Annotated in this window: 54 protein-coding genes and 1 riboswitch (1 of these 55 running past the window's edge); of the genes, 21 read left to right on the forward strand and 33 right to left on the reverse strand. The window is 66.4% G+C overall.

Annotation, left to right across the window (positions count from 1 at the left end):
• Both NMQ14_RS16755 and NMQ14_RS16760 read left to right on the forward strand, forming a co-directional pair.
• Positions 1–518 (forward strand): phosphomethylpyrimidine synthase ThiC (locus tag NMQ14_RS16755; RefSeq protein ID WP_257097953.1); only part of this gene is annotated, 518 nt, incomplete at its 5' end.
• 558 nt (positions 519–1,076) lie between these two features.
• On the forward strand, positions 1,077–2,054 hold the full coding sequence (locus NMQ14_RS16760; protein WP_257097954.1) for a PEP-CTERM sorting domain-containing protein: 978 nt from the start codon (positions 1,077–1,079) through the stop codon (positions 2,052–2,054).
• Between the two features lie 68 nt (positions 2,055–2,122).
• Here the strand turns inward: NMQ14_RS16760 and NMQ14_RS16765 are convergent, their stop codons facing one another.
• The gene (locus NMQ14_RS16765; RefSeq protein WP_257097955.1) at positions 2,123–2,644 is read right to left on the reverse strand and encodes a MarR family winged helix-turn-helix transcriptional regulator; all 522 of its coding nucleotides are present in this window, start codon (positions 2,642–2,644) and stop codon (positions 2,123–2,125) included.
• 146 nt (positions 2,645–2,790) lie between these two features.
• Positions 2,791–2,880: riboswitch (cyclic di-GMP riboswitch) on the forward strand.
• A gap of 213 nt (positions 2,881–3,093) precedes the next feature.
• Between NMQ14_RS16765 and NMQ14_RS16770 the strand changes: the two genes are divergently transcribed.
• From NMQ14_RS16770 to NMQ14_RS16780, 3 genes are all read left to right on the forward strand, one after another.
• Positions 3,094–5,469, forward strand: coding sequence for a zinc-dependent metalloprotease (locus NMQ14_RS16770; protein WP_257097956.1), 2,376 nt, complete (start codon positions 3,094–3,096; stop codon positions 5,467–5,469).
• 105 nt (positions 5,470–5,574) lie between these two features.
• Positions 5,575–6,387: a pyrroline-5-carboxylate reductase gene (proC, locus tag NMQ14_RS16775; RefSeq protein ID WP_257097957.1), complete on the forward strand. Its 813-nt coding sequence runs from the start codon at positions 5,575–5,577 to the stop codon at positions 6,385–6,387.
• 54 nt (positions 6,388–6,441) lie between these two features.
• A complete protein-coding gene (locus tag NMQ14_RS16780) occupies positions 6,442–7,008 on the forward strand; it encodes a YggT family protein (protein ID WP_257082449.1) in 567 nt (188 codons plus the stop codon).
• Between the two features lie 218 nt (positions 7,009–7,226).
• Here the strand turns inward: NMQ14_RS16780 and NMQ14_RS16785 are convergent, their stop codons facing one another.
• The 5 genes from NMQ14_RS16785 to NMQ14_RS16805 are packed head-to-tail and all read right to left on the reverse strand — an operon-like array spanning position 7,227 to position 11,038.
• On the reverse strand, positions 7,227–8,525 hold the full coding sequence (locus NMQ14_RS16785) for a dihydroorotase (protein WP_257097958.1): 1,299 nt from the start codon (positions 8,523–8,525) through the stop codon (positions 7,227–7,229).
• A 46-nt stretch (positions 8,526–8,571) separates the two neighbouring features.
• Positions 8,572–9,540, reverse strand: coding sequence for an aspartate carbamoyltransferase catalytic subunit (locus tag NMQ14_RS16790; RefSeq protein ID WP_257097959.1), 969 nt, complete (start codon positions 9,538–9,540; stop codon positions 8,572–8,574).
• 2 nt (positions 9,541–9,542) lie between these two features.
• Positions 9,543–10,034 (reverse strand): bifunctional pyr operon transcriptional regulator/uracil phosphoribosyltransferase PyrR, encoded by a 492-nt coding sequence (gene pyrR / locus NMQ14_RS16795; protein WP_257097960.1) that lies wholly within the window; start codon positions 10,032–10,034, stop codon positions 9,543–9,545.
• Positions 10,021–10,467 carry a Holliday junction resolvase RuvX gene (gene ruvX / locus NMQ14_RS16800; protein WP_257097961.1) on the reverse strand — a complete coding sequence of 149 codons (447 nt, stop codon included), beginning with the start codon at positions 10,465–10,467 and terminating at the stop codon, positions 10,021–10,023. Before ruvX ends, pyrR begins: the two co-directional genes overlap by 14 nt.
• Positions 10,460–11,038 (reverse strand): YqgE/AlgH family protein, encoded by a 579-nt coding sequence (locus NMQ14_RS16805; RefSeq protein WP_257097963.1) that lies wholly within the window; start codon positions 11,036–11,038, stop codon positions 10,460–10,462. Before NMQ14_RS16805 ends, ruvX begins: the two co-directional genes overlap by 8 nt.
• Before the next feature lie 87 nt (positions 11,039–11,125).
• On the opposite strand from NMQ14_RS16805, the gene NMQ14_RS16810 reads away from it, so the two are divergent.
• Complete coding sequence (locus tag NMQ14_RS16810) at positions 11,126–12,568, forward strand: deoxyribodipyrimidine photo-lyase (protein ID WP_257097965.1); 1,443 nt, start codon at positions 11,126–11,128, stop codon at positions 12,566–12,568.
• A 655-nt stretch (positions 12,569–13,223) separates the two neighbouring features.
• On the opposite strand, the gene NMQ14_RS16815 is transcribed toward NMQ14_RS16810, so the two are convergent.
• On the reverse strand, positions 13,224–13,991 hold the full coding sequence (locus tag NMQ14_RS16815) for a BPSS1780 family membrane protein (RefSeq protein ID WP_257097967.1): 768 nt from the start codon (positions 13,989–13,991) through the stop codon (positions 13,224–13,226).
• 199 nt (positions 13,992–14,190) lie between these two features.
• On the opposite strand from NMQ14_RS16815, the gene NMQ14_RS16820 reads away from it, so the two are divergent.
• The 3 genes from NMQ14_RS16820 (at position 14,191) to NMQ14_RS16830 (ending at position 16,079) form a co-directional block, all read left to right on the forward strand.
• Entirely contained in the window at positions 14,191–14,556 is a 366-nt protein-coding gene (locus NMQ14_RS16820; protein WP_257097969.1) for a hypothetical protein, read from the forward strand.
• A 75-nt stretch (positions 14,557–14,631) separates the two neighbouring features.
• Complete coding sequence (locus NMQ14_RS16825; protein ID WP_257082459.1) at positions 14,632–15,144, forward strand: acyl-CoA thioesterase; 513 nt, start codon at positions 14,632–14,634, stop codon at positions 15,142–15,144.
• On the forward strand, positions 15,141–16,079 hold the full coding sequence (locus tag NMQ14_RS16830; RefSeq protein ID WP_257097971.1) for an MBL fold metallo-hydrolase: 939 nt from the start codon (positions 15,141–15,143) through the stop codon (positions 16,077–16,079). The genes NMQ14_RS16825 and NMQ14_RS16830 overlap by 4 nt, the downstream gene beginning before the upstream one ends.
• Before the next feature lie 33 nt (positions 16,080–16,112).
• On the opposite strand, the gene NMQ14_RS16835 is transcribed toward NMQ14_RS16830, so the two are convergent.
• Positions 16,113–16,460 carry a hypothetical protein gene (locus tag NMQ14_RS16835; protein ID WP_257097973.1) on the reverse strand — a complete coding sequence of 116 codons (348 nt, stop codon included), beginning with the start codon at positions 16,458–16,460 and terminating at the stop codon, positions 16,113–16,115.
• Between the two features lie 118 nt (positions 16,461–16,578).
• On the opposite strand from NMQ14_RS16835, the gene NMQ14_RS16840 reads away from it, so the two are divergent.
• Entirely contained in the window at positions 16,579–17,898 is a 1,320-nt protein-coding gene (locus NMQ14_RS16840; protein WP_257097975.1) for a short-chain fatty acid transporter, read from the forward strand.
• A gap of 21 nt (positions 17,899–17,919) precedes the next feature.
• Here the strand turns inward: NMQ14_RS16840 and NMQ14_RS16845 are convergent, their stop codons facing one another.
• The 9 genes from NMQ14_RS16845 to NMQ14_RS16885 form a co-directional block, all read right to left on the reverse strand.
• On the reverse strand, positions 17,920–18,390 hold the full coding sequence (locus NMQ14_RS16845) for a DM13 domain-containing protein (protein ID WP_257097977.1): 471 nt from the start codon (positions 18,388–18,390) through the stop codon (positions 17,920–17,922).
• A gap of 72 nt (positions 18,391–18,462) precedes the next feature.
• Positions 18,463–20,382, reverse strand: coding sequence for a radical SAM protein (locus tag NMQ14_RS16850; RefSeq protein ID WP_257097979.1), 1,920 nt, complete (start codon positions 20,380–20,382; stop codon positions 18,463–18,465).
• A 333-nt stretch (positions 20,383–20,715) separates the two neighbouring features.
• Positions 20,716–21,300 (reverse strand): PqiC family protein, encoded by a 585-nt coding sequence (locus tag NMQ14_RS16855; RefSeq protein ID WP_257097980.1) that lies wholly within the window; start codon positions 21,298–21,300, stop codon positions 20,716–20,718.
• Positions 21,297–22,934 (reverse strand): intermembrane transport protein PqiB, encoded by a 1,638-nt coding sequence (locus NMQ14_RS16860; protein WP_257097981.1) that lies wholly within the window; start codon positions 22,932–22,934, stop codon positions 21,297–21,299. The genes NMQ14_RS16855 and NMQ14_RS16860 overlap by 4 nt, the downstream gene beginning before the upstream one ends.
• Positions 22,927–23,571 carry a paraquat-inducible protein A gene (locus NMQ14_RS16865; RefSeq protein WP_373457203.1) on the reverse strand — a complete coding sequence of 215 codons (645 nt, stop codon included), beginning with the start codon at positions 23,569–23,571 and terminating at the stop codon, positions 22,927–22,929. Before NMQ14_RS16865 ends, NMQ14_RS16860 begins: the two co-directional genes overlap by 8 nt.
• An 11-nt stretch (positions 23,572–23,582) precedes the next feature.
• Positions 23,583–24,242 (reverse strand): paraquat-inducible protein A, encoded by a 660-nt coding sequence (locus NMQ14_RS16870; protein WP_257097983.1) that lies wholly within the window; start codon positions 24,240–24,242, stop codon positions 23,583–23,585.
• Between the two features lie 71 nt (positions 24,243–24,313).
• The gene (locus tag NMQ14_RS16875; protein ID WP_257097984.1) at positions 24,314–24,778 is read right to left on the reverse strand and encodes a TerB family tellurite resistance protein; all 465 of its coding nucleotides are present in this window, start codon (positions 24,776–24,778) and stop codon (positions 24,314–24,316) included.
• 99 nt (positions 24,779–24,877) lie between these two features.
• The gene (locus NMQ14_RS16880; protein ID WP_257097985.1) at positions 24,878–25,654 is read right to left on the reverse strand and encodes an MOSC domain-containing protein; all 777 of its coding nucleotides are present in this window, start codon (positions 25,652–25,654) and stop codon (positions 24,878–24,880) included.
• Positions 25,655–25,759: 105 nt separating this feature from the next.
• Positions 25,760–27,235, reverse strand: coding sequence for a putative nucleotidyltransferase substrate binding domain-containing protein (locus NMQ14_RS16885; RefSeq protein ID WP_257097986.1), 1,476 nt, complete (start codon positions 27,233–27,235; stop codon positions 25,760–25,762).
• A gap of 126 nt (positions 27,236–27,361) precedes the next feature.
• Between NMQ14_RS16885 and NMQ14_RS16890 the strand changes: the two genes are divergently transcribed.
• Genes NMQ14_RS16890 through NMQ14_RS16900 form a run of 3 tightly spaced genes read left to right on the forward strand, consistent with a single transcriptional unit; the run spans position 27,362 to position 28,561 of the window.
• Complete coding sequence (locus NMQ14_RS16890; RefSeq protein ID WP_257097988.1) at positions 27,362–27,700, forward strand: helix-turn-helix transcriptional regulator; 339 nt, start codon at positions 27,362–27,364, stop codon at positions 27,698–27,700.
• Entirely contained in the window at positions 27,697–28,131 is a 435-nt protein-coding gene (locus NMQ14_RS16895) for a YeeE/YedE family protein (RefSeq protein WP_257097990.1), read from the forward strand. The genes NMQ14_RS16890 and NMQ14_RS16895 overlap by 4 nt, the downstream gene beginning before the upstream one ends.
• Before the next feature lies 1 nt (position 28,132).
• Complete coding sequence (locus NMQ14_RS16900) at positions 28,133–28,561, forward strand: DUF6691 family protein (RefSeq protein WP_257097992.1); 429 nt, start codon at positions 28,133–28,135, stop codon at positions 28,559–28,561.
• On the opposite strand, the gene NMQ14_RS16905 is transcribed toward NMQ14_RS16900, so the two are convergent.
• From NMQ14_RS16905 to NMQ14_RS16915, 3 genes are all read right to left on the reverse strand, one after another.
• Positions 28,542–29,783, reverse strand: coding sequence for a nitronate monooxygenase family protein (locus NMQ14_RS16905; protein WP_257097994.1), 1,242 nt, complete (start codon positions 29,781–29,783; stop codon positions 28,542–28,544). The two genes, NMQ14_RS16900 and NMQ14_RS16905, sit on opposite strands and share 20 nt — an antisense overlap.
• A gap of 111 nt (positions 29,784–29,894) precedes the next feature.
• A complete protein-coding gene (locus NMQ14_RS16910; protein WP_257097996.1) occupies positions 29,895–31,463 on the reverse strand; it encodes a choice-of-anchor I family protein in 1,569 nt (522 codons plus the stop codon).
• A gap of 354 nt (positions 31,464–31,817) precedes the next feature.
• Entirely contained in the window at positions 31,818–32,342 is a 525-nt protein-coding gene (locus NMQ14_RS16915) for a hypothetical protein (protein WP_257097998.1), read from the reverse strand.
• A 169-nt stretch (positions 32,343–32,511) separates the two neighbouring features.
• Between NMQ14_RS16915 and NMQ14_RS16920 the strand changes: the two genes are divergently transcribed.
• Both NMQ14_RS16920 and NMQ14_RS16925 read left to right on the forward strand, forming a co-directional pair.
• On the forward strand, positions 32,512–33,951 hold the full coding sequence (locus NMQ14_RS16920; protein ID WP_257098000.1) for an AAA family ATPase: 1,440 nt from the start codon (positions 32,512–32,514) through the stop codon (positions 33,949–33,951).
• A gap of 3 nt (positions 33,952–33,954) precedes the next feature.
• Entirely contained in the window at positions 33,955–34,692 is a 738-nt protein-coding gene (locus tag NMQ14_RS16925; protein WP_257098002.1) for an HNH endonuclease, read from the forward strand.
• Between the two features lie 171 nt (positions 34,693–34,863).
• Here the strand turns inward: NMQ14_RS16925 and gcvP are convergent, their stop codons facing one another.
• Both gcvP and gcvT read right to left on the reverse strand, forming a co-directional pair.
• Positions 34,864–37,776, reverse strand: coding sequence for an aminomethyl-transferring glycine dehydrogenase (gene gcvP / locus NMQ14_RS16930; RefSeq protein ID WP_257098004.1), 2,913 nt, complete (start codon positions 37,774–37,776; stop codon positions 34,864–34,866).
• Between the two features lie 108 nt (positions 37,777–37,884).
• On the reverse strand, positions 37,885–39,009 hold the full coding sequence (gcvT, locus tag NMQ14_RS16935; RefSeq protein ID WP_257098006.1) for a glycine cleavage system aminomethyltransferase GcvT: 1,125 nt from the start codon (positions 39,007–39,009) through the stop codon (positions 37,885–37,887).
• A 175-nt stretch (positions 39,010–39,184) separates the two neighbouring features.
• Here gcvT and NMQ14_RS16940 point away from each other — a divergent pair, with 175 nt between their 5' ends.
• The 6 genes from NMQ14_RS16940 to NMQ14_RS16965 are packed head-to-tail and all read left to right on the forward strand — an operon-like array spanning position 39,185 to position 46,403.
• Positions 39,185–39,895 (forward strand): TetR/AcrR family transcriptional regulator, encoded by a 711-nt coding sequence (locus NMQ14_RS16940; RefSeq protein ID WP_257098009.1) that lies wholly within the window; start codon positions 39,185–39,187, stop codon positions 39,893–39,895.
• Positions 39,888–40,925 (forward strand): efflux RND transporter periplasmic adaptor subunit, encoded by a 1,038-nt coding sequence (locus NMQ14_RS16945; RefSeq protein ID WP_257098011.1) that lies wholly within the window; start codon positions 39,888–39,890, stop codon positions 40,923–40,925. The genes NMQ14_RS16940 and NMQ14_RS16945 overlap by 8 nt, the downstream gene beginning before the upstream one ends.
• Positions 40,922–44,050, forward strand: coding sequence for an efflux RND transporter permease subunit (locus NMQ14_RS16950; protein ID WP_257098013.1), 3,129 nt, complete (start codon positions 40,922–40,924; stop codon positions 44,048–44,050). Before NMQ14_RS16945 ends, NMQ14_RS16950 begins: the two co-directional genes overlap by 4 nt.
• A 17-nt stretch (positions 44,051–44,067) precedes the next feature.
• Positions 44,068–44,721: a protein-L-isoaspartate O-methyltransferase gene (locus NMQ14_RS16955; RefSeq protein WP_257079889.1), complete on the forward strand. Its 654-nt coding sequence runs from the start codon at positions 44,068–44,070 to the stop codon at positions 44,719–44,721.
• Positions 44,722–44,731: 10 nt separating this feature from the next.
• Entirely contained in the window at positions 44,732–45,055 is a 324-nt protein-coding gene (locus NMQ14_RS16960; protein ID WP_257079881.1) for a rhodanese-like domain-containing protein, read from the forward strand.
• A gap of 28 nt (positions 45,056–45,083) precedes the next feature.
• On the forward strand, positions 45,084–46,403 hold the full coding sequence (locus NMQ14_RS16965; RefSeq protein ID WP_257098015.1) for a TolC family outer membrane protein: 1,320 nt from the start codon (positions 45,084–45,086) through the stop codon (positions 46,401–46,403).
• 16 nt (positions 46,404–46,419) lie between these two features.
• Here NMQ14_RS16965 and NMQ14_RS16970 read toward each other — a convergent pair whose 3' ends face one another.
• From NMQ14_RS16970 to NMQ14_RS17020, 11 genes are all read right to left on the reverse strand, one after another.
• Positions 46,420–46,806 (reverse strand): hypothetical protein, encoded by a 387-nt coding sequence (locus NMQ14_RS16970; protein WP_257079879.1) that lies wholly within the window; start codon positions 46,804–46,806, stop codon positions 46,420–46,422.
• A 2-nt stretch (positions 46,807–46,808) separates the two neighbouring features.
• Positions 46,809–48,941 (reverse strand): protein kinase, encoded by a 2,133-nt coding sequence (locus tag NMQ14_RS16975; protein ID WP_257098017.1) that lies wholly within the window; start codon positions 48,939–48,941, stop codon positions 46,809–46,811.
• A 2-nt stretch (positions 48,942–48,943) separates the two neighbouring features.
• Complete coding sequence (locus NMQ14_RS16980; RefSeq protein WP_257098019.1) at positions 48,944–49,816, reverse strand: DUF3365 domain-containing protein; 873 nt, start codon at positions 49,814–49,816, stop codon at positions 48,944–48,946.
• A 180-nt stretch (positions 49,817–49,996) separates the two neighbouring features.
• The gene (locus tag NMQ14_RS16985; protein WP_257098021.1) at positions 49,997–50,392 is read right to left on the reverse strand and encodes a DUF1232 domain-containing protein; all 396 of its coding nucleotides are present in this window, start codon (positions 50,390–50,392) and stop codon (positions 49,997–49,999) included.
• A gap of 673 nt (positions 50,393–51,065) precedes the next feature.
• The gene (gene rng, locus NMQ14_RS16990) at positions 51,066–52,520 is read right to left on the reverse strand and encodes a ribonuclease G (RefSeq protein ID WP_257098024.1); all 1,455 of its coding nucleotides are present in this window, start codon (positions 52,518–52,520) and stop codon (positions 51,066–51,068) included.
• A 64-nt stretch (positions 52,521–52,584) separates the two neighbouring features.
• Positions 52,585–53,211, reverse strand: coding sequence for a nucleoside triphosphate pyrophosphatase (locus NMQ14_RS16995; protein WP_257098026.1), 627 nt, complete (start codon positions 53,209–53,211; stop codon positions 52,585–52,587).
• A 95-nt stretch (positions 53,212–53,306) separates the two neighbouring features.
• Positions 53,307–53,777 carry a 23S rRNA (pseudouridine(1915)-N(3))-methyltransferase RlmH gene (gene rlmH, locus NMQ14_RS17000; protein ID WP_257098028.1) on the reverse strand — a complete coding sequence of 157 codons (471 nt, stop codon included), beginning with the start codon at positions 53,775–53,777 and terminating at the stop codon, positions 53,307–53,309.
• A complete protein-coding gene (gene rsfS / locus NMQ14_RS17005) occupies positions 53,774–54,169 on the reverse strand; it encodes a ribosome silencing factor (RefSeq protein WP_257098030.1) in 396 nt (131 codons plus the stop codon). The genes rlmH and rsfS overlap by 4 nt, the downstream gene beginning before the upstream one ends.
• 8 nt (positions 54,170–54,177) lie before the next feature.
• A complete protein-coding gene (nadD, locus tag NMQ14_RS17010; protein ID WP_257098032.1) occupies positions 54,178–54,852 on the reverse strand; it encodes a nicotinate-nucleotide adenylyltransferase in 675 nt (224 codons plus the stop codon).
• The gene (locus tag NMQ14_RS17015; RefSeq protein WP_257098034.1) at positions 54,845–55,687 is read right to left on the reverse strand and encodes a BPSS1780 family membrane protein; all 843 of its coding nucleotides are present in this window, start codon (positions 55,685–55,687) and stop codon (positions 54,845–54,847) included. Before NMQ14_RS17015 ends, nadD begins: the two co-directional genes overlap by 8 nt.
• Positions 55,678–56,291, reverse strand: the 3' portion of a protein-coding gene (locus NMQ14_RS17020; RefSeq protein WP_257098036.1) for a homoserine kinase. It continues 343 nt past the right edge of the window; the window shows 614 of its 957 coding nt (coding positions 344–957); its start codon lies beyond the right edge, outside the window; it ends in the stop codon at positions 55,678–55,680. Before NMQ14_RS17020 ends, NMQ14_RS17015 begins: the two co-directional genes overlap by 10 nt.

Here is a 56,291-nt window from a genome sequence, read left to right on the forward strand (position 1 = left end):
GCCCGCTGACCACCGACATCGCCCCCGGCTACGACCACATCACCAGCGGCATCGGCGCGGCGATGATCGGCTGGTACGGCACGGCCATGCTCTGCTACGTCACCCCCAAGGAGCACCTGGGGCTGCCGGACAAGGACGACGTGAAGACGGGCATCATCACGTACAAGCTCGCCGCGCACGCGGCCGACCTGGCCAAGGGCCACCCGGGCGCGCAGATCCGCGACAACGCGCTCTCGAAGTCGCGCTTCGAATTCCGCTGGGACGACCAGTTCAACCTCGGGCTCGACCCGGACAAGGCGCGCGAATTCCACGACGAGACGCTGCCCCAGCACGGCGCCAAGCTCGCCCACTTCTGTTCCATGTGCGGGCCGCACTTCTGCAGCATGAAGATCACCCAGGACGTACGCGACTACGCCGCCGCCCAGGGCATCAGCAATGAGGCCGCGCTCACCCAGGGCATGGCAACGAAGTCCATCGAGTTCGTCAAGCAGGGCGCCGAGGTGTACAGGAAGGTGTAAGGCGCGCGGCTCTGCGGCCAGCGACCTGCCGCGGCTAGCGTAGGTGCGGCCCGCAGGGCTGCACCTGTGGGAGGTTGCTGTGGGAGCGGCGGCCTCGCCGCGATGCGAGCGCTGATCATCGACCATCGCTGCACCGATCGCGGCGAGGCCGCCGCTCCCACAGGCCGCCGCTGCCACAGGAGTCACTCCCACATGACGTCAGTCCGGCCGTCTCGCCGCAACTTCCATTGCGCTAACGATGTGTCGGTTTTTTTTACACATCGCGCTCATCAAGCCAGTTCAGCACGCCCGCGCAGGAAGATCACAGCCGACGCTGTTCGACGCCCATTTCGAACACCCTACGACTCTGGCATTCCTCACACATGCGTCAACGCGATAACCCATTCTCGCCACACGAGATTCCTGCGCTGCCGCGTTGATCCCGGTACTCGAGCACTTGACGGTCAGGGCCTGCCGAACCGTGGCGGCGAAATCCTTTCCGTACGAAGGAATGCCGCTTGCTACCGGGCTCTCCGGGCGAAAACGTTCATCGCCGTTCAGATCCGGAGATCACCAATAATGAGAAAACGGGGTTGTCAGTTCCTCGCGCTTGCGCTGTCCTGTAGCAGCTTTGCTGCTGTCGCGGCCGACCAGCTTGTGTGGTCGGAAACCTTTCAGCGGTTCACGCCGACGTTCGCCGCTGTCGGTTCGATCAATACGGCATCCGTACCCGGCGGCACGTCCAGCGCGCTGGTGACCGACCCGACCCGCGTCAAGGGGCCGAATGGCGTCGAGTTCGTCGGCGGACGCATCTGGTGGCCCGACCAGCAGCTGTACCGCGTCGTGTCGGCGCTGCCCGACGGTTCGGATCTGAAGTCATACAACATTTCCGGCGCCTACGACGTCGATGTGCAGGGCGGACTGCTCTATGTGACGCGGCAGAACTCGGGCGATATCCTGACACTCGACCCGTCGCTGCAATTCCCGCCCGCCAATGTATTCAAAAGCGGGCTGACGTCACCGTTTGCGATCGATGTGACGGCAGACAGCGTGTTCTGGAGCCAGGTCGGGTCGTCAAACCGCCTGATGCGTTCGGATCTCGACGGCTCCAACGTGCAGACGCTGCTGACCGGCCTGAACTCGTATGACTTCGAAGTCACCGCCAGCCACATCTACCTGACGACGACCGATGGCTTCGTGAAGCGCAGCAACCTCGACGGCAGCGACCTCACCACGCTGGCCAGCGGGCTGGGCTTCCTCAATGGCATCGACGTCACCGACGACACGATTTACGTGTCGGCGCTGCAGGCCCCGTTCACGACACCGCAAGGCAACACCACATTGGGCGCCGGTCGCATCCTCAGCATGACGCTGGATGGCAGTGGTGTGGTGGAAGTGATCCGGGCGCAGCAGGATTTCGATCCCAATCTGCCGTTCAGCCCGTCGCAGGTGCGCGGTGTGGCGGTGCTCGCAGTGCCCGAGCCGTCGTCTTACGCAATGCTGCTGGCGGGACTGGCGCTGACCGGTGTCGCGGCGCGGCGGTTGCGGCGGCATTGAATAAGTCTGCCGAAATAAAAAGGGGTCGCGAATGCGGCCCCTTTTCATTCATGCGGTGGCCGGCGTGCTCAGTCGCCGGCCACCGCATCGAGGTGGCGCGTCAGCGCCGAGCGCACGTCCTGCAATGCGGAAACCAGTTCGGACAGTTCGCGCGCCGAGCAGCCGGTGGCCGGGCCGAGCACGACAGGAATCTCACGGGCGCGCCGGCACGTGTCGTGGCCGGCTTCGGTCAAGCTCAGTTCCACCAGTCGTTCGTCGGCCGTCGACCGGCGACGGGTGATCAGCCCTGCGCTTTCCATGCGCTTGAGCAGCGGCGTCAAGGTACCTGAGTCGAGGAACAGCTGTTCGCCCAGCGCCGACACGCTCAGCGGCCGGTCGGCGTCGCCGAGTGCGAGCAACACGAGGTATTGCGGGTAAGTCAGGCCGATCTCGTTCAGCAGCGGCTTGAAGGCCTTGGTCATCGTCAGCGACGACGAATACAGCGTGAAACACAGCTGCGCCGTCACCGGCGTGGGGTGTGTCGTTTCGGAGATTGCGTCAGAGGCGGCATCTGAACCGGAAAAGCGGGATTGGCGGGGTTTCTGAGGCATCTTTCAATCGTATCAGCAAACAAATGGCCGCCTGCCGGGTTGTCGCGTCCGTGCAGACGTTGGTGCGCGCGGCCGGTTGTGCGACGACACAGTTGTTGTCGAAGTTCCGGTCAAGACACCTTCCGGCAGGCCGAAAACATCTCTGAATCTGAAAAAGGCAAGCCCGCGCGAAAGCCGGGTACGCAAAGTTACCGGTCTAATCCGTGTTCACACGGGATGACAGCGGGACCGCCAATCATCATCCGCCCCGTCCCCTGACGTGGCGGGCATGCGCGGGCTGCACCGGTAACACCCTGTCACCGGTCTGGAGTGTGTCCGCCATGGTTAGTCGTCGTTTCTCCGCAACAGTCTCTTTCCGCCGCGCTCGCACGGCGCCGTCGCGCCTAGCTCTGGCATGTGCCCTCGCGCTCTCCGCCTGGTCTGCCTGCGCCGCGACGCCTGCAGTCCTCATGCAAGCGCCTGTACTGGATGCCGTTGCCGATGCCGTGCCGGAAGGCGGCATGTGGCCGGTTCGTCTTGACCTCGCGCGACTGCGCGCTGCGCGCAGTGGCGAAATACTGCACTTTGCACTGCCCGACGGTACAAGGCTCGACGTGGTATTCGACTCGACCATCGACCAGCCCGATGGCGTGCAGTGGATCGGCCATCTTGCGGCCGGCCGGCAGTTTCCGGTTCGTCTGCGCCTTGATGGCGCGCTCGCCTCGGGCGTCATCCGTACGCCGGATGGCGGCTATGTGCTGGGTCATGTGGACGGGAGGCAGCTGGTCGGTGCTGACCTTGCGGCGCAGGCCGATCCGGTGACCGTCGAGAGCTTGCCGGCGATGTTCGCCCCGTCTGTCGCCGTCCTCGATGAAGCGCGCGGTACCGCGCGCAGCGCCGACGAACCGGAACTGCGAAAGCCGGCCGACGCAGCCCATCCGGTCACGGTCGATCTGGTCGCCATGTCGGCGCTGGAGCCCGGCGCCGACATGGCCTTGTCGATTCCGGACCACGGCGACTATCGCGTGGCCTATGACCGCACTGAACCGGGCGATACCGACAGCACGACCTGGGTCGGTCACCTGAAGGATTACGGCCCGGAGTTCCGCGTCATCATTACATCGGGTCCGAACGGCAGCGTCGGCAACATCCTGACGCCGTCCGGCGAAATCCTGCTGGTCAGCGACGGCGGCTCGCAGTGGCTGGTCGATCCGCAGCGCTCCGGTCTGTCGCAACTGGAGCCGGACCACGCCGATGCAGTGGGTGAAGTCGTTGCCGGTGGCCCGATGGAGGCCGAAGGCGCTGCCGGGGGCGGGCCGACCGCCGCCGCCAGCAGCACCACGACCGCCAGCAGCGCCACCACCCCGACAACCCAAGCGTCGGCCAGTGCCACCACGGTGGATGTGCTGGTGCTCTACACGGCCGGCTTCAAGACACGCAACGGCAGTCTGTGGGCGACCCGCATCGCGCAACTGATCGCGTTGTCGAACCAGGCTTACATCGACAGCGGCGTTGCCATGCGCGTCCGTCTGGTAGGCAGCGAACTGGTCGGCGAACCGGATACCACCTCGAATACGAATGCGTTGAGCGCCCTGGCGCGCGGTACGGGCAATTTCTCCGGCGTACCGGCGCTACGCAAGAAGTACGGCGCCGATCTGGTCACCCTGGTACGTCCGTTCAACATGAATGCGCAAGGCGGCAATTGCGGCGTCGGCTACATCGGCGGCTACAACGGCGCACCGGTTTCGGCCTACGCCGCCTACGGCTATTCGGTGGTCAGCGACGGCCGTGATGTCGCCGGCACCGGCTATTACTGCACTGATTACACCTTCACGCACGAGCTCGGCCACAACATGGGCCTGATGCACGACCGCGACACGGTTGCGCGGCAGGGTGGCGGCAAGGGCAGCCACGACTACGCCTTCGGCTTCGGGCGCAACGGCAGCTTTGGCTCGGTCATGAGCTACATCTCGCCGGTGATCGGGCGCTTTTCCAACCCTGACCAGAAAAACTGCGGCGGCAGCTTTGCGTGCGGTACACCAGTCGGTACGCCAAACAGTGCGCACAATACGCTGGCACTGAACAACAGTCGCGGAGCGATCGCCGCCTTCAGTCCGACCATGGTGGCCGGTACCTTCCAGATATCGGGCACGATTTCCAGCGTCGGCAAGCCGGTGGCCGGCGTCGCGCTGAGCGCCAGCAACGGTGGCAACTGCACGCCCAGCGGCAGCACCGGCGCCTGGGCCTGCGTGGTGCCGCAGAACTGGAGCGGCGTCATCACCCCGAACGTGCCGGCCGGCCGTGCAACGCCGGGCAACTTCAGTTTCAGCAAGATCAGCGCGGCGCAGACCGGCCGCAACTTCGTGCTGCCGGGACAGACCATCAGCGGCACCATCACTCAAGCAGGCAAGGCGCTACCCAACGCCGCAGTCACTGCCGGCAATGGCGTCTCGTGCAGCGCGACCGATTCCGGCGGCACTTATCGCTGCACGGTTCCATGGGGCTGGAGCGGCACGGTCACGCCCGCCATGCCGGCCGGGGCTGTCACACCGGCCTCGCGAGCGGTCAGCGCGGTGAAGACGACGCAAAACGGATTGAATTTCGTCGTTACCACAGTGCAGATCAGCGGGACGGTGACGCGCGCCGGCAAGCCGGTTGCCAAGCTCGTCATGCTCGGGAGCAGCGGCGCAAGCTGCAGCGCAATTGCCGCGAACGGCAGCTATGCCTGTACCGTACCAAAGGGCTGGAGCGGCATCATCCTGCCCTCGGCCGCAGCGAACCCACCTTATCTGTCGGTGACTGCCGTGAAGGCTGCGCAGCCGGGTCGCAACTTCGCGCTGCGCTGATCACGCTGGCGGGCGACAAAGGTCGTTCCGCCCATCCGCCCGCTGCGGTTACCATATTGTCCTTCGGCCCGCTTTTTGCGGGCCGCGACCTTTGACGGGGTGGGCATGCAGATCACTTTCATCGGCGGCGGCAATATGGCCAGTGCGCTGATCGGCGGCTGGGTCAGACGCGGTGGCGATGCGGCGGGTATCTGCGTGGTCGAACCGCAGGCTGCGTCACGCGCGCGCTTGGCCAGTGACTTCTGCGTCCGGGCGATCGAAACGCCGGACGCCGCCGCGCTGCGCTGCGACCTGATCGTGCTGGCGGTCAAGCCGCAGCAGATGCGCGAGGCGTGCGCCGGGCTCGCGCCAGCGCTCGACCACCAGACCGTGCTGAGCATCGCGGCGGGCCTGCGCGCGGCCGACCTGTCACGCTGGCTCGGCGGCTACACACGCATCGTGCGCGCCATGCCGAACACGCCGGCACTGATCGGTCAGGGCGTGACCGGCCTGTACGCCGACGCCGCAGTCAGCGACAGCGAGCGCGCGCAGGCGGAACAGGTGCTGGCCGCCGTCGGCAGCACGGTGTGGGTGGCGGAGGAACGCCTGATCGACGCCGTGACCGCCCTGTCGGGCAGTGGTCCGGCCTATGTATTCCACTTCATCGAAGCCATGGTGCGCGGCGGCGAGGCGCTCGGCCTGAGCGCCGATCAGGCGCACCGGCTCGCGGTCGCCACCTTCACCGGCGCCGCCGCGCTGGCGGCGCAAAGCCCGGAATCGCCCGGCACCCTGCGCGAACGCGTCACGTCCAAGGGCGGCACGACCGAAGCGGCGCTGAAGTCGATGGCCGCCGACGGTGTGGCAGACTCGATCGTGCGCGCACTCGCCGCGGCAGCGGCACGCGGCGCCGAGATGGGTGACCAGCTGGGTGCGCAATAGGCGCCGACCGCGGCCCGATCCTCTTTCCTTGCTGAATCACCTCACCACGAATCCATGCTGACCGACCTGATCCTGCTCGTCCTGAACGCCGTCGCCGGCTTCGTCACCACATTGCTGCTCGCCCGTTTCTACATGCAGTGGGCGCGTGTCAGCTTCCGCAACCAGCTGGGCCAGTTCGTCATCCAGACGACAGACTGGGCTGTACTGCCGGCGCGCAAGGTGATTCCCGCAGTGTTCGGCCTCGACATGGCGACCTTCGTCGTGGCCTGGCTGCTGCAGGTCGCGCTGCTGCTGCTGGCGGCCACGCTGCAAGGCGGCCTCGGTGCAGACAACCTGATTCCGCTGATCTTCCTGCGCGGGCTGTTCGAAGTGGCGCGCCTGTCGGTGTGGTTCCTGATCATCGCGCTGCTCATTTCGGCGGTGCTGAGCTGGGTGTCGCCGGGCAACCCTCTGGGCAGCATCCTGGGCGCCCTGACGCGGCCCTTCCTGCAGCCGATCCAGCGCGTCATGCCACCGATCGCCAACGTCGACCTGTCACCGCTGGTGCTCATCCTGCTGCTGCAGATCGTGCTCTACCTGATCGATGCGGCGTCGCGGCAGATCTTCGCACTGGTCATGTAACGCGGGCGAGCCCCGGCGGCATTCCACCGGGGCTTGGGCACAGCGGGGTTCGTTGGGCATCGCTGCGCTCACCCCAACCTACGGGGCAGCAAGCAGGTAGGTTGGGTGCAGCGATGCCAGCCGGGCAACCGCAGCACGTCGACCGTAGGTTGGGGTGAGCGCAGCGATGCCCAACAGCAGGCCTTCGATCATGCACTTCGGGCGGCGCCTGGCCGCCTCTACCTGGCGGCCTTGTCGTTCGCGGGCGTCTCGTACACCACCTGACCCGACACCAGCGTCGCGCACACCTTGCCCAGCAGCTCCCGACCGATGAACGGCGTGTTGCGGCCCTGACTGCGCAGCGTCGCGCGGCTGATCATGACGGGTGCGTCGGGGTCGAAGATGCACACGTCGGCGGCGCTGCCGATGCGCAGGTGTCCGGCGTCCAGCCCGAGCACGCGCGCGGCATCCGACGTGATGCGGGCGAGCGCCAGCCGCAGCGGCAGCTGCATTTCGCGCGCCCAAGACAGCGTGAGCGGCAGCAGCAGTTCCAGCCCGGTGGTGCCCGGTTCGGCTTCGGCGAACGGCACCTGCTTGGCGTCGTCATCGACCGGCGTGTGATCGGAACACAGTGCGTCGATGCGGCCGTCGGCCAGCGCGGCGCGCAGTGCCTCGCGGTCGAACTGCGCGCGCAGCGGCGGAATGGTGCGGCACTGCGGATCGAAGTAGCCGATGTCGACATCGCACAGGTGCAGCGAGTGGATGGCGACGTCGCAGCTCACCTTCAGCCCGTCGAGCCGTGCCTGGTCGATCAGCATCAGCCCGGCCCGGCTGGAAATGCGCGCCAGATGCAGGCGGCAGCCGGTGGCGCGGGCCAGTTGCAGCATCTGGCCGATGGCCAGCGTTTCGGCGAGTATCGGTATGCCGGTCAGGCCGAGCCGCGCGGCCACCTCGCCTTCGTGCGCGACGCCATCGGACGACAGGTGCAGATCGGTCGGCTGCAGCCATACGGTGTAGCCGAAGGTGGCGGCGTACTGCATGGCGCGGAACAGCACCTGCGTGTCGGCCACCGGCACATTGGCCTGGCTGAACGCAATGCAGCCGGCGTCGAACAGCTCGCCCATTTCGGTCAGCCGCTCGCCTTTCAGACCCATGGTCAGCGCACCGTGCGGATACACATGCGCGAGGTTGAGCATGCGTGCGCGGTGCTTCAACATTTCCACCAGCCCCGGCTCGTCCAGCACCGGGTCGGTGTCCGGCGGGCAGGCCAGACTGGTGATGCCGCCGGCGACCGCGGCGGCCATTTCTGATTCCAGCGTGGCGCGGTACTCCAGCCCCGGCTCGCGCAGCCGCGCACACAGGTCGATCAGGCCCGGCGCGACGATGCATCCCGCTGCGTCGATGACGCGGTTGGCGTGAAAGCCGTCCGGCGCGTCGCCCAGCGCCACCACCTTGCCGGCGGCGATGTACAGGTCGGTTGGCGCATCGATGTCCTGCGCCGGGTCGATCAGGTGACCGCCCTTGATGTGGATCTTCATGCGTTGACTCCGGCGGAGGTCTGTCGAAATGAGTCGAGGGGTGCCATCACGCTTCAACAGACCCCAGCATCGCCATGACGGCCATCCGCACGGCGATGCCGAAAGTGACCTGCGGCAGGATGACGGCCTGCCGACCGTCGGCCACTGCCGAGTCGATTTCGACGCCGCGGTTCATCGGCCCCGGGTGCAGCACGATGGCGTCCGGCTTGGCCAGCGCCAGCTTTTCCTGCGTCAGGCCGAAGAACTTGAAATATTCCTGCGGGCTGGGCAGCAGCGAGCCCTGCATGCGTTCGTTCTGCAGCCGCAGCATCATCACGACATCGACGCCGCGCAGACCTTCGGCCATGTCGTGGAAGACGCGACAGCCGAGCCGGTCGATGTCGGCCGGCAGCAGCGTTTTCGGCGCGATGGCGCGCAGGTCGGGCACGCCCAGCGTGGTCAGGGCGTGGATCTGGCTGCGCGCCACGCGCGAATGCAGGATGTCGCCGACGACCGCCACCGACAATTGCGTGAAGTCGCGCTTGTAGTGGCGGATGGTGTACATGTCGAGCAGGCCCTGCGTCGGGTGCGCGTGCCGCCCGTCGCCGGCGTTGATGACGTGGATGTGGTCGCGGCCGGTCGCTTCCAAGTGCTGGGCGATCAGGTAGGGCGCGCCGCTGGAGGCGTGGCGCACGACGAACATGTCGGCCTGCATCGCGGCGAGGTTGTCCACCGTGTCGAGCAGGGTTTCGCCCTTGTTGGTCGAACTGGTCGCGATGTTCAGGTTGATCACATCGGCCGACAGGCGCTTGGCGGCGATTTCGAAGGTGGTGCGGGTGCGCGTGCTGTTCTCGAAAAACAGGTTGAACACGCTTTTGCCGCGCAGCAGCGGCAGCTTCTTCACCTCGCGCTCGGCCACCACCGTGAACGGCTCGGCCGTATCGAGAATGCGCGTGATGACATCGCGCGGCAGGCCTTCCGTGGTCAGCAGGTGCTGCAGTTCGCCGTGCCGGTTCAGTTGCGGGTTGCGCGCCATGGTCAGCTCCCGGTCAGTCGCAGCGAGAGGGTGTCGCCGTCCTGCGCCAGTTTCACGCGCTGTCCGGGCGGCAGGTCGAGCGTCGCGGCGCAGTAGGTCGGCGCCACCGGCAGTTCGCGCCCGCCGCGATCGACCAGCACGGCCAGTTCGACCCGCAGCGGACGGCCGTAATCGAACAGTTCGTTCAGCGCGGCGCGTACCGTGCGGCCGGTGTGCAGCACGTCGTCGACCAGTATCAGGTGCCGGCCTTCGACCTCGAAGGGCAGCGCCGACGAGCGGGTGTCGCGCGCCAGACCGCGCTTGGCGTAGTCGTCGCGGTAGAAGCTCACGTCGAGCGAGCCGATCGGCTGGGCCAGTCCCAGCAGGGCGTGCAGTCGTTGCGCCAGCCATACGCCGCCGGTGTGCAGGCCGACCAGCGCCGTATCGGCGCCGACCCGCGAGCGAATCTGGTCGGCCAGCACGACCAGCAGGTGTTCTGCGTCAGGCAGTGACATCGAAATAGTCCTTGAGGATGAGCTGGGCCGCGTGTGCGTCCAGTTTCTGCTTGCGGCTGCGCCAGTCGCGCACGCCGCCTTCGTCGCGCAGCTGGGTGTCCGCTTCGGCCGAGGTGTAGCGCTCGTCCTGCAGCACGACCGGCAGGCGGTAGCGCCCTTCGAGCTGGCGTGCAAAGCGTTCGGCGCGCGCCGTCATGTCGTGCGGCACGCCGTCGGGCGACAGTGGCAGACCGACCACCAGCGTGACCGGCTTCCATTCGTCCAGCAGTCGACCGACGGCCGACCAGCGGGCGTCGTTGGTTTCGGCATCGAAGGTGAGCAGCGGACTGGCGCTGCGCAGTTCGCATTCGCCCACGGCAACGCCGATGCGTTTTTCGCCGAAGTCGAACGCCAGCACGGTACCGCGCGCAGGAAGACCACCCGGTTCAGGCATGCCCGGCCACGTCGGACAGCGACGCGAAATCGACGCCGAGCAGCTGCATCGCGGCGACCAGACGTTCTTCCGGCGGCAGGTCGAAGATGATGCCGCTGTCGGCGCGCACCGTGAGCCAGGCGTTCTGCGCCATTTCCCATTCGATCTGACCCGCCTGCCAGCCCGCATAGCCGAGCGTGACCAGCACGTCGTCCGGCTCGATTTCGCTGCCCAGTGCCTGCAGCACGTCGCGCGACGAGGTCAGACCCAGCCCGTTGCCGACATCGATGGTGGATTGCCATTCGCCGACCGGGCGATGAAGCACGAAGCCGCGGTCGGTCTGCACCGGGCCGCCGAAATAGACGGGCTGGCCCTGGAAACGCGGCGATTCGAGCGTGAGCTCAATGCGCTCGAACAGGTCTTCGAGCGACATGTCGATCGGCCGGTTGACGATGACGCCGAGCGCGCCCTGATCGTTGTGCTCGCACACCAGCGTGAGCGTGCGGGCGAAGTTCTTGTCGGCCATGGCGGGCATGGCGATCAGGAAGTGGCCGGTGAGATTGACCGTGGAAGTCGGTGCGTGCGCGTGCATGGCGGGATTTTATCCGTGTTGTGCGTTTGTCGCAGAACCTGTGCGACCCTCGCGACTCGAAATCGCGATCGGATCGTGGAGGTGGGTGTGGCAAAGAGTTCGTCCCGGCTGGTGTGGTTCCGTCGCGACCTGCGGGTGGATGACCACGCCGCGCTGTACCACGCGCTGCACGAAGGCGGCCCGGTGTGGTGCGTATTCGTGTTTGACACCGAAATACTGGACGAACTGCTGCGCGAAGGCTGGCGCGCCGACCGGCGGGTCGATTTCATCCACGCCGCCATTGTGGAGCTGGATGCGGCCCTGCGCGAGCTCGGTGGCGGCCTCATCGCGCGCCACGGTCGCGCGCGCGAACTGGTGCCCGCGCTGGCGCGCGAGCTGGGCGTGGACACCGTGGCCTGCAACCGCGACTACGAGCCGGCGGCACAGTTGCGCGACGCCGATGTCAGCGCCGAACTGGCGCGGCACGGCATCGGCTTCGAACAGTACAAGGACCAGGTCATCTTCGAGTGCGACGAAGTGCTGACGCTGGCGCACAAGCCTTTCTCGGTATTCACCCCGTACAAGAACGCCTGGCTGAAGAAGCTCACGCCCCATCAGCTTCAGGCCTATCCGGTACGCCGTTACGCGGCGGCACTTGTGGCACAGCCGCCCGCAGACATTCCGTCGCTGGCGGACATGGGGTTCGAGCAGACCAATCTGGCGACGCTGAAACTGCCCACCGGGGCGTCCGGCGCCGAAACGCTGTTCGACGAATTTCTCGACCGCATCGACCGCTACAAGCAGACGCGCGACTTTCCGGCGACCAAGGGACCGAGCTATCTGTCGGTGCATCTGCGCTTCGGCACGATATCGGTACGCCGGCTGGCGCGCGAGGCGCATGCGCGCGGTGGCGCCGGTGCCGAAGGCTGGCTGAACGAACTGATCTGGCGCGATTTCTACTTCCAGATCCTGTGGCACAACCCGCACGTGCTCAACGGCAGCTTCCGGCCCGAATTCGACGCCGTGCGCTGGGTGGACGACGAGGCGCGCTTCGCCGCGTGGTGCGAAGGCCGCACCGGTTATCCGCTGGTCGATGCGGCGCAGCGCCAGCTGGCGCAGACCGGCTACATGCACAACCGGCTGCGCATGGTCAGCGCGTCCTTCCTGACCAAGGATCTGGGCATTTCCTGGCGGCGCGGCGAGCAATGGTTCGCGCGCCAGCTCAACGATTTCGACCTGGCGGCCAACAACGGCGGCTGGCAGTGGGCCGCCTCGACCGGCTGCGACGCCCAGCCCTGGTTCCGCATCTTCAACCCGGTCACGCAGTCGGAGAAATTCGACGCCGATGGCCAGTTCATCCGCCGCTACTGCCCGGAACTCGCGAAGTTCGACCGCAAGCGCATCCACGCGCCCTGGCTGGCGACGCCGCTGGAACAGCAGATGGCCGGCTGCGTGATCGGCCGCGACTACCCGGCGCCGGTGGTAGACCACGCGGCGGCGCGCGAGGCGACGCTGGAACGGTTCAAGGCGGTGAAGAGGGGCGTGGCGTAGCGGCGACGGCGTTGGGCATCGCTGCGCTCACCCCAACCTACGGGCGACTTGCGCGGGTGCCTGTTGGGCATCGCTGCGCTCACCCCAACCTGCGGGGTCGGCTTGTCACGGGGGCTTGTTGGGCATCGCTGCGCTCACCCCAACCTGCGGGGTCGGCTGGTCGCGGGGGCTTGTTGGGCATCGCTGCGCTCACCCCAACCGACGGGGTCGGCTTGTCACGGGGGCTTGTTGGGCGGCGCTGCGCTCACCCCGAACTACGGGTCGGCTTGTCACGGGGGCTTGTTGGGCATCGCTGCGCTCACCCCAACCTGCGGGGTCGGCTTGTCACGGGGGCTTGTTGGGCATCGCTGCGCTCACCCCAACCTACGGGGTCGGCTGGTCGCGGGGGCTTGTTGGGCATCGCTGCGCTCACCCCAACCTGCGGGGTCGGCTTGTCACGGGGGCTTGTTGGGCGGCGCTGCGCTCACCCCGAACTACGGGTCGGCTGGTCGCGGGGCTTGTTGGGCATCGCTGCGCTCACCCCAACCTACTTGCCACACTCCGTAGGTTGGGGTGAGCGCAGCGATGCCCAACACCTCCTCCCGATACCGAAATCTCTCGCGGGCTCGTCGCCAACTGCCAGCCCGCTGTCCAATGGAAAGCCGGAAACGACGCCTCAGTCCTGGCGGAACACGTCGCGATAGCTCGCGTAGATCGCGCCGAAGGTGACCGGCAGCAGCACCAGCCAGCCCAGCATGGCCGGGATCGACGCCAGCACGACGAGCACGATGTAGATCAGCGCGAACACCAGAAAGGCCGGCGCGTTGCGCAGGCAGGCGTAGAAGCTGACGCGCATCGCTTCGATGGCGGTCATGCGGTGGAACATCACCAGCGCGGGCGCGAACCACATGGCCATCAGCACGGGCGCCATCAGCATCACGGCAATCACCAGCAGCAGAGAGGTTGCGGCCGACACGACCAGCAGCGCGGCGAATGCAGCGAGCCCGGCCAGACCGGCGACGATGGCCGACATCAACAGCACGAACAGTGTCACGGCGAGCATCGCGCCCAGATACCAGCCGCCCAGCGCGAGCAGCGGATTGACCCGCTCTCCGAAGCCGGCCCACAGATGCGCCAGCTCGAGCGGTTCGCCGCGCGACAGCGCGCGGCAACCGTGCATGATGCCGCCCAGCGTCACCATCGCCAGCAAGGTCGCCGCGATGGTGCCGAACAGCGGCACCACATTGAGCGCCACCAGCACGACCGTCCAGATGACGGTGATGACGATCCACAGGCCGGGCGCGGCCAGGAAGCACTGCCAGCCCTGACGCAGCCATTCCAGGCCGCGGCCGGCCGGCAGGCCATGCGACTCGGGCGCCGTGACGTCCGGTACGACGACCGGCTGCGGCGCCGGCTCGAAGGGGTTGTGGCCTGAGCTGTTCATAAGCAGCATGATTCCACATCCGCGCGCGAAGTCGTGCGCCGGCTGTCGCGTGCCGTCCACAACCGACGCGCTGCACCGGCAGGACCTCACACGACGCACGCGCTTGTAACGGGCGCGCGGCGCATGTTCCACTAGACTTCAGAAGTGTTCGGCGACGCTGCAGCGGGTCTGTCGCGCCGCGCCCCTCCGGGAGACCTTCATGAAACTGACCACCTTGTGCGCCGTGTCGGCGCTGCTCGCGTCGTCCGCCGCGCTGGCCGGCGGCATGGGCCACGTACCCACCACGCCGATCGGCGGCGACCCGTACGGACCGGGCGCCGGTATCGGCGGTGTCGGTCCGGGCGGCATGATAGGCCAGCATCCGCGCGACCTGATCCGGCCGAATGCGCGCAGCCGCACGACCAACATCTATCCGACGCTGCGTGGCACGCAGATCCGCGACTATTCGCGACCGGGCGTGCGCATCGAGGAAGATGCCTACGGCACCAGCGTGTATCCCACCGCGCCGTACGGCAATGTGCGCGACTACCGTCAGCCCGGCTGGCGCATCGAACAGGACCGCTGATCCGCAGCCGCCCCGCCCGGCGGCGATTCTTTCAACCTCAAGACACGCCAGCCGCGCAGCTGGCGCCCGCCTCCGATGACCGAACTTCCGAAACACGAATTGACCATGACGGTGCTGATGACACCCGACATGGCGAACTTCTCCGGCAATGTACACGGTGGATCGCTGCTCAAGTTGCTCGATCAGGTGGCCTACGCTTGTGCTGCGCGCTTCGCGCAGAGCTATGTGGTGACGCTGTCGGTCGATCAGGTCATCTTCCGCAGCCCGATCCACGTCGGCGAACTGGTCACCTTCCTCGCGTCGGTCAATTTCACCGGTACCACATCGATGGAAGTCGGCGTCAAGGTGATGACGGAGAACATCCGCGAACACACGACGCGTCACACCAACACCTGCTACCTGACCATGGTGGCGATGGATGAGGCGCGCCGCCCGTGCCGCGTGCCCCCGCTGACGCCGGCCACGCCGGACCAGCGACGACGCCAGACCGCCGCCAAGGTGCGCCGGCAGATGCGGCTGGAATTCGACCAGCGCTTCCATGAACTGATGCAGGCTGAACAGGCGAAAGCCGGCGAGGTGAACGAATGATCGATTACGAGCATGACATATCCGCGATAGACGCTGCACTGCTCCGCCACGGCATGGCGTCCATCCACCTGCTGCGCGCCGGTGACCAGGCAGCGCTGGTCGACTGCGGCACCGGCCATTCGCTGGCCAATGTAAAGGCTGCGCTGGCGCACAAGGGCATCGCCGCCGAACAGCTGCGCTACATCATCCTGACCCACGTGCACCTGGACCATGCCAGCGGCGCCGGTGCCGCGATGCGCGCCTTTCCGGATGCGCAGCTGGTGGTGCATCCGCGCGGCGCACGCCACATGATCGATCCGTCGAAACTGATTGCCGGCGCCACCGAGGTCTACGGCAGGCAGGCGATGGACGACATGTATGGCGACATCCTGCCGGTCGACGCGGCGCGCGTGATCGAAACGCATGACGGTTACGTGCTCGACTTCAACGGCCGCGCGCTCGAATTCATCGACACGCCGGGCCACGCGAAGCACCATCACTGCATCTGGGACGCGCGCTCCCGGGGCTGGTTCAGCGGCGACACCTTCGGCCTGGCCTACCCTGAGTGCACGGTCGATGGCCGCGCCTTCATCTTCCCGACCACGTCGCCGGTGCAGTTCGATCCGGTCGCGATGCGCGCGTCGGTCGAGCGTCTGCTGTCGCGGCAGCCGGAGGCGATGTTCCTGACCCACTACGGCAAGGTGACCGGCGTACCGGCGCTGGGCCGCGCGCTGCTGTCGCGCATCGACGCCCACGTGGCGATCGCCAGGGCGGCCGCCAGTGCCGGCGACGGCCGCAAGCAGGCGTTGCTGGCCGCGCTGACCGCCTATCTGATGGACGAACTGCGCGCGCATGGCAGCCCGCTTGCGCGAGACGAGGCGATGGCCGTGTGGGGGCTGGACATCGAACTCAACGCGCAGGGCCTCGAGGTGTGGCTCGACACTGCAAAGGCCTGATGGCGCGCACCTGATCCCCGGGTGGCACGACGATCAGTCGCCGCGCTCGAAATGACGCTGCCAGCGCGCGCACCCCTCGCGGATCATCGTGAGCTTGTCATCGCGCAGACCCGCCAGATCGGCTTCGTCCAGCCAGCCCTCCGCGCGCAGCAGCACAAACAGGGAAATCAGTTCCGAGTAACGGAATTCATACTTCCTGCCGATGACGCCGTCCCGCTCGGCCAGAAACCGGTAGACCGCCCACATGTCATCCTGCGTCGCAGCGGCCGCGGCGCGCGCCTTGAAATCCGCCAGCAGCGAAGCCTCTTCGCGGGCCAGCGCCGTGCCGAAAGCGTGTCGCGCGATCTTCTTCCCGGTGTTCGACCAGGTGATGCGGTCCATGCATCGTGCTCCTCTCCGATAGCGTCGGCCCCGAAGTCACGCGGGTGACGGCTGGGCTATCCTCACGCTGCGCGGCACGTCCGCGCACGCCGTTCAAAAATATAATCAGGAGACTCCCATGCTGCAACGTGTCACGTCGCTGTCCGTCCGACTGGTCGAAAGATGGCTGCCCGATCCGTTCGTGCTGGTGCTGCTGCTGACGCTGCTCGTGTTCGCGGCCGGCATCGGTGTCGAGGGCCAATCGCCGGTGGCGATGCTCGAGCACTGGGGCAAGGGCTTCTGGAACCTGCTGCAGTTTTCGATGCAGATGGTGCTGATACTCGTGACCGGCTGGGTGCTGGCGACGACGCTGTTCTTCCGCCGCATTCTCGAAGCCATCGCAAAGCTGGCGCGCACGCCGGGGCAGGCCATCCTGCTGGTGAGCGTGGTGTCGCTGGTGGCGAGCTGGCTCAACTGGGGTTTCGGACTGGTCATCGGCGCGATGTTCGCGCGCCAGCTGGCGCGTGGCGTGACGGGCGTCGACTACCGACTGCTGATCGCCAGCGCCTACAGCGGCTTCGTCATCTGGCACGGCGGACTGTCGGGCTCGGTGCCGCTCACGCTCGCCACCGCCGACCACTTCCTCGCCGCCCGCACGGGTGTCATCGCCACCGGCGACACGATCTTCTCGACCTTCAACCTGCTCATCGTGCTGGCGCTGTTCATCTGCGTGCCGATACTGAACCGGCTGATGATGCCGCGACCCGAAGATACGGTGACGGTCGATCCGGCGCTGCTGGTCGACGTCGAATTCGTACCCGACACCACCACCGACACGCCGGCCGCGCGGCTTGACAACAGCATCCTGCTGGCACAGTCGGTCGGCATCATGGGTCTGGTGTTCTCCGGCTACTACTTTCTGGTCAGCGCTGGCACCTTGAACCTGAACATCGTCAATTTCATGTTCCTGTTCCTCGGCATCATGCTGCACGGCCGACCCAGCCGGTTTCTGGCGGCGATCGGCGACGCCGCGCGCGGTTCGGGCGGCATCATCGTGCAGTTTCCGTTCTATGCCGGCCTGATGGGCATGATCGTCGGTTCGGGGCTCGCGGTGACGATGTCGAATGTGTTCGTTGCCGTGTCGACCGATGCCACCCTGCCGCTGTTTGCCTTTCTCAGCGCCGGCCTGGTCAACATTTTTGTACCGTCCGGCGGTGGTCAGTGGGCAGTACAGGGGCCGATCATGGTCGAGGCCGCCGCCAGCATGGGCGCCGACCTGCCACGGGTGGCGATGGCGGTGGCCTGGGGCGACGCATGGACCAATCTGATCCAGCCCTTCTGGGCCCTGCCCGCGCTGGCCATCGCCGGACTGCGCGCAAAGGACATCATGGGCTACTGCCTGATCACGCTGCTGATGTCGGGCGTCGTGATCGGCCTCGGACTGACTTTCGTACCATGACAAGTCCGGGGTATGCCGACATCAGCGATAGCGGGCGGCGCTGATGAACTGGCCGAAGGTTTCGCACCACACGATGACTGTCGTGTAACGCGCAACATCGATCGATGAAGGCACCTCCACGACGAAATTGTCGAAGGTGCGCACGTCGCCGACGCGCACCATGACCGATTTCAGGCGCGCGAAATCGGCTTCCGTCTCGACGAATTCCGGCGACAGGTAGAGCTTGTAGTCCGGCCCGGGTGCCAGCCGGCCGGTCAGCGCAATGCGCTCGCGTCCGATCGACACCGTACCTTCGCCCCAGTGCAGCAGATCGCTGTCCTTCAGGTCGCGCCGGAACTGGCCGGTGAACATTGCGCCCCCCGCGGCCGACGCGGCTTCGGCCGCGGTCGGTGGCGGAGGTGCCGTCAGGATGGGCAGGGCATAGATGCCCAGCGCGAAGCCGATGCCAAGCACGGCGGCGTGGGAGGCGATGAGCAGGACCGGGCGTTTCATGATTCCTCAAGCGTAGCGCGGGACGCGCCATCGGTGTGATGCGCGTCATTCCGGGAGTTGGCCGGCATGGCGCTAGCCGAGCGCCCGCTCGATGAAATGTCGCGGCACACGCGCCTTGGGTGTGCGGTCGGGGAACCTGCTGCGCACGTCCTCGTCCAGACCGATGCCGTGCATGTAGTTGTACAGCGCCTTGTTGAGCGCGATGCCCAAAGTGTCGTGGTCGGTACCGACCGGGTCGATGAAGCCGACGTCGTTCTTCGCGAAGGTCACCGGCGGCAACGGCAGCAGCGTGACGCCGTATTCCTCCGGATTGAGGCCGACCGGCGAATGCACGGTGCACACGAAGCGGTGGAAGAAGCCGGACTGGATGCAGCCGGCCGCGAACAGCTGGCGCACGTATTCGAGAGCATCCACCGTGTCCTGCACGGTTTGCGTCGGAAAGCCGTACATCAGATAGGCATGCACCAGGATGCCGGCATCGGCGAAGCCCTTGGTGACGCGCGCCACCTGATCGACCGATACGCCCTTCTTCATCAGCTTCAGCAGCCGGTCGCTGGCCACTTCCAGCCCGCCGGAAATCGCGATGCAGCCGCTGTCGGCCAGTTCCAGGCAAAGCTCGGGCGTGAACGATTTCTCGAAGCGGATATTGCCCCACCATGAAATGCTGACGTCACGCCGTTTCAGTTCGGCGGCGAAGGCGCGCAGCGATTTCGGCGGTGCGGCTTCATCGACCAGATGAAAGCCGGTCTGGCCGGTTTCGGCGACGATGGCCTGCACGCGGTCGACCAGCGTGGTCGCACTGGCGGCGTCGTAGCGCGAGATGTAATCGAGACTGACGTCGCAGAAGCTGCATTTCTTCCAGTAGCAGCCGTGCGCCACGGTGAGCTTGTTCCAGCGTCCGTCCGACCACAGCCGGTGCATCGGATTGAGCATGTCCAGCAGCGACAGGTAACGGTCGAGCGGCAGGCCGTCCCAGGTCGGCGTACCGACGTCGTCGAAGGCGATGTCGGGCTCGACGAAATTGACGTACTGCACCGCGCCGGCATCGTTGCGCACGAAGGTGCGCACCAGCCGCTGCGCGGAACGCCGGCCGGCCAGATGATCGAGCAGCGCGAGCAGCGGTCGCTCGCCGGCGTCCAGCGTCACGTAGTCGAAGAAGTCAAACACGCGCGGCTCGGCCAGCTCGCGCAATTCGGTATTCACGTAGCCACCGCCCAGCACGGTGACGATGGAGGCGTCATGCACCTTGATCGTCTGCGCGATGCGGAAGGCGGCATACACCGCACCCGGAAAGGGTACCGACAGCAGCACGATGCGCGGTGCGTGACGCTCGATTGCGGCGAGTGCGAGCCGCTGCAGCGCACCGTCGATCAGCGTCGGCGGCGCGGCCAGCGCCGCCGCCAGCGGGTCGAAGGTGGGCTGGCTCTGTGCCAGCGATTCGGCGTAGCGCACGAATTCGAACCGGTCGTCGACGGCCAGACGGATCGCGTCGGCGACGTCGTTCAGATACAGCGTGGCGAAGTGGCGGGCGCGGTCCTGCACGCCGAGCGCGCCGAACGCCCAGCCCAGCGGGTCGCCACCGTCTTCGTCGATATAGATGTCCAGCGATTCGAAACGCGGCCCCTCGGGCAGGAAGCCGCGCGACGCGATGCGGTGCGCCAGCGTCGGGTCGCGCCCCTGCAGGAAACCCAGGGTGGCGGCCATCGTCGCGGCGTAGCGATCGAACTGCACGAAGAAGCTTGTCAGGCTGGGCGAGCAATCACGATCCGGCAGCACAGCAACGGCATCGCGCACGGCACGCAGGCCGTCCGCCGCCAGCAGATCGAGCACCAGCGACAGCGCCAGATCTTCCTGCACCGCGTCGAAACCCTGCGCACGCAGGAAGCCCGTCAGATAGGCGGTGGACGGATAGGGCGTGTTGAGCTGGGTCATCGGCGGGATGACCGACAGCACGCGCGGGCGGACGAAGTCGGGGGAATGCGTGGCAGTCATGGTCCATAGGCGCCGCAACAGACGGCGCCGGCGCAGGGTAACCGAAGCCCGACGGCGCGGGAATGGGCGGCGCGGGGGCGGGCGGCGCGGCGCTTGCCGCACAACGTACGGTCGGCTTGTCGCAGGGCCTGTTGGGCATCGCTGCGCTCACCCCGACCTACGGCGTCGGCTTGTCGTGGGGATGTTGGGCATCGCTGCGCTCACCCCAACCTACGGGTGGCTTGTCGCGGGGGGGGTGCGCTCGCCCCAAGCTGCAATCGGACGGGGCGGTCACGTAGGTTGGGGTGAGCGCAGCGATGCCCAACAAACAGGCCCGCGCAGGCATCCGCTCGTTCAACGTGCCGGCGTGGCCGCGGGGACCGACTGCGCGATTTCGCGGGCAAGCGCGTCGATGAGTCGGCCGTGGGCGGTGGCGAGGGCTTCGTAGCTGGCTGAGCCGATGGTTTCGCTGGCGGTGAAGCGGCGGCTCGCGATGTCGCGGCCGTCGCGGCGCAGGGTCCATACGGCGTCCAGCGTCACGCGCTCGAAACCGTCGGCATCCAAACGCAGCACGTCGACCGGCAGCGTGTAGTCGGGTCGGGCGATGCTCGACTGCGGCACGGCGACGACGCGCGCAAGACCGCGCGCGCTGGCCAGCGCGGCGGCCAGCCGGCGGCCCATTTCCGCCTTCAGCGAGCCAGCCCAGCGGTGACCGTCGGCCGGCTCGCTGCGCGTGCCGTCGATCCGGCGCACGATCTGCAGCCGGTCCACCGCTTCCGGCAGGCCGATGGGGCCGACGACGATGCTGGGCGCATCGGCTTGCAACGACGCCGGCGAGGCCACGGCGCCCAGCGTGTAGTAGCGCACTGGCGGCGAACTGCCGCAGCCAGCCAGCGCCAGCGCGGCGGCGATCCAGCACAGGGAGCGAAGATGGATCACGGTTTCTCCTCGGGCTTGCCGCGCAGCAGCGCTTCGGGGTGGCGTTCCAGCGTGTCGGTCAGGTGACGCAGCGACTGGGCGGCGCGCGACAGCTCCTGCAGGCTGTCGCGCAGGTCCTGCTGCAGCGGCGCGTCGCTCGACAGCAGATGGCGCGTATCGGCGATCGCCGCGCGCGCCTCGGCCATCGTGCGCTGCGTTTCGGTCACGGCGGCGCTCACTTCGTTCGACGCGATGCCGTCGAGCCGCTGCAGCAGCTGATCGGTGCGCTCGACCGCGCCCGCCAGCCCGGCGATCGCGGCACGGGTCTCCTGTGCGATGTCGTCCAGCGGCAGGCGGTCGAACTTGCCGGCGATGCGCGACAGCGTGGCCTGCAATTCGTCCAGGCTGCCGCGCTGGGTCGGCAGCTGCGGCGGTCGGGCCGTCCAGTCGACCTTCTGCTTGCCGGCCGGCGGGAAGAAATCCATCGCCACATAGAGCTGGCCAGTCACCAGATTGCCGTTGCGCAACTGTGCGCGCAGGCCGCGCGCCACCAGCCGGTCGACGAAGGTGCGGAAGGCGGCTTCGTCGAAATCGTCGTCCGGCTTGCCACCCGCGCGTGGGCGCATGCGGCCGGGGAACACCGCGATGTCGACCAGCAGGCCGACGTCGGCAGTGTCGAGATCGACATCGGGTTCGAGCGCAATCACTTCGCCGATCTGGGTGCCGCGGAAATCGACCGGTGCGCCGACCGACAGACCACGCACGCTTTCGGTGAAGCGCAGCTGCACGATCTGGGCGTCCGATCCGGGTTGCTTGAGCGCTTCGGCGCGCGTGCCGAACAGCTTGAAATCGAGCCCGGCAGGCGCCGGCTCGGCATCGCCGCCGTCCGGTGTTTCAAACGACAGCCCGCCGGCCAGTATGGAGGTGGCCGACTCGGTGTTGATCTGCAGCCCCTCTGCACCGAGCTTCACGTCGATGCCACTGGCGTTCCAGAAACGGCTGTCGGTGGTCACGTAGCGATCGTACGGCGACTTGATGAACACCTGGATGTCGAGGTGCTGGCCGGTGTCGTCGAGCTTGAAGCCGGTGACCTGACCGGCCGGGATGCGGCGGAAGTAGATCGGTGTGCCGACATCGATGGAACCCAGTGTCTCGGCATGCAGCGCAAAGGCGCGCCCGGGCACGTCCAGCGTGATGACCGGCGCCTCGTCCAGCGCGACGAAGCTGCGACCGGGTTCGGTCGACTTGCCGGCGTCCATGCCGACATAGGCGCCCGACAGCAAGGTGCCCAGGCCGGTCACCGCGCTGCCCGAGACGCGCGCGCTGACCACCCAGAAGCGCGTATCCGCCACCAGCAGCCGGTTTGCTTCACGCACCAGCTGCGCTGTGGCGATGACGTGCGCGCCGTCGTCGGCCAGCGCCACCGCGCTGATCTGGCCGACATCGACGTCCTTGTACTTGATGCGCGTCTTGCCCGGTTCGAGCCCGGCGCCACTGTTGAACTGGATCGTGATGGTCGGCCCCTGCTGGTACCAGGCGCGCGCGGCGAGGAACACGCCGATCAGCAGCGCGACCAGCGGAATGATCCAGACCAGCGGGATGCGGAAGCGGCGCGGTGCGTCGACCGTGGCGGTCGGCAGTTCGGGTTCAGTCATGGTGTGCAGTGTGGGGGTCGGCAGCGCCGCTGGCCAGCGGGTCCCAGATCAGTCGCGGATCGAAGCTCATGGCGGCGAACATCGTGAGCACCACGACGGCGCCGAAGGCGATGGCACCCGGGCCGGCTTCTATCGTCGCCAATCCACGGAAGCTCACCAGCGCGACCAGCATCGTGATGACGTAGATGTCGAGCATCGACCAGCGGCCGACGAATTCGACCAGCCGGTACAGCCGGGTGCGCTGCAGCAGGTTCTGCGTCGAGCGGCGCTGCACCGACAGCGTGAGATACACCAGCGCAATGATCTTCAGCAGCGGCACCATCACGCTGGCGAAGAACACCACCGCGGCCAGCGGCCATGAACCGGACTGCCACAGAAAGACGACGCCGCTCATGATCGTGTCCTGCTGGCTGCCGAGCAGCGATGTGGTGGTCATGACCGGCAGCAGGTTGGCCGGCAGGAACATGACAATCGATGCGATCAGCAGCGCCCAGGTGGTCGACACGCTGGCCGGCTTGCGCAGGTGCATCGGCGCGCGGCAGCGCGGGCAGCGCAGGTTGTGCGCGCCATCCACGGGCGGGCGCGCCAGCTGACCGCACACATGGCAGCTCAGCAGCCCGGCCTCGCGGGCGGTCAGCGCGCGCCGGCTCATCGGCTCGTCACCAGGACGCCATCCGCTTCGTCGGGCAGCGGGGTCTGCCACAGCAAACGCGTGTCGAAGGCCCGGCCGGCGAAGGTGAGCGCGAGAATGAGTGCAGCCGTGGCCCAGAACGCAGTGCCGAGGATGACCGTCGCCAGATGCGACAGCTTGACCAGCGACACCAGCATGCCGAGCAGGAACACTTCGACCATGCCCCAGGGCTTGAGCGAACGCACGAGCCGGAAGAAGGGCGCCATGCGCGGTGTCACGCGCCCCAGCCGCAGCGGCACCAGCACGAGCAGGATCATCACCAGCTCGAGCAGCGGAAACAGGATGGCGGTACCGAACACGAGCGCAGCGACCGGCATCATGCCTTCGCGCCACAGCACCTGCACCGCTTCGAACAGCGTCACCGCGACCACACGACCCTGCATGTCGAGGCCGACCAGCGGCCAGGCATTCGCGATCACGTACAGCACCAGTGCAGTCAGCGTGAGCGCCAGCGTGCGGTCGAGGCTGTCCGGCGGGTTGCGTGCAAGAAAGGCGTCGCAGCGCACGCAGCGCGCGGTCTGCCCGGGCAGCAGTGCCGGCTCGGTCTGCAGCAGGTCGCACTCGTGGCAGGCGACCAGATCGGCAGGCAGTTTCAGGTGCGCGGCGGGAGCGGGCATGACCGGTGGCGGCATAAGGAACCGCGATTCTGCGGTGCAGCGCAGGTCGGTGCAATGACCCTGCGTGGCGATCAGACAGGTGCGGCTGCGTCGCGCGCCCGCAGCTTGGCGGTGATGTAGTCGGCGTGCGGGATGTAGAGCAGATCGGCCACCTTGCGCATCACGTGCGACTCATGGGCGTGCAGGTGGCCGTCGGCATAGGCGACCTGCCACATGAGCTCGATGATGTGCACCTTTCGCTCGGCATCGAAGGCCTGATTGATCAGCGCCGTGAAGCGCTGGTAGTCGTAGGCCTCGCGCGCCGTGGCGGTCGCCAGCTCGATCAGGCGCTCGATTTCGTCGTCGGTCAGCGCGAACTTGCCGCGCAGTGCGGTCATGGCCGCGGCGCGCTCGGCGTCGCCGATGTCCGGGTCGGCCCGCATCACTTCGACCAGCAGCACGGCGGTGGCCAGCTGCAGCTGGTGTTCGGTGGCGGCGGCGTCAAGCGGCGCCGGCGTGGCAAAACTGTCGAACAGCTCTTTCAGGGTACGCAGCATGGTGTCTTTCGTCGGCGGAACGCGGGGCGCACCATGCGCCCGTGTCACGGCGGACCGGTGAATGCCGGTCGGCGTTCCCGATGCCGCTGTGCCCGGATGTTACGGCAGTGGCGTCACGACGGCGCCCGGTGCGAGGGTGCCGCCGTCGAGGACCTGCAGATAGACGCCCAGTTCGCGGTGTCCGTAACGCTCCATCATGGTCGCCGGCAGCGTCATGTCGCGCTCGGCGGTCACCGGATTCACATTGGTCGCACTGCAGCGCGGCGTGCGCATGACGACCCGCGCGCGCACCTCACCCACCTGCACCTCGCGGTCCAGCCAGGTCGATTCCTCCCACGGCTCCCCGCCATCCATATAGATGTTGGCGCGAAAGCGCATCGGATCGATGTCCGCACCGAGCGCTGCACCGACTTCGCGCACCGTGGCCAGATTGATCAGCGACACCGCATTCATCATGCCGTGCGACAGCACGCTGACGTCGGTGAAGCGGAAGCCCTCACCGCTGACGAAAGCCGGCGGGCCTTCCAGCCGCGCGTTGATGTGCTGTGCGATGAAGCGCGCCAGTCCGCTGCAGGCGGCCGGGTCATCGACATCGATGCGCAGATGGCGTCCGTCGGGTGCGCTGACGTGCAGGCAGTTGTCGGCGTCGTCGTAGCGGGTGGCCAGCGAAGCGAGTGCGGCGTGATCCATCAGCGCGATGAAATCGGTTTTCGGACGCGGCGCATAGCTGCCGGCATCGAAGGTCCAGCTGCCGTTGGTGAGCGCCCACTGGCGGTCGAGCGGCACGCCTTCTCCGGTGCGCAGCGCAATTTCGCCGAGCGGTTCGGCCGACAGACCCTTGACCGGATACCGGTACAACTGACGAACGGTCCTCATGGCAACTCCAGCTTGAAAGGTTGGCTGGATGCTCGGTCCTGCGTGCCGCGGCGGCAATAAGTCGTTTGCCGGAGGTGGGGCCGGAACGGCGCGCGAACGGCGGGCTCAGAAGCGCCCGGCCTGATAGCGCTGGCCGAGCACGCTCTGCAGCGTCTGCACGACGCCGAACGCATTCTTGAGCTGGCCGCGTTCGAAGTTCGACAGTTCGTCCGGCTTCAGGAAGTTGTCAGCACCGCCACCACCCGCCATCTGGCGCGCCTGGTGCTGGATGCGCAGCGTGGCGATGTATTCGAGCGCGTCGCGCAGATCGTGCGCGCTCTGTTCGCTGATTTCGCCGCTGGCTGCGGCAACGGCCAGCCGGTCATGCGTGTTTACCGCGGCGTGGCCGCCGGCCAGCGCATAGACGCGCGCCAGATCGACGATGGGCACGATGCCGCTGTGCTTCAGATCCAGCGTGCCCCGGTGTTCGCCCGAGCGCAGCGTCGACATGCGGTTGAACAGGCCGAGCGGCGGCTGGTGCTTCAGCGCATTGCCCACCATGTAGGCGAGGAAGATGCGGTTGCCACGCGTGCGCGCCAGCACATCCTCGCGCAGCGTTTCGAGCAGCGCGGTCTGTCCGTGGATGGCGCGCAGGTCGAAAAACACGCAGGTGAGCATCAGCGCCTTGGGTTCCGGTTCCGCCGTCCACTTGCGGAAGTACTGCGCCCAGCGCGCCTTCGGCTGCCGCCACAAGTCGGTCATCGCCATCATCTCGCCCGGACAGTGGATGTAGCCGCAGGCGTCGAGACCGTCGCACACGAAGGTGGCCAGCGCGCGGAAGTACTCGCCGTGCGCGACCGGATCGTAGGCGTCGTCGATGACCAGACAGTTGTCCTGGTCCGACTTCGCCGTCTGTTCGTTGCGCGCCTGCGACCCGGCGGCCACCCACACGTAACCGACCGGCGGCGGACCGAATTGCGCTTCGCCCAGCTGCAGCAGACGGCAGGTCAGCGCATCGGTGATGGCAGTGATGATGTGACCGGTGCTGTAGGCGGTAGCGCCGGCGCCGGCCAGACTTTGCTGCAGGGCGCGCACCTGCAGGGCGGCCTCGGCCAGCCCCTCGACACTCGTCTGCTTGTAGATGTCGCCCGCCAGATGCACCGCCGACAGATTCTGCTGCGCGCTGACGTCGGTCGCCGTGATCATGCCGACCACGCTGTCGCCGTCCATCACCGGCACGTGGTGGATGTTGTGGCGCGCCATCAGCAGCAGGGCGTCGAAGGCCGGCTTGCGCACATCCATCGTCAGCGGATCAAGCGTGGCGATGTCGAGCACCGGCCGCGCGCTGTCCAGCCCCTGCGCGACGACGCGGTTGCGCAGGTCGCGGTCGGTCACCACGCCGATCAGCCGGCCCGCGTCGACCACCAGCACCGACGACACGCGCTGCGCGCTCATCTGCGTCGCCGCATCGCGAATGGTGGTCGCGGGCGACACGGTGATCGGCGCGCGCCGGATCAGGCTGCGCACCGGCGTAGTGATCAGGTTCAGGTGCGGATCGCTGCTGTGCGCGGCATCGGGCAGGGCGGGGAGCTCGGATGTCATCGGATTCCGTTCTTCGATTCGTGAGGGGGCAGCAACAGCATCATCGCGCTGAACGGCTGCTTGCGCGACCTCGCGGCCTCAATTCAATTTACTTTTTTATAATTTATTTAATGATATATTGTTTGGATGGGCAGCACATCCGATACGACCATCGATCTCGACACGCTGCGCGCCACTGCCGGCCGTGCCTGCGCACTGCTGCGCGTACTGGCGCATGATGACCGGCTGATCCTGCTGTGCCAGCTGGCGCAGAGCGAACACTCGGTGGGCGAACTCGAAACACGGCTCGGCATTGCGCAACCCACGCTGTCGCAGCAGCTGGGCGTGTTGCGGCGCGAAGGGCTGGTCAGCACGCGGCGCGACGGCAAGCACATCCATTACCGCATCGCCAGCGACGACGCACTGGCGCTGCTGCACACCCTGCATGCGCGCTTCTGCGCAGCGCCACACGGAGAACACACATGAACATTGCCTGGGACGCCTTCACGCCCTGGACTTCGCTGGCCGGCGGCGCGCTGATCGGCCTCGCGGCTGCGCTGCTGATCCTGGGCAGCGGCCGCATCGCCGGCATCAGCGGCATCGTGGGCGGACTGTTCAAACCGGCTGCGGGTGACATGGGCTGGCGGGTCGCGTTCGTCGTCGGCCTGCTCGCGGCGCCGCTGGTGTGGGGCCTGTTCGCCGCCCTGCCCGCTGTGCAGTCCGACGCCGGCACCGCGACGCTGGTCATCGCCGGACTGCTGGTCGGCGTCGGCACCCGCTACGGCTCGGGCTGCACCAGCGGTCATGGCGTGTGCGGACTGTCGCGGTTGTCGCCGCGTTCGCTGGTGGCCACGCTGGCCTTCATGGGTGCCGGTTTCGTCACCGTCTATGTCGTCCGTCATCTGGCCGGAGCCTGACATGAAAACCTTCGTCGCCCCGTTCATCGCCCTTTTCGCCGGACTCGTGCTGGGCATCGGCCTGCTGCTGTCGGGCATGGCCAATCCGGCCAAGGTGATTGCCTTCCTCGACCTCGCCGGTCCGTGGGACCCGTCGCTGGCGTTGGTCATGGGCGGCGCCATTGCGGTGGCCTTCCCCGCCTTCACGTGGGCGAAGTCACGCACCGTGGCCTGGTCGGGCGAACGCCTGCAACTGCCGACCGCGCGCCAGATCGATGCGCCGCTGGTGCTCGGCAGTCTGACCTTCGGAGTCGGCTGGGGCTTGGCAGGATACTGCCCGGGACCGGCGCTGGTGTCGCTCGGGATGGCATCGCAGCCGGCCATCGTGTTCGTTGTCGCAATGGGGGTCGGCATGGCAGCCCACGCCCTGCTCACGCGGCCAAAGGCGTAAGCAGGTAGTCGATCAGCGCGCGCACGCTGGCGATGCGCTGGCCGAAAGGCAGCGCGCCGCGGCCGCGGAAGAACAGACCGGTTTTCAGGTCACCGCGCAGGGCGGCGGCCAGCTGGTGGTCAATGCAGAACTGGCCCCAGCCGACCAGACCGTCGCGCAGACCGCACTGCGCCAGGCAATCGAAGTGCTTGGCGCAGCGCGAGCGCTCATGCACCACGGCCTGCGTGCGCGCCAGCACCGCCAGATACTTCTGCAGCCAGGGCGTGCGCACGGCGCGCGCCGGCAGGCCGGCCACGCTGGTGAATTCGACCAGATCGTCGTCGCCGGCGTCGGCCAGAACATGCTTGAAGGCGTCCGAGGCGTCACATTCTTCGGTCACGGCGAAAGCGGTGCCGAACTGCACCGCCGCTGCACCCAGCGACTGCATGCGCCGGATGTCGTCATGTGTGCGCAGGCCGCCGGCCACGATCAGCGGCACACGGCCTTCCAGCCCCGCGCTGCGCAGCCAGGCCAGGGTTTCCGGCAGCACGCGCTCGAAATCGAAACGCTCGTTCGACACGTCGGCCACCTTGGCAGCACCGAGGTGACCGCCGGCCCAGCCCGGATGTTCGAGCACGATGGCATCGGGCACGCGCTGCTTGCGTTCCCACTTGCGCACCACCAGCTGCACGCCACGCGCATCCGACAGGATGGGGATCAGCGCTGCAGAGGGGTGTTCGCGTGCGAGGTCGGGCAGATCGAGCGGCAGGCCGGCGCCGACCACCACGGCGTCGATGCCGCATTCGAGCGCGCAGCGCACCTGCGCCGCGTAGTCACTCACTGCGCGCATCACATTCACGGCCAGAAGACCGTTGCCGCCGGCGATCTGTCGTGCGGCGCGAATTTCGCGCGCCAGCGCTTCCAGATTGTCAGCGTTGATTTCGGTTTTCGCATGCTCGCCCGACAGGCCGCGCGTGCGTGCCATCAGATCGGGATGCAAGCGACGCAGATCGACCGACGAAATCGTGCCGACGGCGCCCAGTGCGGCGACCGTGCCGGCGAGCCGGTGCGCCGATACGCCAACGCCCATGCCGCCCTGCACGATGGGCAGCAGAGAGCGACCGGCGAGCTTCAGTGGCGCAAGACCGCTGTTGCGCAGTCGATCGACAGGGCATCCGGAAGGAAGCGGCGCAGCCGGAGCGGCTGCGGGGGGCGGGAGGATTGCAGTCGGCGTTTCTGTCATGGCAGAGCAGGGGACGGGTGGCGGCAGATGGGCTGCGCCACCTTAACCGTCCGTCTGCCGCCCGGGCTTGACCTTGCTCAAGCCCGGGTGCCGATGTGTTACAGCCGTGTTTCAGCCACGACGACGCCGCGCGGCGAGACCGATCAGGCCCAGACCCGCCAGCAGCATGGCGTAGGTTTCGGGTTCCGGCACCGGCGTGATCGAGAACAACGAGGTCGTGCCCGACACCTCGTTTGCCGTCGCGAGGAAGTACTTGCCACCGAATTCATAGGCTGAAAGACCTTCCGGCGACACCGAATCCGCGTCGACGATGAAATCGACGAAAGTGGCTGCCGTCGGATTGGTCACGTCGTAGATCGCGATGACGCTCTCTTTCGACCGTTCGAAGCCGATGAAGGCCAGCGTGCGGTCACCGAGTTCGAGCACCGTCACGCCTTCGGGTTCGACGCCCTTGTTGTCGCTGCGGCCGTCGTCGATCAGCGCCGGAAAGGCGGCAAACAGGCGCGCTTCCAGATCGTTGCCGCTGTCGAACACCTGGTTGCCGTCCTCGTCGAGGATGGAGAAGGAGCGACCGCCGAAGATGTGAATCTGGTCGTAATCACCGTCGCCGTCGAGATCGCCACCCGAGGTGGTGGCCGTCAGGCGGCCGAGATTGCTGTTCGCCTTCAGCGCGGCGGCATCCGGGAAAACCGTCGGGTCGAGCTTGTAGCTGCTCGAACCAACACGCACTTCCTCGTTGAATTCGCCATCGACGAAATCTTCCAGATTGCGCGAATCGCCTTCGTTGGCGGTGATGTAGTACGTCTTGCCGCCCGACGCATACGACGCGATCGCGTCCGGCATGTACATGCCGAACACCGGCGCGTTGCGGTAGTTGCCGGCCAGTTGGCTGTTGCCAGGGCCGTCGCGGTCCGAGGTGTCGAGTTCGTTGCCGGGCAGGCTGTGATCCTTCAGGCCGAGCGAAGTGACCGACACGATCTGCTGCGACATGAGGTCGATCTTGGCGACCGCGTTGGCTTCCTGCAGCGTCACCATGGCGAACTGGCCATCCTTCGACAGCGCGATGTACTCCGGCTCCCAGTCGATCGACGGCTTGCTGCCGGGCGTCACGACGCGGCCCAGGCCGGTGGTGCCGTCATAGCCGGCAAAGCCCAGCGTGGTGACCGAATCCTTCGTGGTGTCGATGATGCTGATCGAGCCGCGCGCTTCAATCGTTTCGAAACCCGTGCGGGCCAGCGGCTCGCCTTCGTTGGCGGTCATGATGCGGCCGTCGGCGGTGAAGGTGACCATGTCGGGCAGCGCGCCCACCAGATAGCTCTGCTGGAAGCTGCGGCTGGTGGTGTCATAGGTCAGCACCGAACCGGCATCGGTCTTGACCGGCGCGGCGATGGCGAAGGCGGCAACACCGTTGCGGATGGCGACGCTGTTCAGTTCGCCGAAGGCGGTGGTGTCGATGTGCTGCACGAAGCTGCCGGTGGCGGCATTCAGGATGTCCACACCCTTGAGCCCACCCACCCACAGTTCATTGTTCAGGCTGTCGAAAGCGAGGATTTCCGACGTCTGGCCCTCGACGCTGGTGCCGGCGCCGTGCTCGAAGGTCCACAACTTTTCCCAGCCGGCCGCCTGCACGACCGGTACGAACAGCGCCGCAATCGCGGCGGCCGCAATCTTTCTGACCATTATTGATTCTCCTGTTGTCAGCAGGCCGGCAGTCCGGCCGCATTGACCCGACACGACAACAGGGGAAGATTGCAGACGTGTTACAGCACTGTCACGTCACTGAAATTTACATTCATTCGTGCGCAAACCGGATCGGGCCATGTGGGTTCCGGCAGTGGGAGTGGCCCTCTGGGAGCGGCGATCCACTGCTGGCCCTGCCTGGTCGGCCGGCTTCGCGGGCGGCGAGCAGTGAGGTTTTTGTGGGAGCGGCGGCCTCGCCGCGATGCGCACTTTGCAATACGACCATCGCTGCACGATCGCGGCGAGGCCGCCGCTCCCACAGGGCCGCTCCCACAGGGCGGCACCCGCTGCCGCTCAGCTCGCCGCCTCGTACTCCGACATCGGCGGGCAGGTGCACACGAGGTTGCGGTCGCCGGCGACGTTGTCGACGCGCGCGACCGGCGGCCAGTATTTGTCGCGGTCGATCGACGGGTGCGGGAAGAAGGCTTCGCGGCGGCCGTACGGGCGGTTCCACTGGTCGGCGATCAGCAGCTCGTGAGTGTGCGGCGCGTGCTTGAGCAGGTTGTCTTCGCGGTCGGCACGGCCGGCTTCGATTTCGGCGATTTCGGCCCGGATGTGGATCATCGCGTCGCAGAAGCGGTCGATCTCGGCGCGATTCTCGCTCTCGGTCGGCTCGATCATCATCGTGCCCGGCACCGGGAAGGACACGGTCGGTGCATGGAAGCCGTAGTCCATCAGCCGCTTGGCGACGTCCTCCACCGTGATGCCGCAGGCGTCCTTGATGGCGCGCAGGTCGATGATGCATTCGTGCGCCACGCGGCCATGCTTGCCGCTGTAAAGGATCGGCGCGGCCTTTAGGAGGATGGCAACTCGGCTCACCCGCGTGAGACAGACGGCTTTATGTGAACATATCTGTTGAAAGTCCCTGCTAACCTATGCCGTCCGACGCTTGCAACAGCAAACAATACGGCAGACTTCGCTTTCTCGCGCCGTGCGCAGGCGATTGACAGCATCGCTTAACCGTACCAGGGATCAGAGAAACTAGAAGATGCGGCTTGAAAATCTACGTCTCCGAAACTTCCGTGGCTTTAACGACCGTGCATTTCATTTTCACCCCGAGTTCAATCTTATCGTGGGCGAAAATGGTGCCGGCAAGACTTCAGTGCTCGAAGCTGCAGCCGTGGCCATTGCGTCATGGTTACTGGGCATTCGTGGTCATGACGCACGAAACATCCGTAAGCGCGACATCCGCGTGATTCGTGATGAGGTCGAAGGTCGCTACCGTGAATTGCCACAATACCCCGTGAGCATCGACGCCACGGGGTATATCGAGATTGCACGTGCCGCGCGCGAGAAAAATGGCGGCGAGGTTCTCTTCTTGACACCCGAAAATCCCAGCAAACCAAATCCTCGTGAACAGAGGCTGACCTGGAGTCGCTCGCTTGAGAGTGCTGATGGCCGAACTACAAGGTCGGGAGCCGGTAGTCTGAAGACCATTGCCTCAAAAATGGAAATAGCCGCACTTAACCGACAACCATACGTACTCCCTTTGCTTCGCTATTTTAGCGCTGGGCGTCTGTGGGAATCGGTTCGCGACACCGACAAAAGAGCGCTGAGCAAGCATAAGGGGAAACAACCTGCTGAACTAGCAGAGAACGCTGACGAGATTGACCGTTATCTCTTCGACCGAAGCCTTTTATCGGAGCCATTTTATGGATATCGGATGAGTGTTGATGGTCGTTGCAACCCTTCGGATCTAATCCGATGGATGGCCTTCGAACGACGTAACGAAATGGAAGATGGCAACACTTCGACCGCACTTGCGCTTGTCTACAAAGCAGTCGGAAATCTCATGCCCGAAGCCGCAACAGTTCGATACAGCGGAAAATTGGAGACGCTTGTACTCCATAAGCGCAACGGGCAAGAGCTTACTTTTGAAGAACTTAGTGACGGCTACCGCAACATCGTTGCAATCGTAGCCGACCTGGCAATCAAAGCAGCCATGTTGAATCCGCAGCTGGCGGAAAAGGCCCTTGAACTGACGCCGGGGGTCGTCTTGATTGATGAATTAGACCTTCACCTTCATCCTAGGTGGCAACGCCGTGTAATAGAAGATTTGCGGCGCACCTTTCCTAAAGTGCAGTTCATCTGCACAACGCACTCACCTTTCCTCATTCAGTCGTTGCGTTCTGGTGAAGAACTTATCGTAATGGATGGACAGCCGACCGCTAACCTTTCGGACATGTCTGTTGAGGAAATTGCGCGAGGCATTATGGGCGTTACAACCCCGCAGGTAAGTGCGCGTTATGACGAGATGAAAGACGTAGCATTTAAGTATCTCGAAACGCTTGAAGAAGCTGCCAAGGCACCAGCTGAAAAACTTGCGGAATACAAGGAACGCCTCGCAACCTCAGTGGCGCCATACGCGGACAATCCAGCATTCCAAGCATTTCTCGAGATGAAGCGTGCAGCGAAGTTGGGGGAGTAAAACTTGCGTCCTGTACGTCGAGACATTTCGCCCCGGACCAGTGACTTTTCCTCATATTCCGACGCACAAACGGATCTCGTTGCTCGCCTTGGAATCTACTGTAGTTACTGCGAGCGACGCGTTGCCACGCAACTTGCCGTAGAGCACATCCAGCCCAAAGGCTTGGCCGCCTATGCCCATCTGATTGGACGCTGGGAAAACTACCTCCTTGGCTGTGTGAATTGCAACTCAACAAAGAAGGACAAAGATGTTCATCTCGAACGCATACTGCTTCCGGATCGTGACAACACCTTCGCCGCATTTACCTACCACCCCGATGGCAGCATAACGCCATCACCGAGTGCCGTGTCCAAAGGCTTGGAAGACATGGCCAGAAGAACGCTGCAACTCACCGGACTTGACCGGAGCATTTCCATCGCACTGGATGAGAATGGCAAACAAGTAGCTCTCGATCGGGTCGCCCAGCGAATGGAGGTGTGGGCAGTCGCCGACGAAGCAAGGTCCGATGTAACCAATAGCCCAGGCAATGATGCCGTAAGGCGGGGTGCCGTCAGGACTGCGCAGGGCTACGGTTTTTTCAGCATCTGGATGACGATTTTCGAGGCCGACACGGATATGCGAAATCGTCTGGTCGATGCATTTTCTGGGACACGTCAAAGTGAGTGCTTTGACGTTGGTTCCGCTGCATCCATATCGCCTGCACCGAATCCTGATGGGCTGCCACATGGTGGAAAAATATGAGGCGTTTTTTCGAAGAATGTTCTTTTCACGCTATGGAAGAGGGATTTTCGCTTCGTCCAGCACAGAAAGAATGGCAGCCGTGCAGCTCAAGGTGTTTCGGAAACTAATTTGGTTCGTAGTTCGCGTCACAGGCCGGATTTCCGGCCTGTGTTCATTTAGGGTCAAACTGGCTCAGGCCGCCTCGTACTCCGACATCGGCGGGCAGGTGCACACGAGGTTGCGGTCGCCGGCGACGTTGTCGACGCGCGCGACCGGCGGCCAGTATTTGTCGCGGTCGATCGACGGGTGCGGGAAGAAGGCTTCGCGGCGGCCGTACGGGCGGTTCCACTGGTCGGCGATCAGCAGCTCGTGAGTGTGCGGCGCGTGCTTGAGCAGGTTGTCTTCGCGGTCGGCACGGCCGGCTTCGATTTCGGCGATTTCGGCCCGGATGTGGATCATCGCGTCGCAGAAGCGGTCGATCTCGGCGCGATTCTCGCTCTCGGTCGGTTCGATCATCATCGTGCCGGGCACCGGGAAGGACACGGTCGGTGCATGGAAGCCGTAATCCATCAGACGCTTGGCGACGTCCTCCACCGTGATGCCGCAGGCGTCCTTGATGGCGCGCAGGTCGATGATGCATTCGTGCGCCACGCGGCCATGCTTGCCGCTGTACAGGATGGGGTAATGCGGCGCCAGGCGGTGCGCGATGTAGTTCGCATTCAGGATGGCGACCTGGGTGGCGCGGCGCAGGCCGGCCGCCCCCATCAGCGCGATGTAGGCCCACACGATGGGCAGGATGCTGGCTGAGCCCCATGGTGCGGCAGATACCGTGCCGATGGTGCCGTCCGCCCCGGCCACCGGATTGACGCCCTGCACCACCGGATGGTCTGGCAGGAAGGGCGCGAGGTGCGGTGCCACGCCGATCGGCCCCATGCCGGGCCCGCCGCCGCCGTGCGGAATGCAGAAGGTCTTGTGCAGGTTCAGGTGACACACGTCGAAACCGATGTCGCCCGGACGCACCAGACCGACCATGGCGTTCATGTTGGCGCCATCCATGTAGACCTGACCACCGTGCGTGTGGATGAGCGCGCAGATGTCGCGCACGCCTTCCTCGAACACCCCGTGCGTGGACGGGTAGGTCATCATCAGCGCGGCCAGGCGGTCGGCATGCTGTTCAGCCTTTGCCTTCAGGTCGGCGGCGTCGATATTGCCCAGCGCATCGCAGGCGACCACGACCACCTCCATGCCGGCCAGCACCGCGCTGGCCGGATTGGTGCCGTGCGCCGACGCCGGAATCAGGCACACGTTGCGATGCAGGTCGCCGCGCGTGCGGTGGTATTTGCGGATCACCAGCAGGCCGGCGTATTCGCCCTGCGAACCGGCGTTCGGCTGGAACGACATCGCGGCGAAGCCGGTGATTTCGCACAGCCGCTCTTCCAGTTCCTCGAACAGCTGCTGATAGCCCTGCGCCTGTTCCAGCGGCACGAAGGGATGCAGCGCGGCGAACAGCCGGTAGGTGACCGGCGTCATTTCGGTGGTCGAATTGAGCTTCATCGTGCACGAGCCGAGCGGAATCATCGCCCGGTCGAGCGCGATGTCGCGCGTGGCCAGCCGGCGCAGGTAACGCATCATTTCCGTCTCGGAGTGATAGCGGTTGAACACCGGGTGGCTCAGGATGGCGCTGTCGCGCTGCAATGCCGACGGAATGCAGTCGATCACGCGCGCATCGAGCTGCGCCAGGTCGAGCAGCGTATCGGCGCGCGTTGCGAACACCGCCAGCAGGTTCTTCAGCTCGCTGCGACGCGACGTTTCGTCGAAGGTGGCCGACAGGTGGTCCGCATCGATCACGTGCAGATTGAAACCAGCGGCGCGGGCGCGCGCCGAGATGCGGCGTGCGACACCCGGCACGCGTACCTGCACCGTGTCGAAGAAGCAGTCATGCACGACGTCGAAGCCGAGTTCGCGCAGGCCGAGCGCGAAAATCGTCGCCATGCGGTGCACCCGGTCGGCGATCGTGCGCAGGCCTTTCGGGCCGTGATACACCGCGTAGAACGCGGCAATCACCGCCAGCAGCACCTGTGCGGTGCAGATGTTGCTGTTCGCCTTCTCGCGCCGGATGTGCTGTTCGCGCGTCTGCAGCGCCATGCGCAGCGCCGGCTTGCCGAGGGCGTCGGTCGATACGCCGATGATGCGGCCGGGCATCTGCCGCTTGTGTTCGTCGCGGCAGGCGAAGAAGGCGGCATGCGGGCCACCGTATCCCATCGGCACGCCGAAGCGCTGCGCGCTGCCCAGCACGATGTCCGCGCCCATCCCGGCAGCGCCCATCGCGCCCGGCTCCTTCAGCAGCACCAGTGCCAGCGGATCGGCCGCGATGGCCGACAGCGCGCCGACCGCGCGGGCGGCGGCGATCACCGGTTCCGGATCGCGCAGCCGGCCGCTCGAACCGGGATAGCTCACCAGCACGCCGAAGTAGTCGCCCTCGACGCCAGCCCATGGATCGCACACGACGACTTCGATGCCCAGCGGCTCGGCGCGTGTGCGTACTACGGCCAGCGTCTGCGGGTGGGTGTCGCCATCGACGATGAAGCGCGGCGACTTCACCTTTGAAACGCGATGCGCCATCGTCATCGCCTCGGCCGCCGCGGTCGCCTCGTCGAGCAGCGACGCGTTGGCGACCGGCAGGCCGGTCAGGTCGATCACCATCTGCTGGAAGTTCAGCAGCGCCTCCAGCCGGCCCTGCGAAATCTCCGCCTGATAGGGCGTGTAGGCGGTATACCAGCCCGGGTTCTCGAGCACGTTGCGCTTGATGACATTGGGCGTGATGGTGTCGTGGTAGCCCATGCCGATCAGGCTGGTGTGCAGTTCATTGCGCGCGAACATGCGACGCAGCGCGTCATCGACGACGCGCTCGGAGCGCGGCGGCGGCAGGTTCAGCGACGTATCCGACAGGATGTCGGCCGGAATGGTCTGCGCGATCAGTTCATCGAGGCTGCCCACATCGAGCGATGCCAGCATGACCGCGAGGTCGCGTTCATCCGGTCCGATGTGCCGGCCGATGAAATCGCCGCGGTCTTCCAGTGTTTCGAGGGTGGGGCGCTTGTTCATGTTCAACAGTCCTTTCCGGGCCGCTTTTGGCAGTCCCTGTCTGAAGGTACCGGTCGCCGCCCCCCGTGAAGGGCGTTGACCGGAGTCGAGTGGGCAAAGTGTGACGGTTCAGCGTTGGTAGCGGGTGGGAACGAAAGGCATGGAGGTGAGGGAAACGGACACCGACTGTCCGCGAGAATCGATGTGCAGCGCTTCGCCGGACAGTTTCACCGCCCGGTCGAGATAGCCCATGGCAACCGGCCGACCCAGCGTCGGACTGTGGTTGCCGCTGGTGATGACGCCGACTTCGCGGCCGTCGACGCCGAGCAGCTTCGTACCGGCGCGCTGCGGCGCGCGGCCGTCAGGCAACAGTCCGACGCGCACGCGCGCCGGCGGTTCCTGGAATTCGCCGAGCACGACGGCCGCGCCGGGAAAGCCGCCCGCGCGCGCCCCACCCGCGCGGCGCGCGGCGCCCACCGCCCAACCGATCGAGGCCGATACCGGCGTCGTCGTGTCGTCGATGTCATTGCCGTACAGGCACATGCCGGCCTCCAGACGCAGTGTGTCGCGCGCGCCCAATCCGGTCCAGCGCACGCTTTCGTGGTCGAGCAGGCGCTGCGCAAACGCGGCGGCCGACGCAGCAGGCAACGAAATTTCGAAGCCGTCCTCGCCGGTGTAGCCACTGCGGCTGATACGCAGCGGCACTTCGCCGGACGACGCAGTGCGCACATCCAGAAAGCGCATGCCGGCCACGTCAACCAGCGGCTGCAGCACGCTTTCGGCGAGCGGACCCTGCAGCGCGAGCAGCGCAAGGTCTTCGCGCAGCTTGTAACTGCAATCAGCGCCCGGCGGGTGTGCCGCGAGCCAGGCCAGCACGTCGGCGCAGCGCGAGGCGTTGCACACCACGTGAACGCCGTCGCCCAGCCGCTGAATCATCAGGTCGTCGATGAGGCCGCCGGCCGTGTTGGGCAGCAGCGAATAGGTCTGCCGGCCGGGCGCCAACCCCGCCAGATCGGCGGTGGTCAGCGATTCCAGCCAGGCGCAGGCGCCACTGCCGGTGACGTCGATCTGCCCCATGTGCGATACGTCGAACAGCCCGGCCTGGCTGCGCGTATGCAGATGTTCCTGGAGGATGCCCGGCGCGTACTGGATCGGCATCGACCAGCCGGCGAACGGCACCATCTTCGCGCCGGCTGCGAGGTGAAGGTCGTGGAAAGGCGTGCGCTGCAGTGCGGCCTGATCCGGGATTGCCATCGTCAGAATCTCCTGGGTGGCGGACCGGAGGGTGACCGGTCCGCGGGTCTGTCGGCCGGGTAGGCCAGCGAGGGCGCGATGATGCCACGCTCGGCCGGCACGCAACGCATGCGGTCCCATATTGACGCGACCCGTTTATTAACTGAACATTCAGTCATTAAAAGCGCATCACCCCATGTCAGAGCACTCGCCCCTGCTTCCCGTTCCGCACGCCACCGATGTGCACGCTGCCGACGCGCACCCGCTGGTCCGGCGCGGCCGCCCGGCACTGGTCGACCCGGCCACCCTGGTAGCGTGTGCGCTCGACCTGTTCGTCGAAAAGGGTTATGCGGCGACCCGCCTCGAAGACGTGGCGCTCGCCGCCGGCGTATCGAAAGGCACGCTCTATCTGTATTTCGATTCCAAGGCCGCACTGTTCGCCGCCGTCGTGCGCCAGGGACTGGTGCCGGCCCTGGCCGGCGGCGAAGCGCTGCTGGACAGCCATCGCGGCAGCGGCGCCGATCTGATGCGCGAACTGCTGTGGGGCTGGTGGCGACTGATCGGCGCAACGCGGCTGGGCGGGCTGCCCAAGCTGATGGTGGCCGAAGCACGCAACTTCCCGGACATCGCCGAGCTCTACCACCGCGAAGTGATGGCGCGCGGCTGTGCGCTGATCCGGCGCGCCATCGATTACGGCCACGCGCGCGGCGAATTCCGCGTGGCCGGCGACCCCTGCACGGTGCAGGCCGTCATGGCACCGCTGCTGCTCCGCGTGCTGATGAAACATTCCTTCGGCTGTGTCGATCACGCTGCGCCCGCCGATGACCCGTCGGCGGCCGCGCAGGCGGAGTCGACCGACATCGCCGCTTCCATCGAATTCGTCATCCGGGCGCTCGAACATGACTGACTTGCACCGGCAGGCCGCACGCGCCGCCGCGTTCTGCCTCGGCTTTGCCGCCTGCGCCTGCCATGCGCAGACCGCGGCTGCGCCCTCGCCCACGGTCGCCTTCAAGACCTTCGCCGAGGTCGCCACCTACCCCGGACGCGACGCGCCGGCGCAGGCGGTGGCGTTGAACCGCACCCAGCTCGCGGCCGAAGTGAGTGCCCGCGTGGCATCGACGCATGCCGACCCGGGCGAGCGGGTGAACAAGGGGCATGTGCTGGTACGGCTCGACACGCGTGACTACCAGCTTGCTCTGGAACGCGCGCGGGCGCAGCTGAAGGCGGCCGAGGCGCGTCTGGCGCAGGCCGACGCGCAATTGCGCCGCACGCGCGCGCTGCAGGCACAGAACTTCGTGTCGCCCGAGGCGCTGACCCAGCGCGAAACCGAAGTCGAAGTGGTGCGCGCCGACGTGTCGGTGGCTGCCAATGCGGTCGATCTGGCACAGCGCAATCTGGACAAGTGCGTGCTGCGCGCGCCTTACGACGCCATCGTGCGCACGCGCGACGCGTCGGCCGGTTCGCTGGCCGGCGCCGGCATGGTGCTGATGACGCTCGAGGATGCGACGCGGGTCGAGGTGAGCGCCCGCGTGGCGCCGCGCGACCTGGCGTCGCTGCGCGCGGCGAAGTCGGTCGAGTTCGTGTCGCCGGCCGGACGCAGCGCGGTGCGCATCGCCCGCGTGTCGCCGGCCATCGACGACGCCAGCCGCACGCATGAGGTGCGCGCCGCCTTCACCGGCGCGCGTGCGCCGGCGGGGGCCGAAGGCCGTCTCGCCTGGACCGATCCGGCGCCGCACGTGCCGGCCGAACTGGTGACCCGGCGCGACGGCAGCGGCAGCAGCCTGCTCGGCGTATTCGTGCTGCGCGACGGCGTCGCCCGCTTCGTCGAACTGCCAGGGGCGCAGGAAGGCCGCCCCGCGGCGAGCACCCTGCCCGCCGATGCGCGCATTGCGACCGACGGCCGCAACAGCCTGCGCGACGGACAGAAAATGCCATGAGCGCCTACGCGCGTTTCATCAGCAATCATCCGCTGGCCAACATCACCTTCGTCGTGGTGCTGCTGCTCGGCCTGATCAGCTACCTCGGGCTGCCGCGCGAGCAGGACCCGGAAATCAATTTCAACTGGGTGCAGATCACCGCCGCCCTGCCCGGCGCGTCGCCGGAAGACGTCGAGAAGCGGGTGCTGCAGCCGCTTGAGGATGCGATCAAGAACGTGTCCGACATCCGCTTCATTTCGTCGGCGGCGCGCGACGGACTGGCCGGCATCCTGGTGCGTTTCGACGACATCGAGCCAGCGGTGTTCGACAAGCGCATCAATGACCTGCGGCGCGAGATACAGAACAAGGCGCGGGCCGAACTGCCGGTCGAGGCGAAGGAACCGCAGATCATCGAGGTGACCAGTTCGAACGGTTTCCCCACCGCACAGGTGCTGCTGACCGGTCAGGCGGATGACGAGGTGCTGCGCGCCATCGGGCGCGAACTGCGCACCGATCTGGAACGCATGCGCGGCGTCGACCGCGTGTTCGCGCTCGGCCTGCACGACCCGGAACTGCGCATCGAGTACTCACCTCAGGCGGCGCAGGCTCGCGGCCTGCTGCCGACCGACATCGCCGATGGCGTGGCCGGCTGGTTCCGCGATGTGTTTGCCGGCCGGCAGCGCGCCGGCGAGCAGGAATGGCTGGTGCGCGTGGTCGGTCAGGACGCCGATCCTGCCTGGCTGGCCGATGTCGGCGTCACCGCGTCGGCCCGGGGTGGCGCGATGGTGAAGCTCGACGAGGTGGCGGGCGTGGTGCGGGCGCGTGCCCGGCCGACCCAGATGGTGTCATCCGGCGGACAGGCCAGCGTGCTGTTTTCGGTCAGCAAGAAGGCCGGCGTGAACACGCTGGCCATGGTCGAGCGCATCAGCGACTACGTCGAACGCAAGAATGAAGTGCTGGCGCAGCAGGGTCTGAAGCTCGAACTGATGGACGACCAGACGGTACCGACGCGCGAAGCCATTTCCATCATGGAATGGAATGCGCTGTTCGGCCTGATGTGCGTCATCGGACTGTGCTGGGTCTTTCTCGGTACGCGCATCGCGCTGCTGGTCGGGCTCGGCGTACCGTTCTCGCTCGCCGGCACCTTCGCCGTACTGTCCGCCACCGGCGACACGCTGAACATTTCGGTGCTGCTGGGCGTGGTGATTGCGCTCGGCATGCTGGTGGACGATGCCGTGGTAGTGGTCGAAGCGATCTACTACCGGCTGCAGCGCGGCGCCTCGCCAATCGAGGCAGTCGCCGACGGCGTGCGCGAGGTGTGGACGCCGGTCGTCGCCTCGGTCGCCACGACGATGGCCGCCTTCCTGCCACTGATGCTGCTGCCCGGCATCGTCGGCGACTTCATGTTCGTCATTCCCTTCGTCGTGACCCTGGCGCTTGCGATCAGCCTGATCGAGGCGTTCTGGATGCTGCCGGCGCACGTGCTGTCGCTCGGCCCGGTGGCACGCGCACCCGGCCGCGAACAGCGCGCGCGCATCGCCTTCACGCGCGTGCTGCGCCACCGCTACGCGCAGGCGCTGGCCTGGGCGGTGCGCCACTGGATCGTGCTGTGCCTCATCGTTGCGTCGCTGATCGCCGGCGCCATCGGCGCGGCCGCGACCGGCCTGATCCGGGTGCAGTTCTTCGCGTTCGACCCGATGCGCATCTTCTACGTCAATGTCGACATGCCGGCAGGCAGCCCGATCGGCGCCACCCTGGCGCGGGTCGAACAGCTCGAAACCGAAGTGCGCCGGCAGATGCTGGAAGGCGAGGCGCGCCGCATCGCGTCGATCGCGGGCGCCAAGTTCACCGATGCCGAAGCCCTGTTCGGCGATTCCTACGGCCAGGTGGTGGTCGCGCTGCTGCCGCGTGCCGGGGACGGACGCGAAGTGGGCGACATGGTCGAGGGCATGCGGGCCGCCGTCACCGCCCTGCCCGGTCCCGGCACGGTCAGCTTCACCCAGCTGTCAGGCGGGCCACCGGTGCAGAAGCCGGTGAAGATCCGCGTACGCGGCGACGACCTGGCGGAGCTGCGCGCGGCGACTGCCGAGGTGCGGCGCATCCTCGAATCGATGGACGGCACGCGCGACATCACCGACGACGACACGCCCGGCCGCCCGCAACTGGCACTGAGACTGGATCGCGACGCGCTGCGCGACGCCGGTCTGAGCGCATCGCAGGTGGCGCGTGCGGTGCGCCTGCAGGTCGAGGGCGAAATCGTCGCCATCACCCGCGATCAGGGCGCCAAGCTGGAGGTGCGCGTGGCGGCCGCCGGCGTGACCGACGACGACGTGATGCGCGTGCTCGATGCCCCGATCGCACTGCCCGGCGGCGGCGCCACCACGCTGCGTGCGCTGGTCGGCAGCGAATCGACGCGCGGGCCGGGGGTCATCAAGCATTACAACCTGCGCCGCACCATCACGCTGGAAGCCAACCTCGATACCGAAAAGCTCAATTCGATCGGGGTCGCCGAGTCGGTCCGCCTCGCGTGGGAAGCCCAGCGCACCCGCTTCCCGCGTACCGATCTCGACTTTTCCGGCGAACTGGAAGACGTGCAGGAAAGCCTGGACGCGATGAAGGTGCTGTTCCTGCTCGGCATCGGCCTGATCTATCTGATCCTCGCCGCGCAGTTCCGCAGCTACTGGCAGCCGATGATGATTCTGGCCACCGTGCCGCTGGCGTTCACCGGCGTGGCGGTCGGCCTGCTGGTCAGCGGGTCGCCGCTGTCGCTCTACACGCTGTACGGCGTGATCGCGCTGACCGGGATCGTCGTCAATTCGGCCATCGTGCTGATCGACGCCGCCAACGAGCGCCTGAAGGCCGGCATGAGCGTGATGCACGCGGCGATCTACGCAGCGCGCCGGCGCGTCGTGCCCATCATCATCACGACCAGCACGACGGTCGGCGGCCTGTTTTCGCTGGCCGCCGGCATCGGCGGCTATTCGATGCTGTGGGGACCGGTGGCCGGCGCCATCGTGTGGGGACTGGGCGTGGCCACGGTGCTCACGCTGTTCGTGATGCCGGCGCTGTACATCGCGTGCATGCGGCGCAGTGTGCTGCTGCGCCGGGTCGCTGACGCAGCGCAGCAGGCTACAATCACGGCTTGACCGAGGGGATGGAAACAATGGATATCGAGCAGGCTCGCTTCAATATGGTGGAACAGCAGATCCGGCCGTGGGACGTGCTGGATCAGGACATTCTTGATCTGCTGTTCGTCGTCCGACGTGAAAACTTCGTGCCGGCCGCGTTGCGCGACCTGGCCTTCGTGGATACGCCGATTCCGCTCGGCCATGGCGCGGAAATGCTGGAGCCGAAGATCGAAGCCCGCGTGCTGCAGGAACTGCATGTGCGCAGCACCGATACGGCGCTCGAGATCGGCACCGGCTCCGGCTACATGGCCGCACTGCTCGGCGCACGCGCCAGCCAGGTGACGACGGTCGAGATCGAACCGGCGCTGGCCGAGCGCGCGCGCGAAAACCTGATCGCCTCCGGTGCGCTGAACGTGCGTGTCGAAGTCGGCGATGCGGCGCAGGGCTGGCCGGTGCATGCACCGTACGACGTGATCCTGGTGTCCGGCGGCCTGCCGGTGCTGCCGCAGGAACTGGTCGCGCAGCTGCGTCCGGGCGGCCGGCTGATCGCCTTCATCGGCGAAGCACCACTGATGAATGCCACGCTGGTGACGCTGAACGCCGACGGCAGCCAGACGCAGGAAATCCTGTTCGAAACGCTGTTGCCGACGCTGCGCAATGCGCGCGGCGCCCAGCGTTTCGTGTTCTGAGACACCGTCGATGAAGCAGATGACGGTGGCCGAGCTGGCGGCGTGGCTGGCAGAACCGCAGGGTGAGAAGCCGCAGTTGCTCGATGTGCGCGAGGCGCACGAGTGGGCGATCTGCCGGGTCGAAGGCAGCCAGCACATTCCGATGGGCACCATCCCGACGCGCCTCGACGCGCTCGATCCGGCGCGGCCGCTGGTGTGCATCTGCCACCACGGCGGACGGTCGATGCAGGTGGCGATCTTTCTCGAGCGCAATGGCTTCGGCGAGGTGTACAACCTGGCCGGCGGGGTCGACGCCTGGGCACTGCAGGTCGATCCGTCGATGGCGCGGTACTGATGCAATGACCCTGCTGCGGCGTCGGTCGATGTATGCCCTGCTGTCGGCTGCGCTGTCGACGTGTTTCGCATTCAATCCAGCGGCGCATGCGGCCGACGATCTGGTCGCGGTGGCGCGCGCCGCGCTGGCCAACGATGCGCAGTACCAGTCGGCCCGTGCGCAAAGCCTGGCGACCTCGGAAAAGCTGCCGCAGGCGCGCGCCGGCCTGCTGCCCAGCCTGACCGTCAGCGGCACCACGCAATGGAATGACGTGACCGTGAAGCAGCCGGTCAATGCCGCCTCGCAGCACAACTCGCACAACTTCAACTTCCAGCTGACGCAGCCGCTGTTCCGCTGGGCCAACTGGGTGCAGTTCGAACAGGGCAAGCTGCAGGTCGCGGCGGCCGAGGCGCAACTGGCGCAGGCGCGCCAGGACGTGCTGCTGCGCGCCGCCCAGGCCTACTTCGACCTGCTGTACGCACACGACGTGCTGGCATCGATCGAGGCCCAGAAGGACGCCGCGTCGCAGCAGCTCGCGCTGGCGCGCAAGAGCTTCGAAGTGGGCACCGTCACCATCACCGACGTGCATGAAGCGCAGTCGCGCTTCGATCTGGCGAACGCACAGGGCATCGCGGCGGCGAGCGACATCGAAGTGAAGCGCCACGCGCTGTCGCTGATCACCGGCGGCGCACCGGCCGAGCTGCGCCGCATGCGGCGCGACGTCGCTTTCGCGATGCCGGAACCGGCGCGCATGGACGACTGGGTGGAACGCGCGCAGACCGACGGACTGGCAGTGCTGACCCAGCTGGCGAATCAGGAAATCGCGGCGCGCGAAATCGAGCGCCAGCGTGCCGGCCACTATCCGAGCGTCGATCTCGTGGCCACATACGGCCAGAACAAGAACGTGGTCACCTTCGCCGGCAACCCGATATCGAACCAGACCGAAACCGCCACCGTCGGCGTGCAGGTGTCGGTGCCGATCTTCCAGGGTTTCGGGCAGGAATCGCGCGTGCGCGAATCGGCCTACCTGCTCGACCGGGCGCGCGCCGAGGTCGATCTCGCGCGGCGCAACGCCGCGCTGCAGGCACGCCAGGCCTATCTGGGCGTGGCCAACGGCATCGCGCAGACGGCGGCCCTGCGCGCCGCGCAGGTGTCATCGCAGTCCGCGCTGGATTCGAACAAGCTGGGTTATGAGGTCGGCGTGCGCATCAATATCGATGTGCTCAACGCGCAGCAGCAATTGTTCGCCACACGGCGCGACATGGCGAAGGCGCAGTACGACACCATGATTGCGCAGCTCAGGCTGAAAGCCGCTGCCGGCCAGCTCGGCGAAGAGGAAATCGCCGTGGTGAATGCCTTGCTCGAGTAGCGCGCGCCCGCTGCCTTCAGCTTGCGGTGCCGCGGCTGAACCACCACCACGAAAAGCCGATCGCCAGCAGCGCCACCACTGCGATGGCGATGTTCCGCTGCATCGGGTAGCGCTCCAGCTTCACCAGTCCGGTGTGGAAGCTGATGTACAGAAAGCCGCCGATGAACAGCGCCAGTACGCCCAGCAGCGTCCACCGGTTGCCCAGACGGCCGGCCGCACGCAGCAGCGTGCCGCACACCAGAATCAGCACGAAAAAGGACAGCAGCGACAACGGCGTGATGCCGGTGCATGAACGTCCGCCGCAGGCCGGACAGATTGCCGGCGCCCTGGCGCGCGCCATCAGCTTGACCAGACGCGCAATCGTGTCCTGTCCGCAGTGCGGACAGCGTGAAAGTTTCGCCACCGCTATTTACCCGCGACGAACGCCGCGCGCTGCACCGGGTCGGGAATGTCGCGCGCCAGCTCTTCCAGCAGCGCCTGTTCGGTGCCGGTGCGCTTGAGCGCGCGACCGACCAGGATGCGCGCCACCGGACCGATCAGCCGCGCCAGCCGGCGCTCGATGTCGGCGATCACCGCGTCGTCGAGCGGCCGCGGCGCCGACGATACGTAGCGGCTCGACGTGCTGGTCGGCGGCACGCTGCTGCGCGACGTCGATATCGCGCCGGAGGCCGCGGCACCGGACATCGACTGCGATGAGCGCGACGTCGTCGCGCCGGTCTGCACGATGTGGCGCTTCGCCTCGATCAGGAAGCCGGCGCGCTGCGCGTCATTCGGAATGTGCGCCGCCAGCTGTTCGATCAGCTGCGGCGCCGACGTTGTGTGGGGCGCGATGCGCATGACCAGCACGCGCGCCATCGGCCCGATGTGGCGTGCCAGCAGCGATTCGAGCAGCGGCGTCAGCGCGTCGGGCGCCAGCACCGGCTGCGCGACGTCGGTGCGCCGTGTGATGCCGCTGCGGCTGTCGAGTTCGAACACCTCCTGGCTGCGCGACGCGATTTCGACCCGCTGACCGGTGATGTGCAAGCCGTCCGGCGCGCCGCTGCCCAGCGCCGATACGGTTTCGTAGTAAGCGCGCGACACGAGCACCTGACCGGCATGCGCCAGCCCGGCCAGCGCGCGCGCAGCGTCCAGACCGTCGCCGTGCAGGTCGAGCGCACCGCTGCCCGAGCGCGACACGCGCACCGGACCCAGATTGATGCCCTGCTTCAGCCCCTGTCCGGTCGGGCCGCCGTCATCGGCGAAGTCGAGCTTGCGCAGATGCTGGGCGACGACACAGGCGTCTTCCGGCTGGCCCAGCAGGCACAGTGCGGTGCCATCCGGCGTGTCGAGGATGAGCCGGCTGTCGGCGTCGACCGAGCGCGCCGCACGCGCCAGCGCGTCGTCGAGCTCCGACTTGCAGGCCAGCCGCTGCGCGGTGTCCAGCCGCTGGCTGTCGCCGATCTGCGCATACAGCACGCTGCACACGATGGTGCGCCGTTCTTCCGACGCGCCGATCGCGCGTACCGGCGCGGCAACCGGTGCCGATGCCGCGCCCGCCGCCAGCGGGCCGCGGGCGGTTGCCGGGGCTGCGGTGAATACCCGGCGGAAGTCGGCGATGCTGCGCGGTCGCTTGGAATCGTGCGGCTCCAGTCCCCAGTCGATGGCGCGCAGCAGCGAGGCCCCGAACACGGATGCGTCGGCCAGCCGCGACGCAGGAATCAGCGGGTCGTTCTGGATGCGCGCGGCCGATTCGATCGGCCGCTGGCCGGTGACCAGCCAGTACATGACGGCCGACAGCGAATAGATGTCGGTCCACGGCCCCTGATTGCCGTGCGAGTGGTACTGCTCAAACGGCGCGAAACCGGGCGTGACGATGGCGGTCAGCGTGTGTTCGGTGTCGTGATAGCGGCGGGCGGCGCCGAAATCGAGCAGCACCGGCATACCGTCGTCGCGGATGCATATGTTGGGCGGCTTGATGTCGCGATGCAGGAAGCCGCCGTCGTGGATCACCTGCAGACCTTCGAGCAGCGGCCGCACGATGGCCAGCAATGTGGCGCGGTCGATGCGCGCGCTACGCTCGCGCACCCACTGGTTCAAAGGCCGGCCCCGCTCGTAGTCCATCACCATGTAGGCACTGCCATTCGCCTCGAAAAAGCGGCTGACACGCACGATGTGCGGGTGACGGAAATTGGCCAGCGCGCGCGATTCGTCGAGAAAGCGGCGCAGCCCCTGCTCGAACATTTCGACCGCCGGACCGCTGCGCGGCATTACGCGCTGGCCGTCGCCGCGGATCGCGATGTCGGTCGGCAGGAACTCCTTGATGGCGACCTTGCAGTCGAGCAGCGTGTCGTGCGCCAGATAGGTCAGGCCGAAGCCGCCGCCACCGAGCAGCGATTCGATGCGGTATTCATTCAGCGCCCAGCCGGCCGGCAGCGCGCCCGGGCTGGCGTTGGCAGTCGGCAGGAAGCCGCTGCCCGCAAGCACCTCGGCATTCACGCTGTCTTCGGTGAACGGCTCATCGTCCCCGTTACCCGACGGCGGCTGCTGACCGTTCGTCACGGTCAGCTGTCTATCATGCGCATCGCCGTTTCAAGGCTGCGCCGCATTCGGTTGAAGGAAGCACCGAGCACCGACACTTCGTCCTTGCCGGAATCGCGGAACTCGGGCACCGAAAAGTCGCCGGTGCTGATCTGGTCGGCCGCGGCCGACAGCCGCGCCACCGGGCGGATGATCAGCCATTCGAGCATCAGGTTGAGCACCACCATGACGAACACGAACACGCCGAGCAACGACAGCATGAAGGTGTTGAAGGCACGGTCGGCATTGGTCACTGGCAGCGTCATCGGCACCGACACCACCTGCGCACCGATGATTTCATTCAGCTTCCAGCCGAAGCCGTTCGCCTCGCCATACACCTTCACCATCGTCGGCGGCGCCGTGGCGGCCGTGTTGTGGCAGGCCAGACAGGCCGGATTGGTGATGCGGATCGGCCGCGCGATGTACATGTGGCGACCGGTCGGCGTTTCGCGCACGCCGGTCAGCTCCTTCGTATCCTCGGCGTTGCGGAAGCTGGTGACGATGTCCGTTTCCCAGTCCGACGCACGGTCGCGCGGATTGGTCGGGTTAAGCGTCGCTTCCTTGTAGGCGTACTCGGGGTGGTTCTTGCGCAGCTCGTTGATCGTTTCGGTCGCGGCATAGGCCGGCACGGTCTGCGGCAGGAACTGTTCCGACAGCAGCGGATCGAGGTGCGGCTTGATCTGGCTGACCGTATAGGCGCGAATGGCCAGTGCGGTTTCCATCATCAGCCGCGCATTGCGCTCGACCTCGGCGCGCGCATTGTCGTGCAGCAACTGGTGCGACAACGCTGCGCAGGCCGCCAGACCGACCGCGAACACGCCGATCAGCACCAGGTTGAACTTGAGTCTGAGTCCCATCTTCGCAAGGCCCTTCGGTCAGGTGTGGGTGGTTCGCAGCGCGTTCCCGGCACGCGCATCACCCTCCCGCATTCGACCTGCGGACATGGCGACGCCGGATTGTAAAAGATTGACACCCGGTGGGTAAGGCCGTCGCCCGTCGATGGGCCACAGCAGCACACAGACGGCAGGCTGCGCCGATCAGCCGCCGGCTTGACCGGCGCCCTGATGATTCATCCACCACCACACGATGGCCGCAATGCTGGCTGCCCACAGCAGCAGCACGATTACGCCCGCAATCCAGTTCGCGGGCAGCTTGCCTTCGCGCGCCCGCGCCCGCGCCGCCTCCATCACGTCCTGCGGAATCATGCCGACCACGATCCAGACGCCGATCGGCAGCAGGATGACCTCGTCGAGCAGACCGAGCACCGGGATGAAGTCGGGAATCAGATCGATCGGGCTGGCCGCGTAGGCGAGCAGGAAAAGCAGAAGTATTTTCGCGCGCCGCGGCGTGCGCGTGTCTTGCGCTGCAATCGCAAGCGCCATCAATTCGAGCTTGATCGCCTGAATGCGTGCATTGAGTGTGGGCGCCGCCATCATTCCGAACCGTGGGTTGTTGTGATTTGCAGTGATAGAACCACAAAACGGGGCAGGCGTCAGCCATGTAGACACCAAACAAGGGGCAGATCGCACTTGCTCGACCGCCGCAGACTGCGTGGCGCAATCAAGAAGCGCTCCGACCGACTTTCGCTCTTGCGGCTGCAAGCGCAAGCGCTCCGCGTGCGGTTGCGCTTAGGGCGGTGGCGCCGACTGTCGCTGTTAACCTTGAATCGATCCCGATTCCGCATGCCAAGTGTCTAGACGATGAAGACAGAACGGAGGATGACCACGGCAGATGCCCAGCAGGCGGGACTTGTAAAGGCATACACCGGCCACAACGGCTTTCGCCGGGGCGATTCGGTTCGAGCAGTACGAGCGCCTGGACGAAGATCTGAAGGCCGAACTGCCTCTGAAGCGCGTATGGATGGTCGCGTCGCAAGAAGAGACACTACAAGGGCCGTCGAGCGCTAAGAGGCAGGCAAGGCTCGCATCGCAGGAACTTGTACTTGCCCGACTCTCAGTGCCTCGTTCTCATTCAGACCGGCCTTGGACCTCGCTCGTAGCATCAGCTCACGCGCTTCAGTCAGATCGATAGTCAACCGTCGCATTCGGCGTCCCACGCATTCATCGGACATCCAACGCCAGCCTTCGCGACATGTTGTTGCAAACCCTACAGCAGCACGATGTCGAACTGCTCCTGCGAATAGCTCGATTCGGCGTGCAGCGAGATCGGCTTGCCGATGAAGTCGGACAGCATGGCCAGCGCCTGCGACTCTTCTTCCAGGAAGAGGTCGACCACCTTGGGATGGGCGAGGATGCGGAATTCGCGGGCGCTGAACTGGCGCGCTTCGCGCAGCAGTTCGCGCAGGATGTCGAAACTCATGGTCTGCGCGGTCTTGACCTCGCCGCGACCGCCGCAGGTCGGACAGGCTTCGCACAGCACGTGGGCGATCGATTCGCGGGTGCGCTTGCGCGTCATTTCGACCAGACCGAGCGAGGTGAAGCCGCTGACCGATATCTTCGTGTGGTCGCGCGACAGCGCCTTGTTCAGTTCGGCCAGCACCTGGCTGCGGTGCTCGTCGTTCTCCATGTCGATGAAATCGATCAGGATGATGCCGCCCAGATTGCGCAGCCGCAGGTGGCGCGCGATCTGATGGGCCGCTTCGAGATTGGTCTTGAAGATGGTTTCGTCGAAATTGCGTGAGCCGACGAAGCCGCCGGTATTGACGTCGATGGTGGTCATCGCTTCGGTCTGGTCGAAGATCAGGTAGCCGCCCGACTTCAGGTCGACGCGGCGTGCCAGCGCCTTTTCGATCTCCTCTTCGACGCTGTGCAGTTCGAACAGCGGCCGCTCGCCGGTGTAGTGCTCCAGCAGCTTGGTCAGCTGCGGCATGTATTCCTCGGCGAAGGCGCGCAGCTTGACGTAGTTTTCGCGCGAGTCGACCTGGATGCTCTGCGTGTCGGCGCACACCAGATCGCGCAGCACGCGCTGGCCCAGCGTGAGGTCTTCGAACACCAGCGACGGCGGCTTGGCGGTCTTGGCGCGGTTGCGGATTTCCTGCCAGATCTTGCGCAGGTAGGCGATGTCAGCCGACAGCTCTTCGTCGCACGCGCATTCGGCCATGGTGCGCACGATGTAGCCACCCGGGTCTTCATGCGGCAGCAGCGCCTGGATGCGCGTGCGCAGCGCCTCGCGTTCTTCGGTCACCTCGATGCGCTGCGAAATGCCGATGTGGCGGTCCTGCGGCAGGTGAACGAGCAGCCGGCCGGCGATGCTGATCTGGGTCGACATGCGCGCGCCCTTGGTGCCGATCGGGTCTTTCAGCGCCTGCACCAGCACGCTCTGGCCTTCGGTCAGCAGGCGCTCGATCGGTTTCGGCGCGTCACCATTCTGTCGCGCTTCCCAGATGTCGGCCACATGCAGGAAGGCGGTGCGTTCGAGCCCGACATCTATGAAGGCGGACTGCATGCCGGGCAGCACGCGCACCACGCGGCCGAGATAGATGTTGCCGACGATGCCGCGCGCGCTGCTGCGCTCGATGTGCAGCTCCTGCACGGCACCCTGCTGCAGCAGCGCCACCCGCGTTTCCTGCGGCGTGAAGTTGATGAGGAATTGATCGTTCATGACTGCGCGGACCGTGAAGGGTGGGATGGCGGAATCTCGCTCGAAAAATCAGTCCGGGACTCAGTCAGAAAATGAGCCCGAAGCGGCGCAGCAGCTGCCAGGTTTCGTTCAGCGGCAGGCCGACGATGCCGGTGTAGGAGCCGTCGATGTGTTCGACGAACGCACCGGCGCGGCCCTGAATGCCATAGGCACCGGCCTTGTCCATCGGTTCGCCGGACGCGACATAACGTTCGATGTCGCGCGTGTCGAGCGCAGAAAATCGCACGATAGAGATCGAGAGCACGTGTTCGAGCCTGCGCCCGTCGCTGACAGCGACCGCGGTCAGTACGCGGTGACTGCGGCCGGACAGCAGTCCGAGCATGCGCGTCGCGTCGGCCGCGTCGGCCGGCTTGCCGAGTATTTCGCCATCGACTTCGACCGTGGTGTCGGCCGACAGCACCAGGCCGGAAGACAGCCGCCGCCAGGACAGTCTCTGTTCGCCGCCAAGGGCCTTGGCGCGCGCCACGCGCACGACGTAGGCTTCGGCATCTTCACCGTCGCGCACATCTTCCAGCACGTCAATGTCTTCGCGCGGCAGGCCACGAAAGGGCAGTACGAGGAAGGGTGCGCCGATCTGCGTCAGCAATTCACGCCGGCGCGGGCTGCGCGATGCCAGGTAAAGCGCGGGCGGTACGGTGGTCGAAAGACTCATTCAGTTGCTCAGGTTAACGTCGCACCGCCCGCCGGGCCGGCACAAGGGCGCGCGCAGCCCTGTGATGGCAGCAACATCGTGAGCGTGGGGGCGCGTCATTCTCTGTGATAGGGATGGTTGGATTCGAGGCTGGCTGCACGATACAACGCTTCGGCGAGCAGCAGGCGGGCCAGTGCGTGCGGCAGGGTGAGGCTGGACAGTCGGATCAGCTCGTGGGCACGCGCCTTGAGCGCAGGGGCGAGGCCGTCCGGGCCGCCGATCAGCAGCACGACGTCATCACCGCCGTCACGCCAGCGGCGCAGCCGGTCGGCCAGCGTCACGGTAGTCAGGTCGTCGCCGCGCTCGTCGAGTGCGACGATGCGGGCGCGCGGCGGGATCGCCTGCTCGATGCGCACGCGTTCGGCGTCGAGGAGGGCCTCGACCGGCTTGCCCTGGGTTCTCGGCTCGGCCTTGATTTCGGTGAACACGAGGGGTGACTCGCGCGGCATGCGGCGGGCAAATTCTTCGACGCCGGCATCGACCCAGCCGGGCATGCGGTGCCCGACACAGATCACCCGCAGCTTCAACGCGCGTCCGGTCCGCGGCCGCGTACGCCGGGGCTGCGTGCGGCCGCGGCCGAGCGGTCGGACGGCTTGGCCGAGCCCGACCACAGCTCTTCCAGGTTGTAATAGGCGCGCACCGCCGGCTGCATGATGTGCACCACCAGATCGCCCAGATCGACCAGCACCCACTCGCCGGTTTCTTCGCCTTCGACGCTGATCACCTGCGCGCCGGCTTCCCGGGCCTTTTCCTGCACGTGACGTGCGAGCGCGCGCGTCTGCCGGTTCGAGTCGCCGCTGGCGATGACCAGCCGGTCGAACAGGGCGTTGAAGTTCGAGGTGTCGATCACTTCGATGTCCTTGCCCTTGATGTCTTCCAGCGCGTCGACCACCAGCGCCTGCAATGCATTGATTTCCATGAATTCTCTCAGTAAAGCCGGTGATGGCGGATGTAATCGAGCACGCCTGTCGGGGCAAGATAGCGGCAGCTGGCGCCGCGCGCCAGTCGTGCCCGCAGATCGGTGGCCGAAATGGCCAGTGCCGTCATGTCGAACGGTACGATGGCGCCCGCCGGCGCCGTGCGCAGCACCGCCGGATCGTGCTGCAGGCGGGCGGACAGTTCGGTCGCCAGCGCGCCGTCGAGCGCGGCCGGATCGACGGCGTGACCGGCACGCGTCGCCAGACCGATGTGCGCCAGTTCGAACAGCGACTTCCAGCGCTGCCAGGTGTGCAGCCGGCTGAATGCGTCGGCGCCGAGGATGAGCACCAGCGGTTGCTGCACGCCCAGCTCGGCGCGCAGCGCCTGCAGCGTATCGACCGTGTAACCCGGTGCGCCCGCTTCCGCTTCGCGTGCATCGACTTCGAACGCGGGGTTGGACGCGGTGGCCAGTCGCACCATGGCGAGCCGGTGGGTTGCATCGGTGCGCAACGCGTCGCGGTGCCACGGCTGACCGGCCGGAATCCAGCGCACGCGCTCGAGCTGCAGCGTTTCGAGCGCTTCTTCTGCCAGCCGCAGATGGCCCAGATGCACCGGGTCGAACGACCCGCCGAAGATACCCAGAGGCATGCCGGAGCCCGCACCGGCCGGCCGCTGCTCACTCATCGGCGGCGTCTTTGCGCGGTCCGGAATCCGGCCCGGATCGGGAGTCGGGCTCGGAATCCGACCCGGCTTCGGGCTCAGGCTCCGGTTCGGGCAGTTGCGCGAACACCTGCTGGAAACTCACATACAGACTGGCCGCCAGCGTCGGCACCAGCACGAACAGCAGCGTCATGCGCACGCCGATGCGCAACAGGCTGGCGATGCCTTCGTCGTTGCCGATCAGCTGGATCACCAGCACCGGCAGGCCGACGCCGAGCACCGCCGCGCCGGCGAAATACACGATGAAGGCACCGGCGTTGCGCAGCACCGCAACCGCGCCGAAAAACAGCGCCTTGCCGAGCTTGATGCCCTGGGTCGCGATCAGGTAGGGCGGAAACCACATGATCAGGATCAGCGGCAGCACCAGCGGCAGCAGCTGCATCAGCGTGCGCGTGAACGCCTCTTCGTCGGCTTCCGCCAGCGGCACATCGGGCGCCGCGAACAGCAGGGTGTGGATCAGCACCACGACCAGTGAACCGGCCAGATGCACGAAGCCGAGCTGGACCAGCGGGCGCAGGTTGTCGGCCAGACCGGTCTTGAGCACTTCGGTCGACACATCGAGGTTACGGTCGAGCAGGCGGGCGCCATTGAACACGATGACCGACATGACCGGCAGGCAGACGGCGACCAGCACCGGGCCGATCAGCGGCACGATGTTCAGGAACACCATCACCAGCAGATAACCCATGGTGAGCGCGGTCATCAGTGGCGGATTGCGGCGGAACAGCGCGAAGCCGCCGCTGATCCAGGACCAGCCGGCCAGCGCCGGCAGCGCGCGCGCCTGTAGATTCACGGCCATGGCAGGGCGTCGCCGGCACGGATGCGGGCGCGCAGGATGTCGCGGAAGCGCTTCGGGTCGTGCTTGTGCACCATCTCTCCATCACGCGGCAGGTGGAAGTCATACAGCCGCGACAGCCAGAAGCGCAGCGCGGCGGCGCGCAGCATCAGCGGCCAGGCGCGGTGTTCGGCGTCGGTCAGCGGTCGCTCGTCGCGATAGGCGGCGAGCATCGCGTCGGCGCGATCGGCCACCAGCTCGCCGGCGTCATCGGAGCACCAGTCATTCATCGTCACCGCGAGGTCGAACAGCAGGAAGTCATCACCGGCGAAGTAGAAATCGATGATGCCGCCGATGCGCTCGCCGTCCATCAGGCAGTTGTCACGAAACAGGTCGGCATGCACCACGCCGGCCGGCAGCCCGGCGCAGTCGCCCCCCTCGCGCGCCGCGACCTGGAACGCCATCTCGGATTCGAGCAGCGCGCGGTCATCGGCGTCGAGATAACCCAGCAGCTGCGGCGCGGCAGCACGCCACCAGTCGTAGCCGCGCGGATTGGCGAAGCGCCGCCCGTAGCTCTGGCCGGCCACATGCATCGTCGCCAGCATGCCGCCGACCGCCGCGCAGTGCG

Source organism: Methyloversatilis sp. XJ19-13 (assembly GCF_024580155.1).
Taxonomy (GTDB): domain Bacteria; phylum Pseudomonadota; class Gammaproteobacteria; order Burkholderiales; family Rhodocyclaceae; genus Methyloversatilis.

Coding starts and splice junctions, on each gene's coding strand:
- NMQ14_RS16760 (WP_257097954.1), top strand. CDS start 1,077: ATGAGAAAACGGGGTTGTCAGTTCCTCGCGCTTGCGCTGTCCTGTAGC.
- NMQ14_RS16765 (WP_257097955.1), bottom strand. CDS start 2,644: ATGCCTCAGAAACCCCGCCAATCCCGCTTTTCCGGTTCAGATGCCGCC.
- NMQ14_RS16770 (WP_257097956.1), top strand. CDS start 3,094: ATGCAAGCGCCTGTACTGGATGCCGTTGCCGATGCCGTGCCGGAAGGC.
- proC (WP_257097957.1), top strand. CDS start 5,575: ATGCAGATCACTTTCATCGGCGGCGGCAATATGGCCAGTGCGCTGATC.
- NMQ14_RS16780 (WP_257082449.1), top strand. CDS start 6,442: ATGCTGACCGACCTGATCCTGCTCGTCCTGAACGCCGTCGCCGGCTTC.
- NMQ14_RS16785 (WP_257097958.1), bottom strand. CDS start 8,525: ATGAAGATCCACATCAAGGGCGGTCACCTGATCGACCCGGCGCAGGAC.
- NMQ14_RS16790 (WP_257097959.1), bottom strand. CDS start 9,540: ATGGCGCGCAACCCGCAACTGAACCGGCACGGCGAACTGCAGCACCTG.
- pyrR (WP_257097960.1), bottom strand. CDS start 10,034: ATGTCACTGCCTGACGCAGAACACCTGCTGGTCGTGCTGGCCGACCAG.
- ruvX (WP_257097961.1), bottom strand. CDS start 10,467: ATGCCTGAACCGGGTGGTCTTCCTGCGCGCGGTACCGTGCTGGCGTTC.
- NMQ14_RS16805 (WP_257097963.1), bottom strand. CDS start 11,038: ATGCACGCGCACGCACCGACTTCCACGGTCAATCTCACCGGCCACTTC.
- NMQ14_RS16815 (WP_257097967.1), bottom strand. CDS start 13,991: ATGAACAGCTCAGGCCACAACCCCTTCGAGCCGGCGCCGCAGCCGGTC.
- NMQ14_RS16820 (WP_257097969.1), top strand. CDS start 14,191: ATGAAACTGACCACCTTGTGCGCCGTGTCGGCGCTGCTCGCGTCGTCC.
- NMQ14_RS16825 (WP_257082459.1), top strand. CDS start 14,632: ATGACCGAACTTCCGAAACACGAATTGACCATGACGGTGCTGATGACA.
- NMQ14_RS16830 (WP_257097971.1), top strand. CDS start 15,141: ATGATCGATTACGAGCATGACATATCCGCGATAGACGCTGCACTGCTC.
- NMQ14_RS16835 (WP_257097973.1), bottom strand. CDS start 16,460: ATGGACCGCATCACCTGGTCGAACACCGGGAAGAAGATCGCGCGACAC.
- NMQ14_RS16840 (WP_257097975.1), top strand. CDS start 16,579: ATGCTGCAACGTGTCACGTCGCTGTCCGTCCGACTGGTCGAAAGATGG.
- NMQ14_RS16845 (WP_257097977.1), bottom strand. CDS start 18,390: ATGAAACGCCCGGTCCTGCTCATCGCCTCCCACGCCGCCGTGCTTGGC.
- NMQ14_RS16850 (WP_257097979.1), bottom strand. CDS start 20,382: ATGACTGCCACGCATTCCCCCGACTTCGTCCGCCCGCGCGTGCTGTCG.
- NMQ14_RS16860 (WP_257097981.1), bottom strand. CDS start 22,934: ATGACTGAACCCGAACTGCCGACCGCCACGGTCGACGCACCGCGCCGC.
- NMQ14_RS16870 (WP_257097983.1), bottom strand. CDS start 24,242: ATGCCCGCTCCCGCCGCGCACCTGAAACTGCCTGCCGATCTGGTCGCC.
- NMQ14_RS16875 (WP_257097984.1), bottom strand. CDS start 24,778: ATGCTGCGTACCCTGAAAGAGCTGTTCGACAGTTTTGCCACGCCGGCG.
- NMQ14_RS16880 (WP_257097985.1), bottom strand. CDS start 25,654: ATGAGGACCGTTCGTCAGTTGTACCGGTATCCGGTCAAGGGTCTGTCG.
- NMQ14_RS16885 (WP_257097986.1), bottom strand. CDS start 27,235: ATGACATCCGAGCTCCCCGCCCTGCCCGATGCCGCGCACAGCAGCGAT.
- NMQ14_RS16890 (WP_257097988.1), top strand. CDS start 27,362: ATGGGCAGCACATCCGATACGACCATCGATCTCGACACGCTGCGCGCC.
- NMQ14_RS16895 (WP_257097990.1), top strand. CDS start 27,697: ATGAACATTGCCTGGGACGCCTTCACGCCCTGGACTTCGCTGGCCGGC.
- NMQ14_RS16900 (WP_257097992.1), top strand. CDS start 28,133: ATGAAAACCTTCGTCGCCCCGTTCATCGCCCTTTTCGCCGGACTCGTG.
- NMQ14_RS16905 (WP_257097994.1), bottom strand. CDS start 29,783: ATGACAGAAACGCCGACTGCAATCCTCCCGCCCCCCGCAGCCGCTCCG.
- NMQ14_RS16910 (WP_257097996.1), bottom strand. CDS start 31,463: ATGGTCAGAAAGATTGCGGCCGCCGCGATTGCGGCGCTGTTCGTACCG.
- NMQ14_RS16920 (WP_257098000.1), top strand. CDS start 32,512: ATGCGGCTTGAAAATCTACGTCTCCGAAACTTCCGTGGCTTTAACGAC.
- gcvP (WP_257098004.1), bottom strand. CDS start 37,776: ATGAACAAGCGCCCCACCCTCGAAACACTGGAAGACCGCGGCGATTTC.
- gcvT (WP_257098006.1), bottom strand. CDS start 39,009: ATGGCAATCCCGGATCAGGCCGCACTGCAGCGCACGCCTTTCCACGAC.
- NMQ14_RS16940 (WP_257098009.1), top strand. CDS start 39,185: ATGTCAGAGCACTCGCCCCTGCTTCCCGTTCCGCACGCCACCGATGTG.
- NMQ14_RS16945 (WP_257098011.1), top strand. CDS start 39,888: ATGACTGACTTGCACCGGCAGGCCGCACGCGCCGCCGCGTTCTGCCTC.
- NMQ14_RS16950 (WP_257098013.1), top strand. CDS start 40,922: ATGAGCGCCTACGCGCGTTTCATCAGCAATCATCCGCTGGCCAACATC.
- NMQ14_RS16955 (WP_257079889.1), top strand. CDS start 44,068: ATGGATATCGAGCAGGCTCGCTTCAATATGGTGGAACAGCAGATCCGG.
- NMQ14_RS16960 (WP_257079881.1), top strand. CDS start 44,732: ATGAAGCAGATGACGGTGGCCGAGCTGGCGGCGTGGCTGGCAGAACCG.
- NMQ14_RS16965 (WP_257098015.1), top strand. CDS start 45,084: ATGTATGCCCTGCTGTCGGCTGCGCTGTCGACGTGTTTCGCATTCAAT.
- NMQ14_RS16980 (WP_257098019.1), bottom strand. CDS start 49,816: ATGGGACTCAGACTCAAGTTCAACCTGGTGCTGATCGGCGTGTTCGCG.
- NMQ14_RS16985 (WP_257098021.1), bottom strand. CDS start 50,392: ATGGCGGCGCCCACACTCAATGCACGCATTCAGGCGATCAAGCTCGAA.
- rng (WP_257098024.1), bottom strand. CDS start 52,520: ATGAACGATCAATTCCTCATCAACTTCACGCCGCAGGAAACGCGGGTG.
- NMQ14_RS16995 (WP_257098026.1), bottom strand. CDS start 53,211: ATGAGTCTTTCGACCACCGTACCGCCCGCGCTTTACCTGGCATCGCGC.
- rsfS (WP_257098030.1), bottom strand. CDS start 54,169: ATGGAAATCAATGCATTGCAGGCGCTGGTGGTCGACGCGCTGGAAGAC.
- nadD (WP_257098032.1), bottom strand. CDS start 54,852: ATGAGTGAGCAGCGGCCGGCCGGTGCGGGCTCCGGCATGCCTCTGGGT.
- NMQ14_RS17015 (WP_257098034.1), bottom strand. CDS start 55,687: ATGGCCGTGAATCTACAGGCGCGCGCGCTGCCGGCGCTGGCCGGCTGG.